Genomic DNA, 56,952 nt, shown 5'->3' on the forward strand with positions numbered 1-56,952 from the left:
GCGGCTGTGCCGATCTCGAGCCAGGGCAGTCGCAGCAATCCAGCGACCCCTGCCGAGGCCAAGCCGAAGCCGAACACCTGCATCGCATGCCAGCGCGCGCTGCGCGGACGGTCGAGCGCGCGCAGGGCCTGGTGCCCCTCGGCCAGGTCGAGCCGGCCGGCCATCACCTCCTCGGCGATGCGGTCGGCCTCGCACAGCTTGTACAGATCGGTATCCCCGGGACCGAGCCGGATGACCCGGGTGGTGTCGCTCTCGCCCAGCGCGCGGCTTGGATCGTTGAAGGCCAGGATCATGCCGGTTGGATTCGACCACGGCTCGCAGTCCAGCCCGAGCTTCTGCGAGACCGCGACCACCGCGCCCTCGAGGCGCTGGGCCGTGGTGCCGTATCCGTGCAGGCGTTCAGCCAGTTCGGTCACGAAGGCGATCCGCGCCGCGTAGCTCGCGGCGGTCGGGGAATAGGGTGCGGCGCGCATGCCGACAGGATCGCATGGGCGCACGGCCCCGCCCAATGCGTTCACACGTCGCAGACGCAGGTGCGTAAGCTTTAGCCGCCGTCAATGGCGGAACCGCGAGTCGCGCTTGAGCCAAGCCTCCACCCAGCCGCCGAGGGCCGAAACCGATCCAGGCGACGGCTCGCGCCTGCGCCTGACCGGGCGCTGGACCCTGCGCCATGCCGGCGACGTCGGCGATGCGCTCCGGGCCGCGCCGCCGGGCATCGCCACGATCGACGCCACCGGCGTCGAGCGCCTGGACACCCTCGGCGTGCTGCAGCTGCTGCGCTATGCGCGCCGCAATGACCTGCCTTTCGATCGCTTCACCTTCGACCCGCAGCATCGCCAACTGGTGGCGGCGATCGAGGACGTGGTGGACGACCGCCCGAAGCGCAAGCGCGACCTGGGCTTCAGGGCTGCGCTCGGCCGCCTGGGCTTCGCGGTCGCCGACAACTGGAGCGAGACCATCGCCCTGGTCAGCTTCCTGGGCGAGAACCTGTCCAAGCTGATGCGGTTGGTGAAGGAACCGCGGCGCTTTCGTCCCACCGCCACCGTCTTCCACATGGAGCAGGTCGGGCTGGACGCGGTGCCGCTGGTGATCCTGCTGTCGTTCCTGGTCGGTGCGGTGATCGCGTTCCTGGGCGCCAACATCCTGGAAGACTTCGGCGCGGTGATCTTCGTCGTCGAGCTGGTCAGCATCGCCTTCCTGCGCGAGTTCGGCGTGCTGCTGACCGCGATCATCCTGGCCGGCCGTACCGCGAGCGCGTTCACCGCGCAGATCGGCGCCATGGTCAGCCGCGAGGAAGTCGATGCGATCCGCACCCTGGGCCTGGACCCGATCGACCTGCTGGTGCTGCCGCGGGTGATCGCACTGATGGTCATGTTGCCGCTGCTGACCTTCATCGCGATGATGGCCGGCCTCGCAGGCGGCCTGACCGTCGGCGCCTTCACCCTGGACATCGCGCCACCGGCCTACCTGGCCAGGATGCAGGACACCTTCAAGATGCGGCACATGCTGGTGGGCCTGTCGAAGGCGCCAGTATTCGCCCTGCTGATCGCGCTGATCGGCTGCCTGGAGGGACTACAGGTCAAGGGCACCGCACAGTCGGTGGGCGAGCGCACCACCTCGAGCGTGGTGCAGAGCATTTCGCTGGTAATCGTGATCGACGCGATCGCGGCGATCTGGTTCATGTACATGGGCTGGTGAGATGAGCGATCCGGACCGCCCATCGAAGAGCAATGATCCCGGCACACAGCCGATCATCCGGGTCCGTGGGCTGCGCAATCAATTCGGCCACCAGGTCGTACACGAAGACCTGGACCTGGACGTGCGCCGGGGCGAAATCCTGGGCGTGGTCGGCGGCTCGGGCAGCGGCAAGTCGGTGCTGATGCGCTCGATCCTGGCGCTGCGCAGGCCCGATGCGGGACAGATCGAGGTCATGGGCGTGGATGCGCGCTCGGACGATCCGGCCGATCGCCACCACATCGAACGCAATACCGGGGTGCTGTTCCAGGACGGTGCGCTGTTCTCGTCGCTGACCGTGGGCGAGAACGTGCAATTGCCGCTGAAGGAATACTACCCGGACATGGTCGATTCGCTGCGTTACGAGCTGGCGCTGCTGAAGGTGAAACTGGCCGGCCTGCCGGCGGACACGGTGGAGAAACTGCCCTCGCAGCTGTCGGGCGGCATGCGCAAGCGCGCCGGCATCGCGCGCGCGCTGGCCCTGGACCCGCCGCTGCTGTTCCTGGACGAGCCCACGGCCGGCCTGGACCCAATCGGCGCGGCTGCGTTCGACCAGCTGATCCTCACCCTGCAGCGGGCGTTGGGCCTGACCGTGTTCCTGATCACCCACGACCTCGACACCCTGTACGCGATCTGCGACCGTATCGCCGTACTCGCCGACCGCAAGGTCGTGATCAACGCGCCGATCGCCGAAGTGGAACGTTTCGAGCATCCGTGGGTGCAGGAATACTTCCACGGTCCGCGCGCACGCGCGGCGCAGCAGGCACGCGATACCAACGCCCGCGCCGCTGGCACACCCGAACCACAGGCGACCTGATCCGCATGGAAACCAAGGCCAACTACGTGCTGATCGGCGCCTTCACCATCCTGGTGGCGGTGTTCGGCCTGCTGTTCGCGCTCTGGGCCGCCAAGTACTCGGCCGACAAGAGCTTCCAGGAGTACTACGTCATCTTCAACGAGCCGGTCACCGGCCTGACCGAAGGCGGCTCGGTCCAGTACAACGGCATCTCGGTAGGCACCATCGAAGAACTTTCGCTCAATCCACGCGATCCGCGCCAGGTGCGCGCACGCCTGAAACTGGAAGCCAGCGCGCCGGTCAAGGTGGACACCAAGGCCAAGCTGTCCCAGGCCGGCATCACCGGCAGTCCCTTCATCCAGCTGACCGGTGGCAGCCCCAACGCGCCGCGCCTGGTATCGAACGATGCCGACACGATCCCGGTGATCACGACCGAGCCGTCCGCCTTGCAGAACATCGCCGATACCGCGAGCAAGCTGGTCGCGCGCCTGGACAAGCTGATGAGCGAAGAGAACATCGAGCACATCGACAACACGCTGACCAACCTGGACAACATTACCGCCGCGCTGGGCGATGCGACCCAGAAGGAAGACCTGCGCGCGCTCGTGCGCAATGCGCGCCTGGCCAGCGAACAGCTCAACGCCACGCTTGAAAGCGCGAATGGCGCGGTCGCCAACATCGACCGGGAACTGCCGGCCCTGCTGCGCAAGCTCGATGCCACCCTCACCCGGCTGGATTCGGCCGCCGGCGGCGCCGACGCGATCCTCAACGAGAACCGCGCCGCGATCCAGAGCTTCGCCAACGATGGCCTGGCACAGCTCGGTCCGACCCTCGGAGAACTGCGGGCCCTGGTCCGCGATCTGCGCCGCGTCACCGACCGGCTCGACGGCAGCCCCGCGCGCTATCTGCTGGGCCGCGACGCACCCAAGGAGTTCGAACCCGAATGAACATGCGTAACGGCAATCGTGGATCGGTGGGCGCCCGGCTCGCGGGCGGCGCGCTGCCGCTGGCGCTGGCCCTTGTCCTGGGTGGTTGCAGCCTGCTCGGAGGTGGGCCCAAGGAGGCCGCGACCATCTACGCGCCCGATCCGCGCATCCAGGCGGACCCATCCTGGCCGCAGGTCGGCTGGCAGCTGTCGATCGGTCATCCCGCGGCCGCACGCATGGTGGACAGCCTGCGCATCGCGGTGCGTCCCACGCCGGGCGAACTGCAGGTCTACAAAGGCGCGAACTGGGCCAAGACCCCGTCCGAACAGCTGCAGGACACCCTGCTGCGCGCGCTGGAGGACTCGGGAAAAATACCCGCGGTCGGCCGCCAGGGCAGTGGCATCGCCGCCAACTACAAACTGATCCTGGACCTGCGTCGCTACGAGGCCGATTACGCCGGTGATGCGGTGCCTGCGGCGACGATCGAGGTCAACGCCAAGCTCCTGCACGCTCCGGGCAACGACATCGTCGGATCGCGCACCTTCCTGCAGGCCGTGCCCGCGGGAGCCACCGATGTCGGCTCGGTCGCCGATGCCTTCTCCCAGGCGCTCGGTCGTGTCGGCGGCGAAATCGCCGGGTGGGCGCTATCGGCCGGCGACGCCCACGAGCAAAGCGGCAGCCACCCGGCGAAATAGCCAAGCCCTGCCCCTTCATTCCGCGGACGAAGCCGCTCGCCGGGATTCAGTTCAACGTTGCGAAGGTTCGATCCTGTGCGGACCGGCCACGTCCAATATCCGCCGGAACGTCAGATTGATGCGTTCGCCCACCGCTTTCGCGGTCCTGGGCAGGGCATGCCGGTAATGCGCCTGGGTATCGCCGCGCATGACCAGCAGGCTCCCGTGCGTCAGGTCCAGGTCCATGCCTGGCCCGTCCGGCGTGCGGCTCTTGAGCTTGAACCGTCGGGTAGCGCCCAGGCTCAACGACGCGATCACCGGCCGCGCACCGAGCTCGGGTTCGTTGTCGCTGTGCCAGCCCATGGCGTCGCGGCCGCTGCGATACCGGTTGGCGAGCACGCTGTTGAACGCGACATCCAGCTGCCGCAACAGGCGCGCGCGCACCGGGAGCAGGCATGCATGCCATGGTCGCGGCGCGAACAGTGTGCCGGAGTAGCGATAGCGCGCCTCCGGATCGCCGATCCAGCAACTCAGCCGGGGCGAATCCACGTCGCGCCCGAACAATCGGATCCGGTGGATTTCCCACGGCACGGCGTCGAACAACGCGTCCATGAGCTCGTCCGCTTCGTGCCGGGAAAGCCAGTGCGGATCGAATTCGAGTTCGGCTCCCGGCAGCTGCAGTTGCGTCATCGCCATGCGCGGACGCTAGCAGACGAGGCCTCGACGGGCCTATCCGCTGGATGCGATTCCCGCCGCGCCATTCAAGGCACCCTCGGTTTGCCGGCTCGACCTCAAAAACGCGACAATCGCGCGCATTGCCAGCCGGGCCGCCAGCATGAGCGAACACGACGCCAACGCCGCCGAACAGGTCGAACGCGACGTCATGGAATACGACGTCGTCACCGTCGGCGCCGGTCCGGCCGGGCTGTCGTTCGCGATCCGGCTCAAGCAGCTCGATCCGGACATCTCGGTGTGCGTGATCGAGAAGGCCTCGACCATCGGCGCCCATATCCTGTCCGGTGCGGTGATCGAGCCCGGACCGCTCGATGCCCTGCTCCCGGGCTGGCGCGACGCCCCGCCGCCGATCTGCGTCCCCGCCACCGACGACGAATTCTGGCTGCTCACCAAGACCGGCGGCCGCAAGCTGCCGGTGCCGCCGGGCATGAACAACCACGGCAATTTCATCGTCAGCCTGGGCGCGATGTGCGCCTGGCTCGCGCCGCAGGCCGAGGCGCTGGGCGTGGAGATCTATCCCGGCTTCGCCGCCGCGGAGACCCTGCACGATGCCGATGGACGCGTCATCGGGGTACGCATCGGCGACATGGGCGTGGCCAAGGACGGCTCGCACAAGCCTGGCTACACCGCGGGCATCGACATCCACGCCAAGGTCACGGTGCTGGCCGAAGGCGCGCGCGGGCATCTGACCAAGCGTCTGGTCAAGCGCTTCGGCCTGGATGCCGACAGCGATCCGCAGGGTTATTCGATCGGCATCAAGGAACTCTGGCAGGTGCCTGCCGGACGCGTATCGCCGGGCAGGATCGTGCACAGCTTCGGCTGGCCCGCCGACAACAAGACCTACGGCGGCAGCTTCCTCTACCACCTCGACGGGGATCGCATCGCGCTCGGCTATGTCAGCGGTCTGGACTACAACGATCCCGAATACCGGCCGTGGGAAGCCTTCCAGCAGTGGAAGAACCATCCGACGATCGCGCCGCTGCTGGAAGGCGGCACCATCCTCAGCGCCGGCGCGCGCGCCATCGTCACCGGTGGATACCAATCCCTGCCCAGGACCGAGATGCCCGGCGCTCTGCTGATCGGCGACACCGCCGGCCTGCTCAACGTGCCCAAGGTGAAAGGCACCCACCAGGCGATCCGCAGCGGCATGCTCGCCGCCGAGCATCTGGTGTCCTCCCGGCTCGCGCCGGAAGGCTACGACGCCAAGCTGCGCGCATCCGACGCGATGGCCGAACTGAAGAAGGTGCGCAACATCAAGCCCGGGTTCAAGCGCGGGCTGTGGTTCGGCATGCTCAATGCCGCCTGGGAAACGGCCACCGGCGGGCTGTCGCCCTGGACCCTGCGCAACAAGGCCGACTGGTCGTCCCTGCACAAGCTCGGCGAACAGGAATCACCCAGGCGCGACTATGTGCAACGCCCGCTGCCGCCGCGCGACCGCCTGGCAGGCGTCTATTTCGCCGCCACCGAGCACGACGAAGACCAGCCCGTCCACCTCAAGGTCGCCGACACCAGCATCTGCGTGACCCGTTGCGCCGAGGAATACGGCAACCCCTGCACCCGCTTCTGCCCCGCCGCCGTCTACGAGATCGTCGACGACGCATCCGCCGAACACGGCAAGCGCCTGCAGATCAACGCCGCCAACTGCGTGCACTGCAAGACCTGCGACATCAAGGACCCGTACGAGATCATTACGTGGGTGACACCGGAAGGCGGAGCAGGGCCGAACTACCAGAACCTCTAGCTCGACCGCGGTGGCCCGACGCCGGATTCCGCCTCGACCCTGGGTTACTTCATGACTACCCAGCTCATGCTGCCCACGCTGCCCGCTGCTTGCGGAGTATCAGGATTGGCGGATTTCCAGATGACGTTGTGACCGGTACTGGTATTGCGCCAGAAGATATCCATCGAGCCATCTCCATCGTAGTCGTCGACCACGGGGATGATCCATGCGACGGCAACCGATTTCACCGTCTGGATCGTGGCCGAGTTGGCCGATCTCCAGATCACGTTTGCGCCGGTGCTCGAATTGCGCCAGAAGATGTCGGACCTGCCATCGCCGTTGAAGTCACCGACGCCGGCCACGCCCCAGCCCGCCCCCGTCATCGACGTGAGCATCTGCGCGGTGTTCGGATTTGCCGATCGCCAGACCACGTTCACACCAGTGCTTGGGTTGCGCCACAGAAGATCGGCGTTTCCATCGCCATTGAAATCCGTGGCCCCAGCCACGGTCCATCCCGCACCGACTGATCTGATTATCTGAGCCGTGGAAGCACTGGCGGACCGCCAGATGACATTGGCGCCGGTGCTCGCGTTGCGCCACAGGAGATCGGCGCTTCCATCGCCATCGAAGTCGCCCACTACGGCGACGGCCCAGGCGGCACTGACCGATCTGATCGTCTGCCACTTCGCATAGTCGCCGGACTTCCAGATGACGTTGGCCCCTGTGCCGCCATTGCGCCAGAGGATATCCGCGTGGTCGTCTCCGTCGAAATCACCGATACCAGCGACGGTCCATGCCATCGACACTGTCGCCAACACTCTGAGAGGAGAGCCGCTGGGCGACCACCACAACAAGTTTCTGCCCGTGTCCGAATTTCGCCACAGGATGTCCGACCGTCCGTCATTGTCGTAATCGCGCCGCAGCATTCCCGTCAGCGGGATGACCATCGCACGGAACGCTGCCACCACCGGGATGGTCTGTTCGAGCGCGCGTACGCTGTCAGCCTCATTCTCGACACCGCATGGGGAACCGGCGCAGATGCTGATCCGCGGATTGGAGAAGTAACGGAACCCCGTCTGGCCCACGTAGCGCGGCGACATGATCGTATAGAAGCTGCCACTGGTATATCCAAAGGCGTAGGGATACCGGCCGTATTCCTCGGGGTCCAGCAGCACACCGTTGCCGTCGGTATCGTCCGACCCTTGGGCAGTGGCGCGGTCGTGCTGCAAGCCCATGTTGTGCCCCAACTCATGGGCGAGGAATTCCTCACGACAGGTCATCCCCCCATCCGGGAACGCGTCTCCGCCGGAGTCGCTCACTACGGAGAAAGCGAAGTCCGCGCTGGTGCTGTCGATGGGCCGCTGCCCGCCCCCGAGCAGCCAGCCGATGCCGCAACTGCCATTCTCTGGAGCGGTGAAATTTCGAACCAGCGCAACCAGGTCGGCGCCGGACTGTTCGCGGGCATCCACCAAGGGCCGCAAGGCCGCTGGCACGGCGGCAGGCGTGCAGTTGACGCCGCGGTCTGGCAGCCTCAGATCACTGGCATTCGACGTCGAGCAGGCGACACCGGTCAGCTCGAACAACGCGGACTGGTTCGATGTGTAATCCGGGTATTCCACCAGGACCGTCCGCACCAGCCGTACCCTGGCGTCCAGCTGGCTGTTGGCATAGGCCAGGTTGGTCAGATCGACGAGGTAGTTCAGACGCGTGACTGCCTGCCACCCGTAGCGGCCCCAGAAATGTCTCGTGTATCCCAGCACCAGATCCACCGTGTTGGCGGCGCTCGCCTGTGCGATGGCTTGCGACGCGGCGGCCTCGCTCGCCGTCGCGCGCAAGGCAGTCTTGCGTGAGGAGGAAGCCCGCAGGCCGGCCCGCATCAAGGGGGCAAGGAAGTCGGCTTCCGACGACGGCTCGATCGCGCCCGCTTTGCCGAGCAGCCGCCGGTCGGTTTCGATCAGCCAGCTGCCTGCGGCGGTGACCATCAGCTGCAGGGGCGCCTCGTCGCCGTAGGGAATGCTGCCAAAAACGGCTTTCTCGCCGAATGTGACGATGGCGTCCGCTGCCTTGCTGCCCTGGGATCTGCCGATCCACGTCCAGTTTCCGTCTGCATGTTCGACGTGCCGCTCATAGCGCAGCCGTATCGGCTGCCCATTGGGAGCAGGAATGACCATCTCCCCCTTGGAGATGGCCATCAACGCGTGTTCTTCACTCAATTGCACCGGATGGAAGGTCTGCGCGCCTCGCCGCACTGAAGCGCGACTCAGATCGCTCACCATGAACTCTCCGCGGTCCGGAAGCGAGGCGACATCCGAGAGCCCGCGTTGCGCCAGCACCTGGCGCATGGGCAAGGGCTGCCGGGCCTTGTCCGGCACGGCCGCGTGTAAGCGACGTGAAGATGTCTGGCCCCGATCTTCCGCGCAGCCGGCCATCAGACCGCAAAGCAAGGCGATAACCACCATACGAGCACGCATCCGACCTCTCCTGCCATCCGCGGGCGTTTTCGGGATCGTAACCGACCAGCCCCCTGGCGGTGGTGAAGCTGGGCGCCTGTAGATCAACGCCGCCAAATGCGTGCACTGCGGACCTTTGACGAGTGACGCCGGGACGTGGGGGGATCCACGATCACAGCTACTATCCGCCCGTACGCAACCGCCTCGCTGGTTTTGCGTGTCCTCGCTACGGTACGCGCATGCTCACAAACTGTGATCTCGTGCGTCGTTCAGCATGACGCATTTTGTCCGTTTCAAAGCCCCGGGCGCGTTTGTTGGTGTTGGCAGCACGCTCGTGGATGACGGCGTGCGATATGCGGCTGCCAACCTTTCATCATGCTGAGGAAATATATCCATGAAATCGATTTCAAGAACCTGCCTCCATACTGCTCTGGTCGTAATTGGCCTGGGAGCGATCGGAACCGCGTTCGCAGGAGACAACTGGGCCTCCTACGATCGGAAGACCTACACCGGCGCGCAGTGCCAGCCTGCCTACGGCATTCATTCGAAGGACTTCACCATCGTGCAGGGCCGGCTGCGCAACGATAACGCAGCACCGCGCTATACCTCCTGCGCTATCACGTTCGACACCGAGGACGCGGTCAACCAGGCGGACTTCAACAATACAACCAGGGCCGGCGCAATCGAAATCCGAGTGTATCTGGATTACTCCGCAGTGCCCGATATCGTGGGGACGACCTACGAAACCTCATGCACGCTCGCGGGCCGGGATCTCGACGGCGGCAGCGCAACGAAAACCGAGACCCTCGCAATTTCCTCAGGACGCACTTCCACCCCGCAAACGCTGGTTTTCGAGGGAGCGACCTGGACCGGGTTGTCGATCGGCAGCAACTACAGCCTGCAGGTAAGCTGTCTGCAGCCGTACAACGTCGCCCTGATCGGTTACAAGATCTACGAATACGGCGAGACGGGGCACTACTACTACACGCCGCCTCTGTGATGCCGTCGGCTTACGCCGCCTGACGCAGGTGTGGGAACGGCGGTCATCCGCCGTTCCCGTATGTGATTCCCGCCATTGCCATCGAGGTTGCTTGAAACGATGAAACCCACGCCCATCGCGATCGGCTCGGCCGCGCTGATCGTTGCCGCAGCGGTGCTTGTCTACGGCCAGTACCGGCAGCAGACGGCTTTGAACCTGCTTTCCGCCCGGCTGGAAAAACTCGAGACCCAACACCGTCGCCCCGAAATGCGTTCTAGGGCAGATGCGGGCTTCGGCGCGGCACCCGCCACCTCTCGCGCGCCTGGTCCAGGAGCGTCGTTCTCCGCGAACATTCCGGGCGAGGAGCGCAGAAACGAGAGCCCCGCCGCGCGGGCGCGGGAGATCGCTACATCGAAGACCACGCTGGACACCAGCTTCGCTTCCGAGCCCATCAACGCAGCCTGGGCGGGCAAGACGATTCACACCGTGGAGGAGGCCATCGTCGAGGTGGCGGCCGAAGGGGCTCCTACGCCGGAAGGTGCGCGAGTGGATTGCAGAAGCAAGACATGCCGCATCCAGCTCAATCTCGCCGACGGTGCCGAATCGGACAAATTCGTAATGCCGCTGCTCACAAAATTCGCCAAGACTCTACCCGTCACACAAATGCTCGAAGTGCCCTCAGCCGATGGCAAGCGCTTCGAAGTGTACATATACGCATCCGCTGCGGACCTGTAATCCAAGAGTTGGAAATAGCGCCTCTTGAAGGCCGAGCCCGCATTCGAATCCATCGGCGCACCGCCTTGAAAGCGATATCGCCTGTGGTTTAAAGACATCGGCAAGCAGCTCAACATAGCGCTCATTGCGCACCGGCCCTCATCGGGACGGCACGCAGAACGCGTTGCCGTGCCACGATCAAGGCACGATTGTCCAGTTCAAATCTGGAACCGAGGGTAGGACCGAAGGGTTGCTCGCGGAATACCAGATCGCATTCGCACCGGACTGCTCATTTCGCCAGACGATGTCCGCTTTCGCGTCGCCGTTGAAATCCCCCACGGCCGCAACCAGCCAGCCAGCGGCTGTCACGCTCTGTACCGACTGGAGAGTGGCGTTGTTACCGGATTTCCAGATTGTGTTCGCCCCTGTCGTCTCATTGCGCCAGAGGATGTCGGCACGGCCATCACCGTTGAAATCGCCTACTCCAGCCACCTGCCAACTCAGATTCGTGACACTGGCCACGCTCTGCAGATTGCTGCTGTTCCCCGACTTCCAGATCGTATTCGCTCCGGTCGTGCCGTTGCGCCACAGAATGTCAGCACGTCCGTCACCATTGAAATCTCCAACGCCAACTATTCGCCAACTGAGATTGGTGACGGTGGTAACGGACTGCGGACTCGTTGACTGCGCGGACCGCCATATGACGCTCGCTCCGGTCGCCGGATTGTTCCACAGGATGTCAGCCCTGCCATCGGCGTTGAAATCGGCGGCCATAGCGACCTGCCATTGGGTATTCGTCACGCTGGTGACGGATTGCTGGGTGGTATTGTTTGCGGCCTTCCATATTGTGTTGGTGCCGGTCGTGGTGTTGCGCCACAGGATGTCGTCGCGTCCGTTGCCATCGAAGTCGGCGGCGGCGGCGACGCGCCATTGCAGATTGGTGACGGCAGCGATCCACTGCAGGGTGGCGCTGTTCGCCGACCTCCAGATACTGTCGGCGCCTGTTGCCTGGTTTCGCCAGAGCAGATCGGCGCTTCCGTCACCATTGAAGTCGCCGCTGAGATAGTTGAACGGGCTCATCGTGATGGGAACCACGGCACCGCGGAAACCGGACACAACTGGCATCGTCTGGGCCAAGCTGCGCGCATTGTCGTCGTTCGCTGTCCCACAAGCACGATTTCCGCACGGCACCGTGATGCGCGGGTTGGAAAACACGCGGTAATCTTGTTGGCCCTCGTCCCCGTACGCCATCACGGTGAAAAAGTTTCCTGTTCCGGACTTGTAGCCGAACGAATAGGGGAATGCGCCGTAATCGTCTGGGTCGTCGAGGACGCCGTCGTCGCCCATCGCAGACGCTCGATCGTGAGCTGAACCCATGTTGTGGGCTAGCTCGTGCGCGAACGATTCCGGTCGGCAGTAATAAGTCTGTCCATCCTGCTCGTTGCGATCCTGCCCATCGCTCACGACCGAATAGCCGAAATAGTCCAGTCCTTCCCCAAGTGCAATGCCTGATTTTCCACCCCCGATCAACCATGCGATTCCGCAACCGTCCTGGTCCGGGTCCCGGAACTGACGCAGCAAGACGACCAGGTCGGCGCCATACTGCTCGCGCGCCGCACGCAAGGAGTTGAATGCGGCATTCGGCGCCGTGTATTGCTGGCTGCTGACGTCGTACCCGGTCAGCTGCTCAAGCGTGCTGTCGTTCGTGCTTGAGTCGGTGTAATTGACCTGCATCGCATGCACCAACCTGACCCGAGCATTGACCTGGCTGTTGGCGTAGGCCTCATTGGTGACTGCCACCAGGCTATTGATTAGGGTCTGCGCCGCTGACGCACCCCCGGTCCTCGATGCAATACCACCCGTATAACCTACCAGCACATCGATGGTAGTTGGGGCAGCCGCGGCCGCGGCCGAAGCGACAGATAGCTGTGCACTAGCGGCTTTGACCCGTGCGCTGGAAAGCAGCTGTCTAGGAATAGACAGGTGATCGGGTTTGCTTGGATTGGCGCCTTCGCTGGCGAGACCAACCAGCTTGTCAGGGTCGGTTTCGACTATCCACGCCGCACCGTCGCGCGAGGTCAGGCGGAGCGACCGCTTCCCCGCTTGACCGATAGTTCCAAATACCGCCTTGGAACCAAACGTGAGGATCGTTTGTGCGGCCTTGTCGCCTGCCAGGTGACCAACCCAACTCCAGTCGCCGGAGGAATGCTCCACGTGGTGGTCGTACTTGATATCCAGCACGTCACCCGAAGGTGTAACCATCCGCAAGCTGCGACTGGAAATCGCGCGCAAGGCATGTTCCTCGCTCACCCCCGCCCGATGCCAGGTATAGGCGCCATCCTGCCGCGCGATTGTGCCGGCTGGGTAGGAAATCAATTGCCCGCGATCCGGCAGGCGCGCTAGTTCTCCGTATTGGCCAGCTCGTGTTCCGCGAGGGTCGAACCCGGCAACATGCAGCTCAGTTCCCGTTGCGGCTGCCACGGCTGTGTTCTTGGTCGCCGGGCCCTCGGGGCTTGCTCCCGAGCAAGCAGCCAGTGCCACCAAGGCCAGAAATAGGAGATGTCTCATCGTCTTCGCTGTCCAATCAGTGTCGCGGCTATCCTGCGCTGCCCGCACGCGCAATTCAATTGCCCGGTTGAACGCAGTCAGATCACAGCCGAAGGACCATCCTGAATGGGACACCCGGTTTGCGCCTCCAGATCGCTGCGATCGACTCCGGGCGCCAGTTCCACCAGCCTGAGTCCGTCCTCCGCGACGTCCAGCACCGCGAGGTCGGTGATGATCCGGTCAACGACCCCCAGACCCGTGAGCGGCAACGTGCATTCGCGCAGGATCTTGTGGCTCCCGTCCTTGGCCACGTGCTCCATCAGCACGACCACGCGCTTTACCCCGGCGACCAGATCCATCGCCCCGCCCATGCCCTTGACCATCTTCCCCGGGACCATCCAGTTGGCCAGATCCCCCTTGTCGGTGACCTGCATGGCACCCAGAATGGCCAGGTCGATGTGTCCCCCGCGGATCATGGCGAAGGAGTCATGGCTGCCGAAGTAGCTCGCGCCTGGACGCGCAGTCACGGTCTGCTTGCCGGCGTTGATCAGGTCGGCGTCGACCTCGCCCTCGGTCGGGAACGGGCCGATGCCCAGCAGGCCGTTCTCGGACTGCAGCCACACATCCACCCCCTCCGGGATGAAATTCGCCACCAGGGTCGGCAGGCCGATACCGAGGTTGACGTAGGCGCCGTCGGTCAGTTCCTGCGCGGCGCGCCGGGCCATCTGGTCGCGGGTCCAGGCCATCACTCGTCTCCCTGTCGTAGGGTGCGCTGCTCGATCCGTTTCTCGGGGGTGGGATTCACGACGATGCGATCCACATAGATGCCCGGCAGGTGGATCTGGTCGGGATCGAGCTCGCCCACCTCCACCAGTTGTTCCACTTCCGCGATGCAGACCTTGCCGGCCATGGCGCAGGCCGGATTGAAGTTGCGTGCGGTTTTGCGGAACACGAGGTTCCCGGCCTTGTCGGCCTTCCAGGCCTTGATCAACGACACGTCGGCTTTGAGCGCAGTCTCCAGGACATAGTGCTTGCCGTCGAATTCGCGGGTCTCCTTGCCCTCCGCCACCACCGTGCCATAGCCGGTGGCGGTGAAAAAGGCCGGGATACCGGCGCCGCCGGCGCGCAGGCGCTCGGCCAGCGTCCCTTGCGGATTGAACTCCAATTCCAGCTCGCCACCCAGGTATTGGCGCTCGAACTCCTTGTTCTCGCCAACGTAGGAGGAAATCATCTTCCTGATCTGACGTGTTTCCAGTAACTGGCCCAGGCCAAATCCGTCGACTCCGGCATTATTGGAGATCACGGTCAGTTCCCTAGCCCCGGAATCGCGAAGGGCCCCAATCAGAGCTTCGGGTATACCGCACAGGCCGAATCCCCCAACCGCCAGCGTCTGTCCATCGGCCACCAACCCCTGCAGCGCCTGTGCGGCGCTATCGACCTGTTTGCTCTTGTGGCCATCACCGTCGGCCATGGATTCGTCTCCCTGGTGGATTGCGGCAGTTTATCGCGGCATGCGTGCGCGACCCTCGTCCATTGGTACCACGGCGCCAAGGCATGCGGTCGCGTCCTGCAGGCCAGGCCGGTAGAATCGGCGGTCTTCCGCGGCGCCTGCCCTCCCCCGCTGCTGCCCAGTCCCATAGGAACTCCCGCACGATGAAGATCCTCGTCGGCTACAAGCGCGTGGTGGACTACAACGTCCGCATCCAGGTCAAGCCGGACGGCTCCGGCGTGGTCACCGACGGCGTCAAGCTGTCAGCCAACCCCTTCGACGAAATCGCCCTCGAGGAGGCCCTGCGCCTGCGTGACAGGGGCATCGCCACCGAGGTCGTGGTCGTCACCATCGCCCCGGCCGACGCCCAGGCCCACCTGCGCAACGGCCTGGCCATGGGTGCCAACCGCGCCATCCACGTGGTGTCCGACCAGCCGATCCAGCCGCTGACCGCGGCCCGTACCCTGCTCAAGCTGATCGAGAAGGAGCAGCCGGACCTGGTCATCCTGGGCAAACAGGCCATCGACGACGACGCCAACCAGACCGGGCAAATGCTGGCCACGTTGTGGGGCCGCCCCCAGGCGACGTTCGCCAGCAAGCTGGAGGTAGCAGACGGCAAGGCGACCGTGACCCGCGAGGTGGACGCCGGGCTGGAGACGCTGGAGGTCGACCTGCCGGCGGTGATCACCACCGACCTGCGGCTGAACGAGCCGCGCTTCATCAAGCTGCCGGACATCATGAAGGCCAAGAGCAAGCCGCTCGAAACCCTTGCCTTCGCCGATCTCGGCGTCGATACCGGCGACACGCTCAAGACCACCCATTACGCCCCGCCGCCCAGGCGCAGCAAGGGCGTCATGGTCAAGGACGCGGCCGAGCTGGTCGCCGCACTGAAGTCGAAGGGGTTGCTGTGATGGCCAAGGTTCTCATCGTCGCCGAACACCTGGCCGGCAAGCTCAATCCTTCCACCGCCAAGTGCGTCTCCGCCGCCCAGGCGTTGCAGCCCGAGTCGATCGACATCCTCGTGCTGGCCGCAGATCCGGACGCGGTCGCCGGCGAAGCCGCTCAGATCGGTGGCGTCGCCAGGGTGCTGACCGTGGCCAATGCCGCCAATGCAAATCCGATCGCCCAGGTGCTGGCGCCCCAGGTGGCGGCACTGGCGAACGGCTACAGCCACGTCTTCGGCCCGTCCACCACCTTTGGCAAAGACCTCATGCCTTGCGTCGCCGCCTTGCTCGGCGTGGCCCAGGTATCGGACGTCATGACCGTGGAGGGCAGCCATGCCTTCAAACGACCGATCTACGCCGGCAATGCCATCGTGACGGTCGAGGCGCCCGCCGATCACACGGTCGTCGCCACCGTGCGCACGGCTTCGTGGCCGGAAGCCTCCAAGGGCGGCAACGCCACTGTCGAAGCCGCGTCGGTCGAACCTGCCTTGCCGACTCACACCCGCTTCGTGGGTCTCGCCGCAGGCAAGTCCGACCGCCCCGACCTGCAAAGCGCCAGACGCGTGGTGTCCGGCGGCCGCGGCGTCGGCTCGGCGGAGAATTTCAAGATCATCTACGACTTCGCCGACAAGCTTGGCGCTGCGGTTGGCGCCTCGCGCGCCGCGGTCGATGCCGGTTACGTGCCAAACGAATTGCAGGTGGGCCAGACCGGCAAGATCATCGCTCCGGAACTCTACGTCGCCATCGGCATCAGCGGCGCAATCCAGCATCTGACCGGCATCAAGGACGCCGGCACCATCGTCGCGATCAATAAGGACGCCGAGGCTCCGATCTTTGAGATCGCCGACATCGGCCTTGTCGGTGACCTGTTCAAGCTCTTGCCCGACCTCGAAGCGGCGCTTTGACCGGATTCAATCCTGGTGCTCCAGCAATGCGCGTCGTCCTGTGGGGGACATGTGACCTGAGCAAACCGCGTGTGCGCATTCTGCGTGACGGATTGCGCGCAAACGGGGTCGAACTCATCGAATGCCACGTCGATCTTTGGAGCGGAGTGCGCGATAAGAGCCAAATCACGGGCGCACGGCCTTGGCTACGACTGCTGGCACGAATTCTGTTCGCCTATCCGCGTCTGCTGTGGCGCTATCTACTGCTCCCGGCGCATGATTGGGTGTTGCTGGGTTATCCGGCCGTAAGCGACGTCTTCGCGATCCGCATGTTCGCGTGGCTTCGCGGAGCGCGGGTGGCCATGGACTGGTTCCTTTCCGCCTACGACACCGTGGTGCTGGATCGGCGCATTGTCGCCCCGGGCCACCCGCTGGCTCGCTCGTTGCGCACGATCGAGTGGCTGGCGGTGCGCACTGCTGACCGGGCTTTCATGGACACCCGGGCAAACGCTGCGAGGATGGAACAGTTGTTCTCGCTACGGCCGGGGACCTGCGGCTGGGTCTGGGTGGGTGTCGAGGATGAGGTGTTCCGCACCGATCCCGACCTTGGCGCGCCGCAGCTCGCAGGAACTGCCCCTATAGTGCTGTTCTACGGTCAGTTCATCCCGCTGCACGGCATTCCCGTCATCATCGAGGCCGCCCGGCTCCTGCGCGACGAGCCGATTGACTGGCTTTTGATTGGCACCGGTCAGGAGGCCCCCCGGGTCCGCGCGCTGATCGATCGTGAACCGCTACCGCATTTGCGCTGGATCGAATGGGCCGACTATCCGGAACTGCTCCGGCATATCGCCAAAGCCGACCTGTGCCTGGGTATTTTCGGCACCTCTGACAAAGCCGCCAGCGTGATCCCCAACAAGGTCTTCCAGACCTTGGCGATGTCGAAACCGCTGGTAACGCGGGATTCTGCAGCGATCCGCGAGCTGATTGCGGCACCTTCAGACCTCATCCAGTTGGTGCCGGCCGGGGACGCAGCTGCGCTGGCCGAAGCGGTGATGCACTTTTGTCGGCATCATCGCGCGCACCCGCAAGAGCGACTGGCCAAAGACGCACTTCCGCGTTTCGACCAAGCCGCGATCGGCCGCCAGTTGCTCGCTATTCTGTACCCTGCTTCCGTCGCTACCTAGCCCGGATCGCAGCATCCGCCCAAGATCCTGGAGCCCGCAGGCATGAAGAACTATGGAAGCATAGGCCCCGCAGCGCCGGACGCCGGCTGGGTGCCCGCACCGCGCTATCTGTTGCGCCGCGCACGCGTGCTCAAGCACGTTCGTCGCCTTCCGCCCACGGATGCCCTGGAGATCGGTTGTGGTGCCGGCGCGCTACTGCATGAACTCGATGCGCTCGGGTTCCGTTGCACCGCACTGGAAATGTCTCCGGAAGCGCGCGAACTGGCCAACGCATTGGCACATGGCGCAGGCCGTGACATCCAGATCCTGGAAACGCCCAGTGCCGATTGGGACGAACATTTTCCCCTGCTGATGGCGTTTGAAGTACTGGAGCATATCGAGCACGACCTGGAAGCGTTGCAGACCTGGCGCAAATGGATGCCAAACGGCGGCATCTTGTTGCTTTCCGTGCCTGCGCACATGGCGAAATGGAATCCATCCGACGTGTGGGCGGGACACTTTCGTAGATACGAGCGAGCACCGTTGATCGAACTTCTGAGCAGCGCCGGATTCGAGACCCTGACCGTTGAGTGCTACGGCTTTCCACTCGCCAACATCGCCGAGAAGGTGCGCGCGGCGCAGTACGCGCCCGAGGTCGATCCAGGCATCGATGAGACCCCTGAGGGAAAGCACGCCAACTCGAGCCGGAGCGGCATCGATCGCCGCCATATGATGAAATGGTTTCCGCTGTTCAAAAGCCCCCTCGGGAAGCTGGCCATTCGTGGCGCAGAGTTCGCGCAGCGGCCTTTCCTGTCGGCCGATATCGGCAATGGCTACCTCGTGGTCGCCAAAGCCGTATGAAAAAGACAGCGCGGCTATTGGGCCTGCTCGTCGCCATCGCCGCCGGTTATTATTACATTCGGCAGGCCGCCACCACATGGAACGGCGTGGATCTGGAGGTCCTGCTCTCCGCCAAATCCATCGCGCTGACCTTTGCGGCGCTGGTGCTATATCTGGCGCAGATTCCGATCACGGCCATGATCTGGCGCTGGATCCTGGCGGACATGGATGTCCGGATGTCCCCGCGGTCGGCGTACGCGGTGATCGCCTCCACGCAGTTCGCGAAGTATCTGCCCGGCAACGTCGCACAGCACATCGGCCGGGTCGCGGTCGCGCGCAGCTTCGGCGGCGGCGTGCCGACACTGACGCTGTCGCTGATCTACGAGAACGTGATCGCGCTGTTGGCCGCAATCCATATCACCATGGTGTTTCTTGCATCGCGGTCCTCGTCCGGTCTGGAGCGATGGCTGCCGATGAGATCGATTTCGCTGGTGGTGATTGCTGCCAGTGCCGCTGCGGTGCTGGCCTTTTTGCTGCTGCCCCGTCTGGCGGAATATTTACAGCGCAAGCGCATGCCCGACGCAGGCGATGGCAATGAATTCAATCTTTCACTCGGGAGGCTGCTGCTAGCGTATGGCGTGTTTATCGCCAGCTTCCTCTCGCTGGGCCTTGCGTTCACACTACTGGTGCACGCTGTCGCACCGGCTAATGGTTTTTCGTTCCTTCCGTTATGCGGCGCATTCGCCGCCGCCTGGGTGGTCGGCTTGCTCGTTCCGGGTGCGCCCGCCGGGCTCGGCGTGCGCGAAGGAATTCTTGTCGTGCTGTTGAGCGGCATCGTCACCGGCGCCGCGGGCGTCACTGTGATCGCACTGCTGCGCGTGGTAACGACACTGGGGGATCTTCTGCATTTCGTGCTGGGAACATGGCTGCTGCGCGGCACCGCAGCCACTCCACCGCAGGCAAGGGAAGCCTGACAAGCATCCCTTTCTCGCTCGCTTAGCGCATGCTCTAATGCCAGCTGCGCCTGCCAAACGATGGATCATCGCAGCATGAAGTTGATCATCCAGATTCCCTGCCTCAATGAGTCGGAAACCCTGGCGATCACGCTAGACACCCTTCCGCGAGAAGTCGACGGTTTCAACGCAGTCGAGTGGCTGGTGATCGACGACGGTTCGACTGACAATACCGCACAACTCGCTAAGGAACTCGGTGTCGACCACGTAATCCGGCATCCCGTCAACCGTGGTTTGGCCACCGCCTTCATGTCCGGCCTCGACGCCTGTCTGAGCCTGGGGGCCGATGTCATTGTCAATACCGACGCAGATAACCAGTACGAGTCAGCCGATATCCCCCGTCTTGTGGCGCCGATCATCGAGGGCAAGGCCGACATGGTGATCGGCGCGCGTCCAATCGACGATACCGAGCATTTCTCATGGCTGAAGAAGAAGCTGCAGCGGCTCGGCAGTTGGGCTGTACGCATTGCCAGCAAGACCGACGTCGCCGACGCTCCCAGTGGTTTTCGCGCGATCTCACGGGATGCTGCTCTGCGCATCAATGTGTTCAACGTTTACACGTACACTTTGGAAACCATCATCCAGGCCGGACAGAGCAATCTGCGCGTGGTGTCGGTCCCTGTCCGCACCAACGCTGACCTGCGTCCTTCCCGGCTTGTCAAAAGCATCCCCAGCTATGTCAAGCGCTCCCTGCTGACGATTGTCCGCGTGTTCATCACCTATCGCCCGTTGGCTCTGTTTTTCTATGCCGGAACCATAATTACCCTCACGGGCATAGTGCTGGGTTTGCGCTTTCTCTATTTCTACCTCCACGGCGACGGCGGGGGGCATGTGCAATCCGTGGTCTTCTCCTCTCTGTTCATCATGATCGGCGGGTTGCTCTACATGATGGGTCTCATCGGCGATCTGATCGCGACGAACCGGAAGCTCCTGGAACGGATCATCGTGCACCTCAGAAAACTCAACCCGCCGGAGCGATAGTGATGCTGTCACCCCGATTCACGGCGGTTGCCGCGCTCGTGGCATTCCTTTTCTTCGCCAAGTTCACCGCATACGCGTGGTTTATAACGCCGCTGTGGGATATTCCGGACGAATCCGGCCATTATTCCTACGCGAATGACGTTTCCAGAGGAGAGCTTCCGATCCTCGGTGAGACGCGCGTTGATGAGGAGGTTGCCCACTCCTGGATCAGCCCCGGGGCCCAACCCGGGCGCAACTGGATTGCGCAGCATCCGCCGCTCTTCTATGTATTGGATGCCCCCGCGATCCTCGCCGCAAAAGCCGCCGGTGTCGATTTCGAGGGGCGAGTACGTGCAGCCCGCATTCCATCCGCGCTCTTCGGTGCGCTGACCATACTAGGGCTGATTCTCTTCCTGGCACGCGCAACCGGTCACGCGACGCTGGGCCTGGCTGGAGGCGTCTTGCTTGCCGCGACCCCGATGTTTACGCATCTGAGCACCGGAGTCAGCCATGACACGTTGGTAGCTTGCACCGCGGCCTGGGCAGCCTACTGGTGTGTACGCTGGTTGGAGTCGAGCCGTTTAAGCCACTTGTTGTACGCAAGCTTTCTGGTGGGAGCTTGCACCGTCACAAAGATTACGGCACTCGCGATGGCGGTGCCGTTGTTCTTCGCCATTGCCTGGCGACTATGGCGCTTTTACGCGCCGCAAGGTGGGTTTCTAGCCTGGTTTTCACGCGCAACATTGACCTGGTTGCTCATGTTCGTTCCGATCTGCCTGTGGATCGCGCGCAGCTTATACCTGTTTGGACAACCTTTTCCGGACGCCTCGATACTGACCGATGACGCTAGGGTTGGCATTGGCTATCTCTCATTCATGCTCAACTTCCCTGTTTGGGAGCACACCATCCTCAACTTCATCGCTTTGGTTGGCTGGAACGGCAGCGGCAGTGGAAAGTTGGCTTGGATCCAAGCGAACGGCTGGATGGCGCGTTACTTTCTCGCTCTATTTGGTTCCTCCGGCCTAGCCGTAATCGCAAGGCCATTCCTCTTGCGCTTACATGATGCGGAGTGGCGCCACGGCCTGACCGCCGCTGGAATGGTCGTAATCGCGCTTGTCTACAGCCTTGTGGCGCTCAAGAATCTGCCTGTGTGGACTTGCCTGATTCTGGTGATCGCGCTGATTTGCACATTCCTGGTCCACGTCCGGGGGTTCGTGCGCGCCGACCGCCACGAATGGCTTATCGCAACGGCTGGCCTATGCGTTCTGGTATTCGCCCTGATCTATTACCAGCATCTGTGGACCGCCTTCACCGGCGGCATGAGAGCCACTCATGGTCGCTACTTCTACCCGGTCGTTCCGTTTCTACTTCTCGTGCTGGCCTACCCATTCCGTGGCAGGATGGCGAGTCATGCGCTTCTTTATGCAGCGATGGGCGGGCTGATTGTCTCCGACATCTTCTTCCTGCACCAAGTGATACCGATGTACGGACTGCTGTCATGAATACACGTCATGCCGCCATTCTGGTCTTTGTCCTGATGGCATGCGTCATCTGGTTACCGTTTGATGCGTATACGGACGTATATGGCACCAAGCGCCACGGCGCCGTTCCTGCTGGAGAGATCGCGGCGGGGTTCCATTTGCTGCAGATAGTCGAACCCGCGGCTATCAGGATCGCGCAACCGCCGGCGCCTGCACCTTACTGCTTTGCCATTCAGTTCGCCACATATGCGCGCTCAAATGCCGGGAAGTTGCAAGTCGGATGGACGCAAGCCGGGCATCAACTGACTTGGACGATCAAAGCTTCCGACCTTGCTGATAACACTTATCGGCATTTTTGCCCGAATGTTGATTTTCGGATATACGAACCGTACGTGATTTCCATTGCTGGCATAGACGGAAAACCGGGGAACTCGCCAACGGTGTGGCTGGTTGGCGATACGCGGCTCGGGACTGCGCAGCTTCCTGATGCTTCATTGAAGACCAAAGGGCTTGCGCTGAGCGTCGCCTCGCTCACGCGTGTCGATACCGCATCGGCACTTCGAGTTGGCCATGGCGCCTTTCTGCTGGGCTGGGTCTGCACACTAGCCGCAGGCATCCTTGCCCTGCTGACGGCAATTCCGCGAGGGCGATGATCCGAATGCGTTCTCAGCAGTGACGAGGTGATTGAGCGAAATCGCAGTAACGGCTCTCCAGCGAGAGATTTGGGTTGTAAGCGGGATCCCTGAGCAGATCATCTCCCCAACGCTGCTGCATCGTTTGGATCTCACGGCTGAACCTGCGCTTCTTTTCATCGGTATCCTCCGCCCCCCTTGACGCAGATTCGTGATGATAAAGCTCCGCAAACGGCGTCCATATGTTCGCGTAACCGCGCCTCCGAATCCTTAGGCAGAAGTCAATATCGTTGAACGCCACCGCCAGAGATTCGTCGAGTCCACCTACCTGCTCAAACACCGCCCGCCTTACCACAAGGCATGCGCCGGTGACTGCGGACAGCCGTTGCGCAACGCGAACCCGTCCTCCATGGCCCGGATAATCGCGCGGACAACCCGCGTACACGTGAGCGGCCACACCGTGTATGCCGAGGATCACCCCGGCATGCTGGATGGTGTCGTTGGGGTAGTACAACATCGCCCCGACAGCGCCCACCTCATCGCGCACGGCATGGGCCACCATCTCCTCCAGCCATCCTGGCGCGATCACCTCGACGTCGTTGTTGAGCAAGCCGATTATCTCGCCGTCGCATTCGCGCACTGCCCAGTTGTTGATCTCCGAGTAGTTGAACGGTTTGTCATACCGCAGAACTCGTACCTTTTCATGGTGCGACAATGTCTGCAGGTAAGCTATGGCCTCGGGGTCGTCGGACTGGTTGTCCACGATGACAAGTTCGAACTTCGGATATCGTGTCGTTTCCAATACGCTTTCAACGCAGTTTCGCAGCAACTCCACGCGATTGCGGGTGGGGATGATCAAACTGACCTTCGGTATCGGATCGGGAAGTGGCCAGATGACGCGATAGTGGCCGTGAGACAGCGCCTCGACACGGGCCCCAGTGCCCAGTCGATCAAGTTGCGCGGCAACCGCTCTTAGGCCAGCCTCGGCCGCATAATCCTTGGCGTCCCGGCTATGCGCGGTCGAACCGGGAATAGCCCGCCAGTGGTAAAGGACTCGGGGAATGTGCCGGATTTGCAGTGGTCGCAGCCGCTCGCTGCATCGTAGGACGAGGTCATGGTCCTGACTGCCCTCATATCCGCGCCGGAACCCGCCGACCACGCGCACCAGGTCGGTGCGCAGCACAGTGAGGTGACACAGATAGTTCTGGCTACGGAGTAGATCCGGATCCCAGTCCGGCTTGAAATAAGGATCAAAGCGCCGTCCTTCGGCGTCAATTTTGTCTTCGTCCGAATAGACCAACGCAACGTCGGGGTCGGCCGTGAGCACTTGGGCCACTTCCAGCAACGCGTGCGGCCGGAGCTCATCGTCATGGTCGAGTAGCGCGACATAGCTGCCGCGCGCCATCGCCAAAGCGGTGTTGGACGCTTCTGAAATATGTCCGTTGACCGACCGTCGCTCGACCTGGATACGCGGGTCCGCGTCCGAGTATTCGCGCGCGACTGCCATGACCCTAGGGTCGGGAGAGGCGTCGTCGGCGATGCATAGCTGCCAATGCGGATAGGCTTGGCTGAGGACGCTCTCGATACAGCGTCGCAACCATGGTTCCGGCGTCTGGTAGACCGGCAACAGGATCGAAATGAGGGGTGCCGACGCACCCAGCTCCGCAGCCTGTTCCCTCAGGTGTTCCAGACGTTCGGTGGTGAGCGTGTCGTGGCGCGCGACCCACGACTCGTATTCGCTCGAGACTCCTGGCAACACTCGTTGCTTGTAGTCCCCGAACGAGCGGTCAGTTGCCCGCGACAGACCATGGCCAATCACGTCCCGGACAAAGTGGATGCCACGCGCCAATGCCACGGCTAGATTCTCCCCCGGCTGCGCTGCAAGCATCGACATCAGCGCACGCAGCCGAGACACCCGGCGTAGCGTGAAGTCCTGCATGCGGAACCGGGCCGGTCCAGGGCCAGGTCCGAACTGCAAGCTGGTAGTTTCGTACTTGAGCAGCACCAGCGAACGCAACCGACCTTCGTCGTCTGGGTCAGGCAGCGTGATCCCGCCCTCGGGTGCCGCTTCGTAAGCCGGATACAGGCAGGGTCGCGCCATGGCCCCGTCGAGGACCTGCAGTCGGCCATCCAGCCAGTACCACCCTCCCGGAAGCCTGCCGACAGGAAGCCGGAAACAAGGGCGTTCGCCGGAGGAATGCCATCCCGGCGCACCGTCGGCCGCAGCCGGCCGTAGACTGGCATCGGGGATGGGCCGTAACCAGCGCGGTCCAGCCGCGCCACCGGTTATGTACCAATCAGGCATGGCAGTGTCGATCGTGCTTGGCTTCTCGGACAACGCCTCCTCCTGTGCGAATTGAAAATGTCGGGGCGCGGGGAATGGAAACCCAGCGGCATGGCAGGCAACCAGGACCGGGACGAACCGGGTACGAACCGCGGCCCCGCCATGCGGATCCGGGGGCACAAAGATGAAGCCGCCGAGCCATGCAAAGAATACCGGATGGCACTGAACGAAGCGGCGGCGGCGCTCGTAGGAAAAGCCAAATTGGGCGGCACTTCCGGCTAGAATCAGCGGTCCCGACCTGATCGCTATCCTGAATGTCCGGTTCGCTACCGCTCTCCCACCTGGACCGCCTCGAAGCCGAAAGCATCCATATCCTGCGAGAAGTCGCAGCCGAGTTCCGCAACCCGGTCATGCTGTATTCGATCGGCAAGGACAGCTCGGTTCTGCTGCATCTGCTGGTCAAGGCCTTTTTCCCAGCCCGCCCGCCGATCCCCCTCCTGCACGTGGACACCGGGTGGAAATTCCGGGAAATGATCAGCTTCCGCGACCGTCGCGCCGTGGAAACGGGGATCGAACTGCGCACCCACACCAATCCGGAAGGTGTGGCGCAGGGGATTGGCCCGATCAGTCACGGCGCAACGGTGCACACCGACGTCATGAAGACCCAGGCGCTCAAGCAGGCTCTCGAACTGCAGGCCTACGACGCAGCGATCGGCGGTGCACGCCGCGACGAGGAAAAATCGCGCGCCAAGGAACGCATTTTTTCGTTCCGGAGCACCCAGCACCGTTGGGACCCAAAGAACCAGCGCCCTGAGCTGTGGAACCTGTACAACACCCGCATCCACAAGGGCGAGTCAGTACGCGTGTTCCCGATTTCCAACTGGACCGAACTGGATGTCTGGCTTTACATCTACCGTGAAAAGATTCCGGTGCCGTCGCTTTACTTCGCCGCTGAGCGCCCGGTGGTGGAGCGCGACGGCTCACTGATCATGGTCGATGACGAACGCCTGCCGCTCCGCCCGGGCGAGACGCCGGCGGTGAAGAAAGTGCGCTTTCGCACTCTGGGTTGCTATCCGCTCACGGGAGCGATCGAGTCGGATGCCGATACGTTGGAAAAAATCATTGCTGAGATGCTGGTAGCCACTACATCAGAACGGCAGGGACGCGTAATCGACCACGATCCCTCCGCGTCGATGGAGAAGAAAAAGCAGGAGGGGTACTTCTGATGGATGTCCCGCAGAACCCCCAGGCACAGGTCGCGGGTTACCTGCAGCAGCACGAGACCAAGAGCCTCCTGCGCTTCATTACCTGCGGCAGCGTCGACGACGGCAAGAGCACCTTGATAGGACGTCTGCTGCACGATACGAAGTTGCTTCTGGACGACCAGGTTGCGGCGCTTGAGTCCGATAGCCGCCGGCACGGTACCCAGAACGGCGAGATTGACTTCGCGCTGCTGGTGGACGGCCTCGCCGCCGAACGCGAGCAAGGGATTACCATCGACGTCGCCTACCGTTTTTTCGGTACCGACAGGCGAAAGTTCATTGTCGCTGATTGTCCCGGCCACGAGCAGTACACGCGCAACATGGCGACCGGCGCCTCCACTGCCGACGTCGCCATTGTCCTGGTCGATGCACGCAAAGGGCTGCTCACCCAGACCCGCCGCCACAGCTACATCGTCTCGCTGTTCGGCATTCGCCATGTACTGCTGGCGGTAAATAAAATGGATCTGGTCGACTACGACCAAGGCGTATTCGACGCGATTGTCGCCGGCTACGGGAGATTGGCCGACCAGCTCGGTATCCCGAACGTTGCCTGCATCCCAATATCGGCGCTCAACGGCGACAACATGCTGGCCCCTTCGCCAGCCATGCCCTGGTATAGAGGCGACGCCCTGCTCGAGTACCTCGAGACCGTTCAGGTGGAACCTGCCGGCAATGACTTGGGCTTCCGGATGCCGGTACAGTGGGTTTGCCGCCCCGATCAGAATTTCCGCGGTTTTGCGGGCCAAGTTGTTTCCGGCGAAATTTCGCCGGGCACGGAAATTATGGTCCTGCCTTCCGGGCGGCGTTCAACTGTGGCGCGGATCGTCACCTCAAGCGGCGACCTCGAGCGCGCCGGCGCGGGCCACGCGGTCACCCTCACCTTGGCCGATGAAGTCGACGCCAGCCGTGGCGACGTGATTGCACTCGCCTCCAGCCCTCCGGAGGTAGCCGATCAGTTCGCGGTACATCTGCTATGGCTGGACGAACAGCCTCTGCTCCCAGGGCGCCCTTACTGGCTGAAGCTTGGCGCCCGGACCGTCGGCGCCCAAGTCACGGAGATCAAGCACAAGATCGACGTCAATACCCAGGATCAACTGGCTGCCAAGCACCTGGATCTGAACGAGGTGGCGTACTGCAACCTCTACCTCGACCAGCCGATTGCGTTTGAAGCGTATGCCGACAACCACGAACTCGGCGCGTTCGTCCTGATTGATCGCCAGACTAACGCCACCGTCGCGGCAGGCACCCTGGACTTTGCGCTGCGTCGTGCTGGCAACATCCACTGGCAGCATCTCGAAGTCGACAAGTCAGCTCGCGCCCGGGTCAAACACCAGACGCCCCGTTGCCTTTGGTTCACTGGGCTTTCGGGTTCCGGAAAATCGACCATAGCCAACCTAGTCGAGAAGCGACTGCTGGCGATGGGGCAGCATACCTACATCCTCGACGGTGATAACGTCCGCCACGGACTGAACAAGGATCTTGGCTTCACCAATGAGGACAGGGTGGAGAATATTCGTCGTGTCGCCGAAGTCGCGAAACTGATGGTCGACGCCGGCCTCATTGTGTTGGTCAGCTTCATTTCGCCATTCCGGGCAGAACGAAGGATGGCGCGGGAAATGTTCGAAGAGGGTGAGTTTCTCGAGGTGTTCGTCGATACCCCCCTGGAAGTGGCCGAGCAGCGCGACATCAAGGGCCTGTATGCGAAAGCCCGCGCTGGCCACATCAAGAACTTCACCGGGATCGACTCCCCTTACGAACGTCCCGAGCATGCCGAATTCGTACTTGCGACAACAACGAGCTCACCCGACGAATTAGCCCAGAGCATCGTCGACCGTCTCACCTGACACGCATCCATGCAGTCCGCAGAAGATCCAACCTCACCTCGAAGGGACCCATGAAGAAATACGCCACCGTTGCACTGTCGTCTTTGCTCGCACTGGCTGCATGTCAGCCTGCGAGTAACCCGAGTGCGCCCGACGCATCTCCGTCTTCCCCCGCAACCGCTTCCGGAACTGCTTTACCTGAAGCGTTGCCTCAGGGGTTCCAGCTCGCCTTTCCCTACCACTACACCAAGAAGGAGGTGGTGCGTGGGCGCAAGCAGCGACAGAGGATCACGGTCGAATTTCTGGAAGGCGACGCCGCGTCGATCGCGGGCAGCTTGACGCAAAGCGCCATCGCCGTGGGCTTCTCCAAAGGCCTGTGGGGCGTGCAGAAGGACGGGAGCATCCATTTCGTTGCGGACAAGCCAGGGTTCGGACAGCTACGCGCGCAAATCCGATCTGGCGGTGACGAGAAAATGCAGAACCCCTCTGCAAAGGGATCCGTAACGATGGGATGGCCGCTGCGCGCTCTTCCGACTTCGGGCGCTCGAACTGTACCCACCACTCCGGGTCAGTGACCTTGAGCATCCTCCCTTGGGGCGCTCTTTCAATCGCGCTCCATCAATACGTAGAACTCGTTGCCGCCCCGCTCTACCCCCTGCAGGAGTTCGACCCTCCATGGAACGTATCGCGAGCGATGGAGCTCACCGAATATTTGCATGAACGAGTCGGCTGTGTAGTAGGTGCAGTGCACATCGGTGTAACCCGATTCAACTTCTGCACGCGCGTTTTCCAGAATTTGCCGGTAAGTGGGCCGCTCATCGCCTGGCCGCGCCGGGACGGCTCCGTCCCAAAGCGCTAGAGGATCAACTCGTGTATGCAGATAACGCATACGCGCAACGTCATAAGAATCTGGTTGAACCTTACCTTCTTCGTGCGCCCTGACGAGGCACCCGACATCGGTAGGCTGCTTGAAGTAATCAAACGTAAAGCGCTGGTCTGGAACTGCCATAAAGATCGAAGCGTCGTCAGAACAGAACGATGCCATGTCGACGAGCCAGCCGATAGGGTCGCCTACATGCTCGATTACGTGGTTTGCGACCACCAAACCGATGCGTTCCAGAATGAAACGTGACAAGCGCGGGCCGTTGACGACGTAATCCACCTCTACAATGCGGGAGAGATCGCGCCGTGGATTGTCGGCGTACTTTTGGCGAAGTTCGTCGGAAGAGAAGTAATCAGCGTAACGCACCTGAAAACCGTCGGTGACGCGCAAAGTTGGATTGTCAAAGGCGCCGATTTCCAGCGCGATATCGGGTTTGACGATGCTTGCGCCGGTGAGCACTTGGCGACGGCGCCAAGACAAGCGGGAATCACCTTGGTCCCTAACCAAGGCGAGTCTGTCGACTTCCATTGCTGCACTCATACGTGGGCATCCTGAGCTTGTGTGCGCACAACGGCCTCCTCTTGACTCTACAGCCAACACTCCGCGGCGACGCGTTTCAATCCTGGCTCACTTCGCTGCATGGGCGTGCGACGGAGTCCTAGAAGCTTTGGAGGATTCTGGCATCTTCTCGTATATCTCGATCACAGGGCCATGGCCTTCATGGAAACGCTGTACCAACCTGGCCTTGAACATGCGCTCGAATGCGCCAGGCTTGCGTGTCTCGGCGGGTGACAAGCCTGCGCCGCCCAACCAGGGCTGGTAGGCCTGCGGCGTTGTAACGATGAACAGACGCCTGTTGTCAGCCGGCATCGCGCGTATAGCGGTCAGGGATTTGACCTCCGCGGGGGCGAAAAGACTTGCCGCCAGGTCCAAGAACGGCACCTGTCCCCTCTGTCGGGTGGGTACGGACACGGATAGTGATCCTGGCCTGCAGTTGTACCAACACACCCCAAAAGCCTTGACTGATGAAGGCAATTCAAGCGACATGCGTGACAGATCAATCCGAAATTCCGGGCGGCCCATGTTCCACATGTACTTGCGGCAAGGCCGAGCGTCGTTGGGAAGCGCTTCGCAGGCGACAACCTTGGCCGGATAGCAGCGTTCACCCGCACACAGGCGTGGGGCGGGTCCGCTGCCATCGGAATCGACCCGCAGCCACATAGGGGGCACCTGCCCCATGCCGGCGAAATCGGCATACTCGACCGTGTACAACTGCCTGCGGAATGCTTTGTGAAGCGATTCGAAGCCCTCGCGATAGAAGATGAATACCCGTGAGAAATCGGCGGCGGCCTTGTAGTCGTGAAAGGAATACGCCCGCGGCAATAGAAAGTTCTTCTCGTAGGCGTAGACCAAGCGTTCCCGGTTCGCAACGTTTACGTAGAGCCAACGCCTGGCATCTTCGGCATTGGTCGCTCTAGTGGGGGCCATCCGATTCTTTTGCAAATCCGGCAGCCGGGTCACGACCACTGAGAGCAGCCCCACGGCAACCAGCGCCTTCAGGACGGACGAGGCCACTGCAGATCGGGACCCCAGCGCCGCGATTGCGCAAGCCAGGCCAAACCAACCCGCGCCACGAAGGACGTCTGCGAACGGAATGAGCCAGTAGTCGCGCGGAAAGTTGGAGAAAAAGAACGGCGCGACGCCAATCGCAACGCCCATAAGCAGGGGCGCGAAACGCCGCGGCCGCAACAAGCCCAGCCACATCGTCGCCGCAAAGACCAGCGCTAGCGGCTCAAGGGTTTTGGCGATAGCCCAAAGTCGAGATAGGCGTTCGGCCGGCCCAACCGCTTCTTGCGTGAACTTGGACCCGGAAAGGTGGACGTTGACAGCCGAAAAAATGCTGGAATAGTCGTAATGTGGCTGGAATACAATCATCGCCACGATCGACGTGACGCCAGCGACAAGCGCGGCGCCCATTCGCTGACGAAAATTAGCCGCCCCATCTCCTTCCGGCAACAGCAACAGTGCGACCAGCCCGAGGTAGGCCGCCGCCGAATACTTGCACGCGATGGCGGCGCCCAATGCAATGCCAAGCAGATAAGGAGTGTACTTCGTGCGCGGCGCGACCAGCAGGTAAAAGGCGATTGCCGTGAACAGAGAGACCAATGTGTCGGTACGCACATAGTTGGCGTATTGCCATGTGTCTGGCGCCAACAGGTAGTACAGGACCGACATCGCTGCGACCAGCCGCATCCCGGTAACTCTCGTTATGATCCGGGCGAACACCAACGCAGTCGCCACGTCGGCTAACGCATAGACGAACCGTGTGATCCGGTACGCTCCCCCACTCTCGAAGAGGAGGTACACCGCGTCCGCGTGGCTCGCGGCCGCCCCCATCGCTTGCAGAAAAATGGAGGATAGAGCCAGCGCAATGCCTGGTATGTACATCGCCAGGTGTCCGTAGCCAGGCGACCACTCAGGGGCCCAGCCGCCAGCCGCGATCGCAAGGGCATTCAGGACGACCTCGGACTCATCGACCTTACTTCCATTGAAAAAGAACACACTGCTGCAGACAAAGATCGTGGACGCGAGCAGGCCGAACACCCACGCGGCGGCGGAAAACCTGGCTGGGGGAATTTTCGCGGTACTGATCAAGGCCATGGCTCGTCAGGGGCGTTGGTGCACGAATGCGGGGGCACAGGGTTTGCGGCTAGCGCAGCGTCGCGAGCACATCGCCGGCCGCATCCAACACTTCGTCGAGGGATTCGGCGAGCCCCGTCCACAGAGGCAAGCGCACCAGACGGTCGGCCGCGTCGTCGGTCACAGGCAGCTGCCCGGCGGCACGACCGAATCGCTGGCCCGCCGGCGACGAATGTAGCGGAATGTAGTGAAATACCGCGCCTACTCCCTTCGCCTTCATCGCCTCGATGAACGCTGTGCGCTGCTCCAGGCCACGCAACAGCAGGTAATACATGTGGGCATTGTGTCCACAGTGCTCAGGAACCACTGGCCGGCGCACTAATTCTTGGTCTTCGAAGGCCTGCGCCCATGCGTGGTAGCGATCCCACACCGACAGGCGCATACGGGTGATCTCTTCACCTTGCTCCAGCTGCGCAGCGAGGAATGCCGCAATGATCTCGCCCGGCAGATACGAAGATCCGACATCCACCCACGTGTACTTATCGACCTGACCACGGAAGAACTTGCTACGGTTCGTGCCCTTCTCGCGGATGATCTCCGCACGTTCAACGTATGCCTGATCGTTGATCAGAAGCGCCCCGCCCTCCCCCGAGATCACGTTCTTGGTCTCGTGGAAGCTGAGCGCCCCGAATGCGCCCAGGCTGCCTAGCGGGCGCCCCTTGTACGTAGAGAATATGCCCTGAGCGGCATCCTCCACTACCTTCAGCCCATGCCGTTCGGCAACGGCGGTGATCGCGTCCATTTCACAAGCGACTCCGGCGTAGTGCACGACGCAGATCGCCTTGGTCCGGGACGTGATCGCCGCCTCGACCAGCGATTCATCGAGATTCAACGTATCCGGTCGAACATCGACAAACACCGGAATCGCGCCCCTTAGAACAAAAGCGTTCGCCGTGGACACGAACGTGAATGAAGGCATGATGACTTCGTCGCCCGGCTGGAGATCGAGCAGCAGAGCCGACATTTCCAGAGCTGCAGTGCATGAGTGGGTGAGCAATGCCTTGCGGCAACCGATCGCACGCTCAAGCCACGTATGGCATTGTCTTGTGAATCGGCCGTCTCCGGAGAGATGACCGTTGGCGTGCGCCTGACTGATAAGCCATAGCTCGCGCCCGGTCATATAGGGTTTGTTGAATGGAATAGACATCAGAGACCGATCCCGTAGACCAATATTCCGACAAGGACGAACCCCATCCCGACGATCCTGCGATGGGTTGGCTTTTCGCCAAACATGCGCCAGCCTGCGAGTGCGACTAGGACGTAGGTAATGGCAGTACTCATGTAGACCGTACCGACACCGAACCCCTTGACAGCAAGATAGGTCAATGGAGGCGCGATGCCGAACAACACGATCGTGAGGCATAGGGTACGACGGCCATGCTCCATGCTGTATTTCTTGTAGGAGATCTGGGCTGCCGCGGTAGCGCCCAAGGCGCCGAGCAGCGAGAACAACGACAGCATCATCGTACTTGCCTCGCCGACTCGCCACGGTCGCGGATGACGCGCGCCGGTGCGCCGGCGACGACGGCGTAGTCGGGAACGCTGCGGGTGACGATGCTTCCGGCCGCGACGACCGCCCCTTCTCCCACATGGACACCAGGCAGGATCACTGCGCCCGCCCCGATCCAGCTGCGTGGACCGATGACGATGTCGGCACCGGTTTCCGTGAAATCAGGCGATTCGATGTCGTGGCCGGCGGCATGAAACCTTGCATGAGGTCCAATTCGCACGTCGTCGTGGATTACGACCTTGTTACCAGTTCTATAGCTCGGGTAAATCTCCACTCCCCGGTTGATACTCACCTTGCTGCCGATCTCGACCAGCCATGGAAATTTGATATAAACCCGCGCGTCGAAATATACGCCGCTTCCCAAGCGACCAAGCACAAACCGGTACCCTAGCCCCCGCAGAGGCTCGGGAAGGCAGCCAAGCAAAAGATAATAGGCGTTAAGCGCATAAAGGTACGCATGATTCGCCAGCAGCTTGCCATGCCATCGCATGTCGCTCGTCACGATGCCATGCTCCGTTCCGACAGCAGAACTACGACCCCAACCATAACCAGACCAGCGCCTGCAACCTGGGACGGCCCTACCGTCTCGCCGAACCACCATGCCATCGCCAGAATCCCCGGGAAAAACACGGCCGACGCCGGATAGGCGACACTCAGGGGGTAGCGCCGGTGCACCGCACCCCAAATCACGAACCGCACGACATTGAGCACAAGGACTCCGCCCAGCAGAATGCCGATCCAAGCATACCTGCCTGAGCCCAGGTCGGGAGCCAACTTAAGCATCAACGCGCTTCCCAGTTGCAAGCCGACGTTGAATAGCGTGAGCATCACCAGTAGCGCCACTGATCCAGGCTCCGGTCTCCCGCTACCAATCACGTCATCGGTCATGGCGACGCCGGTCCATCACCGGCTCCCGCGTCCCATCGCGCCAACTCGATCTCGCGGTTCGCTGGGCCAAGTGCATAGTGTTCAAGATACCCGGGGCGCACCCCAACGACGTTTTCGGTGAATTCCGAAATCGCGATGCGACGCGGCGGCACCTCAGGCGCGTAACCAAGCGCCTCCATTTCCGTCTTCGCGCATGCCTCGATGAAGCGCGCCTCGGCAGTGGAAAGCTTGGTCATCCACGCGCCGTCGCTGGCGGCGTCGACGTTGATCTTGTCGCCGAACGAGGAATTCCCCTTCCACGGCGCACCTCGATGGTCCCGCAACGGCGAATGCAGGAGCTGATCGGGGAACGAAGCTATCGACAAGGCAGAGGCGACCGCTTCGAGTTCGGCGTCCGGTCTCGCAACCAGATCTTCATAACGAACCACGGTCGCGTTGTCAGTGCCCGCCATGGCCAACCAGGCCCGTGCGCTCTTCCGCCACAGGCGGACCAGCATCAGCAACGGATAACGGTCTCCAACCTGAGCCCGATAGCGGCCGTGGTTGGCGGACGCAATAACGGCACGCGGGTCGCGAACGATCAGCAGACAGTGGATGCCCTCACTGGTCATGGCCGGCAGGTACTCTTCGCATAGCACCTCCTTGGAACCAACCTGGCCCGCGTCGTCCCTGGAAAACCGGGTAGCCAGGCTGGCATGCAGGTGGGTACTGAGCCCGAAGAACCCGAGAGGCGCGGGCAAAGGCGGTGCCGAGAAATCGGCCGCGCCGCCACCTTTGCCGGTAGCTGCTCGGCTGATAAGCAACCTGAGTTCGTCGGCATCGAAGGTGCGTGACCTCAGCCAGGCCGCGAATCGGTCTGGCTCGTCGCTGGACGAATCCATGCCGTCGCCGAGCGGCAGCAGGCGATTCCAGCCCTGCTCCTCGAGAAACATCCTTTTCACGTCCACATAGAGTTGATGGAACGGTTGATATGCGACGAACAACTGCGGATGGTTTGTCAGCAAGGTCTGCAGTAGCGTGGTGCCAGACCGCAACATGCCCGTGACGAACAACTGGCCGGTCACAGGAATTCCTCGAACACGGGAGATTGCCCCATACGTGCTCTTTCGCTGACGATCCGGCCGATGTACTCGCCGAGGATACCCATACACATCAGGATGTTGCCCGACATGAACGAGACGAGTACCGCCAGCGTCGGCCAACCGGTAACTTTCGAACCTGTCAACAGTACGTCCAGCACCACGTAGCTCGCATAGATCAGGCTGGCGATGCTCAAGAAAGTACCCCAGGCAGTCACGAAGCGCAGGGGAATGGAGGAATGGTTGACGACCAGATACGAGGACAGCTTCAACAGCTTGCGCAAGGTGTACTGGCTGCGTCCGTCGAGGCGCGAATGGTGGGCGACATCGAGATTGCATATCCGGTCCAGCGGCACCGCGCCGAATATCAGTGCTGGCAGATATGCTTGCGCTCCTGAATAGGACGAAATCCCCCTCGCCGCGCGCGCACTCATGCATCTGTAGCTCGACAGCGACAACGAAGGGGGCTTGCCGAGAATCCGGCCGATCAGCTTCTGCACGGCGCCACTGGCGAGGTTGCGAAGAAAAGAATGCCGCTTTGCGCCTTCGATCCGGCCGATTACCAGGTCGTAACCATCGTCCAATTTGGCGATGAACCGCGGGATCTCCTCGGGCGGATTCTGCAGGTCGTCATCCAGTGTCAGGACATAGTCTCCGCAACAGCGACGCAATCCATGCAGGGTCGCGTAATGCTGGCCCATATTGCGCGCGAAACGGATGAGCTTGACTCGTTGGTCGATGCGCCTTATCTCAAGCATATGGTCAAACGTACCGTCGTTACTCGCGTCGTCCACAAGCACGATCTCCCAGCGCTCGGTCAACGCAGACAGAACGGCGCTCAGGCGCTGATATAGAACTGACAACATGGGCCCGCTGCGAAATACCGGCACGACGACGCTGATCGAACGGTTCATGTCGCCTTCCTTCGGGCATGCAGCATGTACTCGGACGCCTTCGAGCCGACGGAAGCAATGAGGTCGAGCACACTGACGTAATGGTCGAACGGCGGATGAAGCTGCGGGTACTCCGCATAGCCGTCGTAACTCATCCATTCGACCACCACGCCCGCCTCCGCGAACCGACTCTCGTCCAAGTAAGTCTTCGCCGCCGTACCCGAGAGATAATACGAAGCTCCGGCTTGGCGGCATATGTTCACCAACCGTTCGTTGCGGTCGCCGAACAGCTCGAATTCACCGGAATGCCGGATGCGGGTGCTGATTCCGATCAGCTCGCAGATTGCCCTGATCATGCGGACATTAGCTTGTGATAGAAGGCGATATGCGCCGAGTTCCTGAAACAATGGTTGCAGGGCCTCTGCGCAAAAGCCAATGTGAGGGGCTTTCGCATAGTTCTGCCGAAACGTCGACCAATGCTTTGAGAAGCAGGCTGAGTCAGCGATCTCGGTCCGCTCGATGGTCTGTTCCAAGCTCCGCTGGCGAACCGGGATGGTGAGCCACGCCTTGCCCCGTGGCGTCTTGATCTGATTGCGGTTTCGCCAGTCGTTCTTGGTGTATTGAACGCAATCATAGACGACGAATTCATCGACCGCCGCGATGATGTCGAAATACCCTTTCCAAGGTATGTAGTTGGACTGAAGGATGGCAATTCGCTTCATCGGGTCTCGCACGATGTAGCGGACGCGATCGCCTGCATCAGGGGCTCGGCCTGAACCGTGCGTTCGTTCCACAGATAGTCCCACGCATGACTCGCAATTGCGTCCACATCCAGTTCGCCAACCAAGATCCCCTGCAGCACCTCGAACCAGGCGTCCGCAGTGTTCCCGCATGCAAACGCCAGACCCCGTCCTGCTAGGCCACCGTAAGCTGGGCTGTCCGAGAGTACTGTAGCTATCCCCAGCGCGCTGTAGTCAAGGAACTTGATGTCCGACTTGCAAGTGTTGAATGGAGTGTCGGCCAGTGGAGCCAATCCGACATCGAAAGGACCTTGGAGCGCCAGCCAACGCACAAACCTTGCATAGTTGCCCTGGTTTCCGCGCGGTGTCGTAACCTGCAACCATTCCCGATCCGGCGGCCGACGCAACGCACCGATGACAGTCAGGCGGAACCGGCCGGGATGCGCTTCGTGCAAGCGATCGAGTGCCGGAAGGAGTAGCGCAAAATCGGCATCATGGGTCGCCGTTCCCATGTACAGCAGCTCCATCATGTCGCTGCTTCCCACGGATCGCCGCCGCTTGCGGTAGTTTCGCCAGAGACGCGGGTCCAGATTGTTGCGGAATACTCGTCCGCGCGCGCCCACCTCAGGGTAGACGCTTTGCAGATGCTCGGTCGAAAACCAAACCTGCCTTGCCTCGCCCATGAGATAACGCAGCGACGTATCCTTGACCCGATAATCGTCGGCTTCTGGGTGCGACGGATCGAGCAATGCAAGCGCATCGTCAATGTCAACGAAGAGGGCCGCACCCCGCTGCTGTAGTCGGTCCACGAGTGCTTCGGCCGCATGCGGATCACCGATGGCGGTGCGCTGGACGACCCAAGCTTCGCACTCCTCCCCGGCGGGGTCGTCCACCCCGTCGAGCACCACGATTTCGACTTTCCCCAACGCCTCATCCGTGGTCAGCGGAGCGAGCAGCCGAATGTAGCCCGAACTGGTGGGTCCATACCTGCCTTTCTGCATGAGTACGCCTACGCGAGTGGGCTCGGGCGAAAACCTGAGCTCGGCGGTACCGTCGTTGCCGGCATGCACTTTTGGCAGACCAAGAAAGACAAGAATATCGTTGCAGATCTGCATGACCCGCGAATCGAACGAATGCTGCCGGGCTACATCGGCCGCAAGCCCGCGATCGGGCCGACCTTCCGTACCGTCCATTTCCAAGAGCGCGCGAGAAAGCGACTCCGCCGAATCCACCTCGTACACGCCATTGGTGAATATTTTCGAGATTGCAGGCACCGGATCCGAGATCAAGCGTCCGCCCGCGGCCAGAACATCGAACACGCGGTTGGACACGAACCCGAAATCGCGCATCGAGTCCCAATGGTCGTTGAGTACAGCCTTGGCGGAAGCATAATGCTCGCCGAGCAGACGGTTATCGATGTTCTCGCCGGCAATGCGGTCCTCGTCGATGAACTGCTGCCAGCGACTGCCGTAGACCTTGACTCTGGCACCAGATTCTACCGCCCAACGAACGATGCGCCGATATTCGTTGCGTGAGTTTCCCACGAATATAGCGTCTTCATTCGCGGCAGCGACGCTAGTAAGACAGAAGCGATCAGTGTCGGTGCATTGCAGGAGCGGCCGCACTGGACTTGACACTATCTGGTTGAGAAGCCTCGGGTACGACAAGGAAGCAACGTACGCGATGTCGTACGCATCGTATTCGTCATAGGCAACCTGGTCGGGGTGGCTGATGTTCCACAGGATGTTGATTTGCCCCGGCCTGGGTTCGTAGGCGGTGAGGCCACGAAGTACGAGTACCACCTGGTCGTGGCTAACCGGTCGGTCGTACCAGTTCCCGAGGAAGTCGATGACTACCGTATGGCCCAGACGTTCAAGGCTGGTTTTGAGCGACTCCGCAAAATGAAAGTCGCCCCACTCCTGGCGCTTCTCGAACGGGGCGGGGATCTTAATGGCAAAGCGCAGCCTCAAGTCGGTCGCGATCGCCTCCGGCGTTGGGTCTTCGAGCCTGTTCTTGGCTTGGACAACGCTGCGGTATGCCAGCGGCTGCGATACCGAGATGCGCGAGGTGTCGGCGTTGCTGTTGCGGTAATAGCATCCAACGAAGGGCGCGTAAGCAGGCGATTCGGCCTTGGTGTAACGAAGGATGAGGTCCCAGTCCACCATCCTCCGAAGGCTTTCGTCGAATGGGCCATTGAGCTGGTACAGGGTCCGGTCGTGGCAGAACGCATTCAGGTCGACGTAGTTCCCCTTGATGCATTCGTTCCAGTCGAACGGCTCGCCCCGGTAGCCTGCGACGGCACCGTCGTCGTCTTGAACGGCGATGGCGCTGTACCCGCACCGGCGCCCGACATGCTTGAGGTAGACCACCATCGAACGCAAGAAATCTGGTGCCCAACGATTGTCGGAATCCAGATAGAAAATCCAATCACCCTCTGCATTCGCCAGCCCAGTGTTGCGCGCCGCGCTGACACCTCTGTGATGCTGGCGGAAAATACGAATCCGTGAGTCTGCGGCAAATGAGCCGACCACATCGAAAGTGTTGTCGCTACTGCCGTCGTCGACGATCAACAGCTCCCAGGACGGATGCGTCTGCGCCAGTACCGACTCGATTGCCGTTCCGATCATGCCACCCCGGTTATAGGTTGGCATGATCACGCTGACCTTACATGCCTCGGAGTCTCCGACAAGCTTGGCGATGCATCCGAGGAATTCCTCCTGAGCATCGAAGTCGAAGCCTGCGAACATCCGTTTTGGCGCGCCGTCGAGCGTGGCATTGGCTAGCGATTCCAGGTGCTCGGCGGGATCCCCGACCGGTACTCGCTCCAGGGGATGGCGAATCCGTCCCTCGCGGATCCCATGTTGGAGGTAGTGGAGGAGCGGATTCTTTCCTGAGGCCGCAATGTCCGGATACTCGCGAAGGTACCGGGGGCCATCAAACAAGGGGCCTGGAGAACGGCCGATAAGAGCTCCAATTCGCAGATAGTGCTCAACCGGATCCATTCCCACCATCGCTACGTCGCGGTAACGTGCCCTATACCAGCTGTCGTCCACAAAACCGGAGGCGACGATCTGCTTACGAAGCAGCGCTGTACATGGAACCGAAAGCACGGTCATGTGCGACTCTGCCCCTCCGACGACCTGTTGACGATGAAATGGACCAATGGATTCATGCCCGACTGTGCGACATGGGGATTCTTTGCCAGATAGCTTTCCACATCGAAGCCCGGCGCGGGATTGCGGCGCTCAACGGCACCGAACCGCAGAAAGTGCTCGATGGGGTCCATCCCGCTGGCTGCGACATCGGGATAGGTCTCCAGGTACCACTGGCGGTCAAACAATCCGGAACGGGAGACGATGTCGATTTCTTTAGCCGGTGCACCATGCGGACGATTTGGTCGTCCGCCAAAAAGGGCGCGAATGGGCGCCGTGATCCGCCAGGACCGACTGTTTCGCATGCGCGCCAGTGACTCGTGCGCTGTATCGCGCTCCGTCCTGCATTCGGACAAATCAGCGTTCGCTGCCTCTAGATCCTTCCGTGCAGATTCAAGTGCCGTTTCACGCTCGAGCAGCACTTGTGTGAGCATGGCCAATTCTTGGAATCTCGTCTCGGAGTTCTGCTCCGCCTCTGAGCGGGCGGCCTCGCTTTTCTCCAACAGGCGCGAGTGATCGGCTTGTTCTGCTTTTGCTTTGGCAATGGCTTGCTCTAAACGCGACTCCGCGGACGCGTTGGCTGCCGATAGCGTCGCGACTCTGGACTGCAGGGACTGGAGTTCCCGCTCTTGCCCGGCTGCTTTAACGAGGCTGCGCTCTAGCTCTGCCTGGAGCTTGCCGATCTCCATTCTGGCAGCGGCGGACTGCTGCTCGACGAACATTGCCTGGGCTTGCAACTGGCCGATGCTCATCAGCTCTGCAGTGAGTCGCTCCTCCTTACGTAGCAGGCTCGCCTCGAGCTTCGCAACGGACTCGCGCAGCGATTTCGCCTCCTGTTCGCGTGCCGCTACTTTTTCTCGCAGGGCGACGTCGACCGATTGCGGCATGGCTTGGCTCTTCGGAGTGGGGTCCATAGGCGGCAATGTCGACTCGTAGTGCACCAGTTGCTTGACGCTACCCGCCGGAAGCTTGAGCTCCAAATGCGGGAGGCCGTCCTTAAATCGCCCGAAGAGCCGGACCTGTTCCGCGCCGTCGTTTTCGTTCACGTCGATGCTCGATTCGCGTTCCCGATAGAGATCCGTGCTTACGAACGCATCTATTTCTTGCTTGCCTGGCAACCTCAAACCGGCAACGCCGAGGTCAGCAAGCTCCTTGTGAAGGCGTGCAATTTCCTGTGCAGGCTCCAGTACCAGCTGTCTGTGCGTGACAAGGACGCCCGGCAAATGCCTTGACATCGCAACTGCGGATCTGACGTGTTTCTCCCACAACGCCAGTCCCGCGGCAATTGGAATACCGTTGCGCGTACGCAGGCTAGCAGCGACCTCCACCGGGTGTCGGATGATGTGGATGGCTATGGGCACTTCAAGCACGCGCAGCCACAGCGGAAGCAGGATGCACAAGCGCGGCTCCTTGAGGAACCAAGGACGATGGGCATCGAGCTCCAGCACCAATCGCGCCGCCCGCTGGGAGAACTCGCTGACGATGGATTCCGGCAGGTTATCCACGTCGAATCGGGCCAGCCGATTCCAGTCTGCGCCAACGGAATGCAGGACCCAGTCGTTCAGGGCGCGCACATCGCGTCGCTCCCAGAAGCCCTTTGGATTTTCCTGGTTCGAGCCCGTGCTGACCCCTTCCGGGCCAAAATATCCACCCATCAGGTTCAGTACCCGTGCGAGCACGGACGTGCCCGATCGATGCATGCCAAGCACGATCATTTGCATGTCGTCATTTCCCCGCGTATCCGCGCGCCGAACCGAAGCCCGCCGCCGAGTGCCATTGTGCCCGAGGGTTCCATGAAGCCATCAGCCAAGCCCTGCCTATCCTCGAGAGCGGAGTGCGAGGTGACCGGCCAGCGTCAGCGCTGGCCCCAGGCTGTTCGCGCCGTTGCCTGCGCGCACTTCCAGTGTCCGAACAAGCTTGGCGAGGTTGACCGCCTTGCCCGCCAACGGCACCCGGACGCGGTAACCGCAGACTGCATGCGGCAAGCCCAGATACTTCTGCACATCCGGTCGAAGCTGACGCTCAAACTCTTCCAGCAGATGGCTGCCCGCCACCGACCGGATCTGGAGGCATCGGGGCATTTTGCCATCCTGCCCTACTACCCAACCCCGTATCACGAGGAAGCCTTCCTCGACGCTTACTTCGTCGATGAAGCCTTGCATAGGCAGCCGGGAATCAGGCCCCTCGCTTGAGGGCGCCTCGGTCAGTTCCTCGCTCAGGTGGAGGAAATAGTTTTCGGCACTCGCGTCCCGGTCGGCGGCCGCTGGCAGAGCAGCGCCAACCCGCTCCCAGTGCATTGCTACGGGCATATATCCCGCCTCTATCAAGGCGCGCTTCACATAATCCTGCCATTCCGCAGGAACGTACCCGTCGAGAGCGAAGGTTTCCCCTTCAGCAGCGGAAACCCATGCGTCCACAAGCTCGCCACCCCCGCCATGGTCGAAAGCTTCCCGCACTAGTTCGTCGATCCGGAATGGGGAGTACCGGTCAGCGAGCAGGTTCCGTAGCGCATCGCTTGCCGAGCGCTTGCCTGCGGCCAGATCTGCGATCACGGAATCCCCGGAAACCACGGGAATCCGGGCTTCGGCGAACAAGCCCGTTGCAATGCTCGTCTTCCCGTACGCCGGCGGCTCCATCAGCAGGTACGCAATTGGACGACGCCGGTACACGTGGATTACATGTCTTGCAACGGGATCGCCGGCCTGGGCGACGCTCGGTCCCATCCACTTCCAGGCGTAGTCGTTCAGCAATCTACGCAGCAACGGCATGGTTGGGAACAGACGCTCGTCGATTCCGCGCTCGACGTTGACCCATTCCTCCTTCGGCGACGACGCGATGCCGAGTTCAAGCACCAGCACACCATCGTGCGCCAACCGAGCAACAAGCGACCTGATGAGCCCGGGTTGATCCTCTGCATAATGCAATGCCGAGGCGAGGAGGATGACGTCAAATGGCCCGTCCGGGAGCTCTTCCCATCCCTGGTGCAGGAACTCACCGGCAGGAAACCGGCGGCGCGCTCGCGATATGAATAGTGCAGAACTGTCGATGCCGACTGCACGAAGCGCGCCATCGAACAGCGCGTAACCACAAAAAAAACCTTCATTACATCCCACGTCCAGGAACCGCTTACCCGCGAGCGAAGGCAGCCGTAGCGCTTTCAGCTTCTCGAGCGTACGGGAGTCGCCGGTGGCGTCGGGAAAGGACTGATACTGAGCCATTCTCGTTGCGATCTACTGGACTGTCGTTGAACGGGTTGAGGGGCGAAGCATCGCCGACACCGCGCCCGCGATGCGCAGCGGGGCGTGTGCATCCTCGATCGAGTGCCCGCCCAGCACCCTGAGGTCAAAGTCGATATCGTTCGCGGATTCGAGACCCGGGACCGCGAAAGTCGCACGAAAACCACACTGGTCGTTGCTCAACCCAAAGTGACGCATCACATCGGGACGTGGGCAGGACTCGAATACAGTGGCCGCATGGCGCGTGCCGCCGATCGCCAAAGCCAACGTCCGCGGAACCTTTCCGGTATTGCTGACACACCAGCCTTGCAGATGGATCGCGCCATGCGCCACGATCAGGTTCTCTACGCAGCCGTAGATCACCTCGGCGGAAGTCGACTGCAACTCGGGGACGACGTCCTGTTCGCGCAGCGACGCAAGCAAGTCGTGGTAGGCCCGCAGCGACGACAGAATGTCCCCGAAGTGCACGGCCCGTCCCTGTTCCAGTACGAGCCCTTTGTTGCAAATATCGCGTAGCAAGCCGACGCTGTGACTGGCCAACATCACTACCTTGCTACCACCGACGCGCCCCTTCATCCGTTCGGTCGCCCGGGCCATGAATTCTGAATCGCCCGCCCCAACCCATTCGTCCATCAGGATCACATCGTGCTGGAACGTGGTCGAGATCGCGAAGCCCAGCCGCATCCTCTGCCCGGCCGACAATGTGCGCAAGCGGTGATTCGACTTGTCGTGAAGTCCGGAAAAATCCAGAATCGGCTCAATTTGCTCGCGCAGGCTGGCCGCCTTCAGCCCCATCGCGGTACCGCGCAGGAAAATGTTCTCGCGCACGGTCGCCTCGCCATTGAATCCCAGCGACATATTGAGCAGCGCCTGGCAGCTGCCATCCACTCGCACATGACCCGAAGTAGGAGCATACACGCCATTCAGCACGCGTAGCAGGGTCGACTTGCCAGCGCCGTTGCGGCCCAGAATGGCTATGCGATCCCCTTCGTGCGCCTCGAAGCTGATGTCGTCGAGCAGCCGGATGAGCTCGCGTCGTGGCGGATCAAACGCAGCGCCCAGGAACATCCTCGCCCAGCCGCTGGCACGGCGCTCGCGCTGCAAGTAGATCGGCACCGACAGAGTGAGCCGTTCAACCGTGATGGAGGCGCTCATCGCCGTCAGATCCAGATTGGCACGAAGCGCGCGTAACGCCGATAGGCGAAGATCGCCGCGGCCCAACCCAGCAAGGTCATTGCGCCAAGGTAATACAAAGTAAGACCCTCCAGCTGCTCACCAAGGATCGGCGCTCGAACCACTTCGACCATATGGAACAGGGGATTAAAACGCATCAGCAATCCACGCAAGCTATCGGCAGGCATCGAGTCCGCCTGCCAGATAATTGGCGTGAGGAGAAACGCGAACATGAAGACGTTGCCAATGAACTGGCTGAGGTCCGGAAAGCGGGCACCGACCAAGGCAAACAAGATCCCAACCCACAGCGCGTTGAGGATTACCAGCGGAAATGAAGCTAGTGCATAGGCGAATCCGCTCCAGTGGATGTCGGGATAGATCGCCAGAGCCACCGCGACCACCGGCAGCGACATCACGAAGTAAAACAGTGCCTTGGCCAATACCCTGAGCACGAAGTCGGTCAACCGCATGTGGCCATCCTGGATGAACGCACCTGCGGATGAGAAAGCCGTGGTCGATTCGACGATAGCGCTGCTGACCAATCGATAGACCACGTAACCGATTGCCACATGGGCCGCGAATCTGGTCACGCTGACGCCCATCATGGCGGCAAAAAACGCTCCCAAACCCCAGATATAGACGATCGCCGGAGCAACGAGCCAGAAAATCCCGAGGCGGGATTGACGGTATCGCACCACGATATCGAGCCAACTCGAAAGCGCCCAGAACTCTGGAGCTCTCATGCTCTCCGCAAGGTCGTGGCTCAGCGACCTCATGCTGCGCCCCGGCCAAAAAGCGATCCCGACTTCACAACAATGCCCGATCCAGGTCGGCGAGCAGGTCTGTAAGGGCCTCCACACCGACACTCAACCGCACCAAATCATCCGCAATGCCGAGCACCTTGCGCCTTTCCACCGGCACCGACGCATGCGTCATCACCGCCGGATGGTTTACCAGACTCTCCACGCCACCCAGCGATTCGGCCAGGGTGAACAGTTCGGTTCGTTCGCAGAAGCGCCTGGCCGCCTCGAAACCGCCCTTCAGGCGGATCGAGACGATGCCGCCGGGCCCGTCCATCTGGCGGGCGGCGAGTGCGTGCTGCGGATGCGACTCCAGGCCCGGGTAGATCACATGCTCGATCGCACGATGGCCTTGCAGCCATTCCGCGACCTGCTGCGCGCTTTCGCAATGCGCCTTCATCCGCAGGTGCAGCGTCTTCAACCCGCGTAATGCCAGGAAACTGTCGAACGGCCCCTGTACTGCGCCGATCGAGTTCTGCAGGAAGGCCAGCTGCTCGGCGAGTTCGGCGTTGTCGCCGACCACCACCATGCCGCCGACCATGTCCGAATGCCCGTTGAGGTACTTGGTGGCCGAATGCATGACGATGTCTGCGCCGTGTTCCAGCGGGCGCTGCAGAATCGGAGAAGCGAACGTGTTGTCGACCACCGAGACCAGCCCGCGCTTGCGCGCGATCGCGCAGATCGCCAGCAGGTCGACGATCTTGAGCATCGGGTTGGTCGGGGTTTCGATCCAGACCATGCGCGTGTCGGCCCGGATCGCGGCTTCGAACGCGGCCGGATCGGTGAGGTCGACAAAGCTGAAGTCCAGCCCGGCCGAGCGGCGGCGCACGCGCTCGAACAGGCGGTAGCTGCCGCCGTAGAGGTCGTCCATAGCGACGACATGGCTACCGCTGTCGAGCAGCTCCAGCAGGGTCGAGGTCGCTGCCATGCCCGAGGCAAAGGCGAACCCGCGGCTGCCGCCTTCCAGCGCTGCCACGCAGCGCTCGTAGGCGAAGCGCGTGGGGTTGTGAGTGCGCGAGTACTCGAACCCCTGGTGTACGCCCGGGCTGGACTGGGCGTAGGTGGAGGTCGCGTAGATCGGCGGCATCACCGCGCCGGTGCTCGGGTCCGGCGCCTGGCCGCCGTGGATCGCCAGGGTACCCAAGCCCCAGCGGGACGCGCCGGGGGCTGCGTCGCCGTCGGTTTCGTTCATGTTTTTGCCCTGAAACAATCGGCGAATTCTAGCATTCGCCTCGCCCTCGCCCGCCCTACTGCACCCGCCTGCGCAGGTAGTTGAGCAGGTCGATCCGGGTGATCAGGCCCAGGAACTTCTCGCCGTCCTTGACGATGGCCACGTGGCCGCGGTCGAACAGGGGCAGCAGAGACTCGATCGGGGATTTGACGTCCAGCGAGTCGATCTTGCTGACCATGGCGGTCGAGACCGGATCCTTGAACCTGGCCTCGTCGCCGTAGACATGCAGCAGCACGTCGGATTCGTCGACGATCCCGACCAGGTGCTCGCCGTCCATCACCGGCAGCTGCGAGATCTCGTACAGTTTCATCCGCTGGTAGGCAGTGACCAACAGGTCGCCGGGACCCACCACCACAGTGTCGCGCTGCGAGTACGGACGCAGGATGAGGTCGCGCAGGTCACCGCTCGGCTCGCGCTCGAGAAAGCCGTTGTCCAGCATCCAGTAGTCGTTGTACATCTTCGACAGGTACTTGTTGCCGGTGTCGCAGACGAACACCAGCACCCGTTTGGGTTCGGTCTGCGCGCGGCAGTACTTCAGCGCGGCGGCCAGCAGGGTACCTGTGGACGAGCCGCCGAGGATGCCCTCCTTCTCCAGCAGCTCGCGCGCGGTGAGGAAGCTCTCCTTGTCGGTAATGGCATAGGCCCGCTTGACCCGGCTGAAGTCGGAGATGGTGGGCAGGAAATCCTCGCCGATGCCCTCGACCATCCAGCTGGCGGATTTTTCGCTGAGCGTGCCCTCGTTGATGTACTCGGCCAGGATCGAGCCCACCGGATCGGCCAGGATCAGTTCGGTTTCGGGCGAATGCTGCGCGAAGCAGCGCGACAGGCCGGTCATCGTGCCCGAGCTGCCGCAGCCGAAGACGATCGCGTCCAGGTCCCCGTCCATCTGCCGCAGGATCTCCGGCCCGGTCACGAATTCGTGCGCGGCCGGGTTGTCGGGGTTGCCGAACTGGTTGATGAAGTACGCGCCCGGAGTCTCGCGCGCGATCCGTTCGGCCAGGTCCTGGTAATAGTCCGGATGACCCTTGGCCACGTCCGACCGGGTCAGCACGACCTGGGCGCCCATCGCCTTGAGGTTGAAGATCTTCTCGCGGCTCATCTTGTCGGGAACCACTAGCACCAGCTTGTAGCCCTTCTGCTGCGCGACCAGGGCCAGGCCGATGCCGGTGTTGCCGGCGGTGCCCTCGACCAGCGTGTCACCCGGCCGGATGTCGCCGCGCTGCTCGGCCGCTTCGATCATCGACAGCCCGATCCGGTCCTTGATCGAACCGCCGGGGTTCTGGCTTTCCAGCTTGAGGTACAGCGTGCACGGGCCGGTGTCGAGACGCTGGGCCTGCACGATGGGCGTGTTGCCGACGAGTTCGAGGACGGACTGATGGATAGGCATGGAATGCTGGCCGCCCGGCTGCGGATGGAGCCGCAGATTATCGGCCATGTGGCAGCAACCGCGCCGGGCGCCTGCGCATACCGGGCGCCAGGCGCCGCGCGCGAGATACTTTCTGGAGGAAAGCCCCTTAGCAAGGGGGCGCCCCGAAGGGGCGGGGTTTGGAAGCAAGGGCATGGGGCCCGAGGTTTGCTCCGCAAACCTTGGGTTGCTTGCGTGCCCCGCACTCAAACAATGCGCACGGGCGGCGACGGCCGACGAGGATGGCCGCCTCCGCCCGCGCCGTGGAACGAAGGATCAGTGCTGGATGGATTCGTACATTCGCGTCAGGCGGTCCTTGGCGGCCAGCTTCTCGCGCTTCATCTGGGACAGGGTGCTGTCGTCGATCGGCAGCACTCCGAGCTCGGCGTCGAGCACCTGCTTGTCCAGTTCCTTGTGGCGGTAATACAGCTGCCGGAACTCGCTGTTGGCCTTCATGATCTCGTCGAGTTCCGCCTGCGGTTGCCCTTCAAACATGGGTGCCTCCTTCTAGGTCAAATGCAAACGCCCCGGCCTGCGAGGGCACGGGGCGTTGCGGGTGAGCACTGGAGCGGGGGAGATGCTGCGAGCGGTGCGGATGCGACCCCGGAGGCCGCCTCCGCAAGACGTGCTTGCGGCGGCGAGTTCCTGTGGATCTGGGGATCGGGTCATCTGGGGCCTGGCTCGCTGGCCAAGCGGCGGATGGAAACCGCAGCCGCTTGGGTATTCGACCCTACTCCTGCTCCGTGGACGTCGCAAGGCACGCCGTGCAAGTCCATGATTTGCGTCGCATTCGGGCCACGACGCGGCGCACGGACTGCGCAGACTGTTTCGCAAGTTATTGATTTAGCGGTGAAAACTCGTCACGCGACCGGAGCCGCATTCAGTTTACCGGCGAGGGTCGTCGGCAGCCTCGTCGTCCTGCCCTTCGGACAGCAATTCGGCCTCCTGGCGAGCCAGCTCGGCTTCCCTTGCGCGCGCCGCCTTGAGCCGCTCGGCCTCCGCACCGCCCACGTCGATGACCAGGTCCTCGGCCTCCTGGCGGGCGAGCGCGGCAGCCGCGGCCTCGGCACGCAGGCGCTGGGCCTCCTCGGCCTGGATCTGGGCCTCCACCCGCAGGCGCTCGGCCTCCTGGCGGGCGCGCTCGGCCTCCTGGCGACTGGCTTCGACCAGCAGATCGCTGCGGTCGCGCTCCAGGCGGTCGAGCTCACGCCGCATCGCCTCGGTGCGCGCGGCCAATTCCGCGATCGCCACCCGGCGACTGGCCAGGTACTGCGCGTCCGGGCGCTCGCGCCGGCTCGCCTCCAGCAGCGCAGCCATCGCCTGTCGCGCCTGCAGGCGCTCGTAGGCGGCGTAACCATTGAGGCTGGCGTCGGCGTCGAGTTGCTGCAGGCGCAGTGCCTCGCCGCCGACCGCGGTATTACCCGGGCCGATGTCGGGCAGCGCCGGTGGCAGTTGCCCATCGTCGACCTGGAGCCGCTGGCGCAGCCCGGCGACTTCCTGGCGGCGCTGGCGGTATTCCTGCTCGGTCGCCAGCGCGCGACTTTCGGCATAGGCAAGGTCGCCGTCGGCCGCCGCGGCGAGCGCCAGCGTGCGCGCGTCTTCTTCGTTGCCGGCCGACATGGCGGCCTGCGCGCGGGCCAGGGCCGAGCTCGCCTGGTTCAGGGTATCGGGCGCGTGCTGGCTCGCATCCGCCCCCTCGGCGCGGTTGAGCGCCTGCTGCGCGGCCGACAGTTCACCCGTCGGCGGCGGCAGGCTGGCACACCCGGCCAGCCCCAGAACCAAGACGCCCGTGCTCAGCAGCCAGCGGATTTGTGCGAAGCTTCGATTCATAAGGGGCGGCGGCGTATCCAGGGGACGCGGCCATTTTCATCAGCCGGCACGTTATACGCAACGATAACGGCAGACATACGGGAATCGATGCATGGAAATCGGCTACTTCCTCAAGCTGATGAACGAGAAGAACGCGTCGGACATGTTCCTGACCACCGGCGCGCCGGTCTACATCAAGGTCGAGGGCAAGCTCTACCCGATGGGTGAGACCCCCCTGCCGGCAGGGATGACGAAGAAGATCGCCTATTCGCTGATGAACGAAACCCAGGCTGCGCAGTTCGAACGCGACCTGGAGATGAATCTTGCCCACTCTACCCAGGAATCCGGCCGCTTCCGCGTCAACGTGTTCAAGCAGCGCGGTGAAATCGGCGTCGTGATCCGCGCGATCCGCAGCGTGATCCCGAGCATCGAGGAGCTGCAGCTGCCGCAGGTGCTCAAGGAAATCATCATGTCCCCGCGCGGGCTGGTGCTGATCGTGGGCTCGACCGGTTCGGGCAAGTCCACCACGCTGGCCTCGATGATCGACTTCCGCAACAACCTCACGTCGGGCCATATCCTCACCATCGAGGATCCGATCGAGTACCTGCACAAGCACAAGAAATCGATCGTGAACCAGCGCGAAGTCGGCCTGGACACGCACGCCTTCCACAACGCACTCAAGAACGCGATGCGCGAAGCGCCGGATGTGATCCTGATCGGCGAAATCCTGGACGCGACCACCATGGAAGCGGCGATCGCCTTCGCCGAGACCGGTCACATCTGCCTGGCGACGCTGCACTCCAACAACGCCGACCAGACCATCGAGCGCATCCTCAACTTCTTCCCCGAGAGCGCGCACAAGAACGTGCTCATGAATCTGGCGCTGAACCTGAAGGCGGTCGTCTCGCAGCGCCTGGTGGTCGGGGTCGACGGCCGCCGCATGCCGGCGACCGAGGTGCTGATCAACACGCCGGTGATTCGCGACCTGCTGCGCCGCGGCCAGGTGCACGAGATGAAACAGGCGATGGAACAGTCGCTCGAGGAAGGCATGGAGAGCTTCGACCAGTGCCTGTTCCGCTTATACAAGGAGGGCCGGATCGGGCGCGAGGAAGCCCTGCAGGCAGCCGACTCGCGCGACGGCCTGGCGCTGAAGTTCCGCTTTTCCGAGGGCGCCAGCGGCGAACACGACCCCTACGCCGAGGTGTTCGACACCAGTTCCAAGGGTTGAGGCCGCGGTGCGTGCACCGCCCGCACGCCGGTATTTCGCCGCTCAGCCCTGATGTTCGGGGGCATCCGGCTGCCGCTCCGGCCGGGCGTCGTCGAAGGCGGGCAGCGCGAGACAGGCGGCTTCGATCCGAAGCAATGTCGGAAACGCCGCCAGGTCCGTGCCGTAGCGGCGCGCGTTGTACAGCTGCGGGATCAGGCAGCAATCGGCGACGGTAGGCGCGTGTCCCTCGCAGAACGCGCTGGTCGCCGGGTTGTCGGCGAGCAGCTGCTCGAACGCGTGGAAGCCTTGCTCCATCCAATGCCGCACCCAGGCGTCGCGCTCGGTCTGGGGGACATTCCATTCGCGTTCGAAGTACTGCAACACCCGCAGGTTGTTGAGCGGATGGATGTCGCAGGCCACCAGTTGCGCCAGCGCCCGCACCCGCTGGCGGCCTCGTGCGGTTGCGGGGAGCAACACCGGCTCGGGCCAAACCTCGTCCAGGTAGTCCAGGATCGCGAGCGACTGCCGCAGCATGCGATGCCCGTGCTGCAGCACCGGCACCAGCTGCTGCGGGTTGGCCTCACGGTAGGCCTCTGAATGCTGCTCGCCGCCATCGCGCAGCAGGTGCACCGGCACCGTCTCGTAGCGCAGGCGCTTGAGGTTTAGCCCGATGCGCACGCGGTAGGCGGCGCTCGAACGCCAGTACGAATACAGGACCAGCTTGTCGACCACGGCACCGTTCCCCTGCGGTTCCGAGTTGTCCCACACGTTAGCCTGCCTTCCCGGGCCCGTGGGCGCCGCCGGTCGCACCGCGACGCGCGCCGGTCATGGCGCAGGCTGGCGCTCGATGCGCTGTTCGATCGCGCCGAACAGGCTGGCGCCCGCCCGGTCGAGCATCTCGATACGCACGGTGTCGCCGAAACGCATGAAGGGGGTCACCGGCTTGCCGGTTTCCAGGGTTTCGACCGTGCGCTTCTCTGCGAAGCAGGAAGCGCCCCGGGTGGTGTCCTGATTGGCGATCGTGCCCGACCCGACGATGGTGCCGGCGATGAGCGGCCGCGTCTTCGCCGCATGCGCGACCAGCTGGGCGAAATCGAACTGCATGTCCTCGCCCGCCTCGGGCGCACCGAACCATTCGCCGTTGATGTGAGTGAGCAGCGGCAGGTGCACTTTGTTGCCGCGCCAGGCTTCGCCGAGTTCGTCGGGCGTGACAAACACCGGGCTCAGCGCCGAGCGCGGCTTGGACTGCAGAAAGCCGAACCCCTTCGCCAGTTCGCCGGGGATCAGGTTGCGCAACGAGACATCGTTGACCAGGCCGATGAGCTGGATGTGCGCGGCCGCCTGTTGCGGCGTCACCGCCATCGGCACGTCGTCGGTGACCACCACCAGCTCGGCTTCCAGGTCGATCCCGTACTCTTCGCTGACGACCCTGACCGGATCGCGCGGCCCGTAGAAGCCGGCGCTGGTCGCCTGGTACATCAGCGGATCGGTGTAGAAGCTTTCCGGCACCTCGGCGCCACGGGCCCGGCGCACGCGCTCGACGTGCGGCAGGTAGGCGCTGCCATCGACGAATTCGTATGCACGCGGCAGCGGCGCGGCCAGCTGGGCGAAATCGACATCGAATACGCCGTCGGCGCTGTCCTGGTTCAGTGCGTCGGACAGCGCGTTGAGGCGCGGCGCCGCGTTCGACCAGTCCTCAAGCGCCCGCTGCAGGGTCTGCGCAATGCCGGTTGCCCGCACCGCACGCTGCAGGTCGCGGGAGACCACGATCAGCGTGCCGTCGCGGCCGCCTTCCTTCAGTGAGCCAAGTTTCATGCGGCCACTCGCGAAAAATGGATCCGGATTGTAGCTGGCGCCGGTAAAGGGGCGTGTCAGTCGTCGCCCTGGAAGCCTGCGGCGCGATAGGTCAGCACCAGCGTGTCGCGATGGCCATAGCCGGACAGCGGCTGGATCGGGGTGGTCTCATGGATCATGCGCACATCGTCGAGCAGCAACATCGACCACGGTTCGAAAAGGGTGAAGCGCTGGCCGGCGGGGCCCTGTGCCTCGAACACGCGGGTTTCGCCACCCTTGATCCCCTGACGGTCCACCAGCACGACCGCGACGAAGTCGACCCCGTCGCGATGCGCGCCTTCCGGCGTCGGCCGGCCGATGCCATCACTGGTGTCGATGCGGAACTGGTGGGCCTCGATGTACCAGCGCGCGACCGGCATGCGGCGCGAACAGATCGTACCGATGGACGCCAGCAGGTGCGTCCATGCAGACTGCGCGACGACCGCCGGGTCGACCGGCTCGAACCAGCGACGCATGCCACCGTGCAGCGCGTTGTAGTCCAGCGACTGCCAGTGCGCGCGGTGCGGCGCCTGGGCCAGCGCCCCGTCCTGGAGGACGAAGCAGGAATGCCGCCGCTTGCGGTAGCGGCCGCCATCCTTGAGATAGGTGTCCGGCCGCAGATCGTCCCAGCTCGGCTTCAATGCATCGAGCGCAGACTGCGCATCGCCGGATAGGGCCATGACGTCCGCCGGCGCCACGACGGCATAGCCGCGGCTTTCCAGGTCGGCGTCGAGCGCACCAGACGCGGTATAGGGGGCTTGGAAACTGGCGACCATGGCGGCGGCGGCAGGGGAATGCGGCATTTTCGCATCGCGGCCGGACGTTTCGGCAATGGAAAACGAAAAGCCCGCCGATGGCGGGCTTTCGTGGTGCGTGGACTTGCGAGGAATCTGGCAGCCCCGGATGGATTCGAACCACCGAATGCCTGAGTCAGAGTCAGGTGCCTTACCGCTTGGCGACGGGGCTATGAAGGCGATTGTAACGCCGCCGCAGGCGCGGCGGCGTCGATCCCACTTAACGCTTCGAGAACTGGGTGGCGCGGCGTGCCTTGTGCAGGCCGACCTTCTTGCGCTCCACTTCGCGCGCGTCGCGGGTCATGAAGCCTGCCTTGCGCAGTTCCGACTTCAGCGTTTCGTCGTACTCGACCAGCGCGCGGGCGATGCCCAGGCGGATCGCGCCGGCCTGGCCGGTGGTGCCGCCGCCCGATGCGGTGACGACCACGTCGAACTTGTCGGTGTTCTTGGTCAGTTCGAGCGGCTGGCGCACGATCATGCGTGCGGTCTCGCGGCCGAAGAACTCCTCGATCGGACGATCGTTGATGGTGATCTTGCCCTCGCCCTTGCGCAGGAACACGCGGGCGGTGGAGGACTTGCGACGGCCGGTGCCGTAATTCTGGTTGATTGCCATGACTTAGAGTTCCAGGATTTGCGGCTGCTGGGCGGCGTGCGGGTGCTCGGCACCCTTGTAGACCTTGAGCTTGCGGTACATGGCGCGGCCGAGCGGATTCTTCGGCAGCATGCCCTTGACCGCGATCTCGATGACGCGCTCGGGATGGCGCTCCAGCGCCTGGGCCAGGGTCTCGGTCTTGAGGTTGCCGACGTAGCCGGTGAAGCGGTGGTACTGCTTGTCGGCCAGCTTGTTGCCGGTGACGACGATCTTCTCGGCATTGACCACCACCAGGTAGTCGCCGGTATCGACGTGCGGGGTGTAGACGGGCTTGTGCTTGCCGCGCAGGCGGCGGGCGAGTTCGACGGCGAGGCGGCCGAGGGTCTTGCCGGAAGCATCGACGAGATACCAGTCGCGCTGGACGGTCTCGTTCCTTGCAGAAAAGGTCTTCATCACTGGACTCTGATGGCGGGTTACGTGGTCGGGTTGGTTCCGCCGGATTGCCCGTGGGAACTTCGCCTCGCGTTGTCTGGCGTCCGGCCTGGGACCGGGCGACAAAGAAGCGGAATCATAGCTCCATGGGCGTTTCGCCGCAAGCCAGCGGGCGCCGCGGGCGCGCCGGGCGGCGCTTGTCGCACAATGACCGCCATGACCGCACGCCACCTGACCCTGGCCGACCGTGTCCTGATCGAGGCCCAACGGGGCCTGGACAGCGTACTCGGACGCCCCGCCGCCCAACGCCCCAACCCGGCCGGGGACGATGCCGAGATCATCCTGGACGCGGACGAACGTCGCCACGCCGCCGGCCTGATGCGCATCAACCATGTCGGCGAGATCTGCGCCCAGGCCCTGTACAGCGGCCAGGCGGCCGTGGCCCGCGACGAGGCCACCCAGGCCGATCTGCTCGCCGCCGCCGCCGAGGAAACCGACCACCTGGCCTGGTGCGCAGAGCGTCTGGACGAGCTCGGCAGCCGGCCCAGCCTGCTCAATCCGGTCTGGTATGCAGGCAGCTACGCCATCGGCGTGCTCGCCGGCCTGCGCGGCGACGGCTGGAACCTGGGTTTCGTGGTCGAGACCGAGCGCCAGGTCGAGGCACACCTGGCCGAGCACCTGCAGACCCTGCCCGAAGCCGACCTGCGCAGCCGCGCGATCCTGCAACAGATGAAGGCCGACGAGGCCCGCCACGCCGACAACGCCGAGCAAGCCGGCGCCCGGGTCCTGCCGCAACCGGTGCCCTCGCTGATGGCGGCGGCCTCGAAGCTGATGAAGACGGTCGCGTACCGGATCTGATGTGGTACCCGCGCATCCCATCCGTCGTCCCGACACCAGTCCCCTGAGTCAGGGGGCGATTCGCGCCGCTGGCGCGAATGGGGGTGTGGCAGCGCGCGGCGGGGCCCGGAGTTTGCGCAGCAAACTTTGGGGTTTTCCGGGCGCGAGCCCGGGAAATGCCTATTCGAGCAGGCCTATTCGACCAGGTTGCGCCCCTGGTACAGCTCTTCGATCTCGCGCCGCAGCCGCGCCTCGATCTTCATCCGCTCCTTGAAGGACAGGTTCTTGGCCTTCTCTTCGAACAGGTAGTTGTCCAGGTCGAAGTCCTTCAGGTGCATCTTGGTGTGGAACAGGTTTTCCTGGTAGACGTTGACGTCGAGCATTTCGTAGCGCGACTTGATGTTCTTGGCCAGGTAGTCCTGGATCGAATTGATCTTGTGGTCGATGTAGTGCTTGCGGCCCTTGATGTCCCGGGTGAAGCCGCGCACGCGGTAGTCCATCACCACGATGTCCGATTCGAGGCTCTCGATCAGGTAGTTCAGGGCCTTCAGCGGCGAGATCACGCCGCAGGTGGACACGTCGATATCGGCGCGGAAGGTGGCGATGCCGTTGTCCGGATGGGTTTCCGGGTAGGTGTGCACGGTGATGTGCGACTTGTCCAGGTGCGCCACCACGGCGTCGGAAATCACCCCCTTGGCATCGGCCTTGTCGATGACCGGTTGTTCGGAGATCAGGATCGTCACCGAGGCGCCCTGCGGGTCGTAGTCCTGGCGGGCGATGTTGAGGATGTTGGCGCCGATGATCTCCGCAACGTCGGTGAGGATCTGGGTCAGGCGGTCGGCGTTGTATTCCTCGTCGATGTACTCGATGTAGCGCCGGCGCTCGTCCTCGGAGGCCGCGTAGCACACGTCGTAGATGTTGAACGACAGCGACTTGGTGAGGTTGTTGAAGCCCTGCAGCTTCAGGCGCGGCAGCGGTTTGACCACAGCGGCAAATCCCGGGGTACGGCGAGGGGCGGGATTATAGGGCGAACGCGCAGACAGGACCGGACCGGCGTGTATCGATTGCCGTGACCGGCGCAACCGCCTACTCTTGCGACTTGCTCCGTTCCGCGCCGATATGAATCCATCCCCCCTGAACCTCCTGATCGGCAGCAGGCGCCCCACGAGCCCGCTGGCACCCGATGCAGCCACGATCGAGCGTTTCCTCGCACAGTGCCATCGCCGGCGCTATCCGGGCCGTACCGATGTGTTCCGTCCGGGCGATCCGGCCGGCACGCTCTATTACGTGATCAGCGGCTCAGTCGCGATCCTCACCGAAGAGGACAACGATCGCGAACTGATCCTGGGCTATTTCGGCGGCGGCCAGTTCGTGGGTGAGATGGGCCTGTTCATCGAATCCGAGGCGCGCGAGGTGATCCTGCGCACCCGCGTGCCCTGCGAGCTGGCCGAGATCAGCTACGAGCGCGTGTACCAGCTCTTCGACGGCCCGCTGGCCGCGGACGCGCCCAAGCTGCTCTATGCGATCGGCACCCAGCTCTCGCGCCGCCTGCTCGACACCAGCCGCAAGGCCGGGCGCCTGGCCTTCCTCGACGTCACCGACCGCATCGTGCGCACCCTGCACGACCTGGCGCGCGAGCCGGAGGCGATGAGCCATCCCCAGGGCACGCAGCTGCGGGTCTCGCGGCAGGAGCTGGCGCGGCTGGTCG

General features: G+C 62.8%; 53 protein-coding genes and 1 tRNA gene (2 of these 54 running past the window's edge). 22 read left to right on the forward strand and 32 right to left on the reverse strand.

The features are described 5' to 3' along the window. Positions 1-473, reverse strand: partial view of a threonine/serine exporter family protein gene (locus MC380_RS15675; RefSeq protein WP_242102722.1) — the 5' end (the start) only. The gene continues 781 nt to the left of window position 1, outside the view; only the first 473 of its 1,254 coding nucleotides appear in the window; it begins with the start codon at positions 471-473; its stop codon lies off the left edge, out of view. Positions 474-579: 106 nt separating this feature from the next. On the opposite strand from MC380_RS15675, the gene MC380_RS15680 reads away from it, so the two are divergent. Genes MC380_RS15680 through MC380_RS15695 form a run of 4 tightly spaced genes read left to right on the forward strand, consistent with a single transcriptional unit; the run spans position 580 to position 4,151 of the window. Next, a complete protein-coding gene (locus tag MC380_RS15680; RefSeq protein ID WP_242102721.1) occupies positions 580-1,698 on the forward strand; it encodes an MlaE family lipid ABC transporter permease subunit in 1,119 nt (372 codons plus the stop codon). Between the two features lies 1 nt (position 1,699). Then, complete coding sequence (locus MC380_RS15685; protein WP_242102720.1) at positions 1,700-2,551, forward strand: ATP-binding cassette domain-containing protein; 852 nt, start codon at positions 1,700-1,702, stop codon at positions 2,549-2,551. 5 nt (positions 2,552-2,556) lie between these two features. Further along, positions 2,557-3,477: an MlaD family protein gene (locus MC380_RS15690; RefSeq protein ID WP_242102719.1), complete on the forward strand. Its 921-nt coding sequence runs from the start codon at positions 2,557-2,559 to the stop codon at positions 3,475-3,477. A 2-nt stretch (positions 3,478-3,479) separates the two neighbouring features. Continuing rightward, positions 3,480-4,151 (forward strand): ABC-type transport auxiliary lipoprotein family protein, encoded by a 672-nt coding sequence (locus MC380_RS15695; protein WP_242165952.1) that lies wholly within the window; start codon positions 3,480-3,482, stop codon positions 4,149-4,151. 51 nt (positions 4,152-4,202) lie between these two features. On the opposite strand, the gene MC380_RS15700 is transcribed toward MC380_RS15695, so the two are convergent. Continuing rightward, positions 4,203-4,826 (reverse strand): alpha-ketoglutarate-dependent dioxygenase AlkB, encoded by a 624-nt coding sequence (locus tag MC380_RS15700; protein ID WP_242102718.1) that lies wholly within the window; start codon positions 4,824-4,826, stop codon positions 4,203-4,205. A gap of 139 nt (positions 4,827-4,965) precedes the next feature. Between MC380_RS15700 and MC380_RS15705 the strand changes: the two genes are divergently transcribed. Further along, the gene (locus tag MC380_RS15705) at positions 4,966-6,606 is read left to right on the forward strand and encodes an electron transfer flavoprotein-ubiquinone oxidoreductase (protein WP_242165820.1); all 1,641 of its coding nucleotides are present in this window, start codon (positions 4,966-4,968) and stop codon (positions 6,604-6,606) included. 44 nt (positions 6,607-6,650) lie between these two features. On the opposite strand, the gene MC380_RS15710 is transcribed toward MC380_RS15705, so the two are convergent. Beyond that, positions 6,651-9,056 (reverse strand): FG-GAP-like repeat-containing protein, encoded by a 2,406-nt coding sequence (locus MC380_RS15710; RefSeq protein WP_242165822.1) that lies wholly within the window; start codon positions 9,054-9,056, stop codon positions 6,651-6,653. A gap of 373 nt (positions 9,057-9,429) precedes the next feature. Between MC380_RS15710 and MC380_RS15715 the strand changes: the two genes are divergently transcribed. Beyond that, on the forward strand, positions 9,430-10,035 hold the full coding sequence (locus tag MC380_RS15715; RefSeq protein ID WP_242102715.1) for a hypothetical protein: 606 nt from the start codon (positions 9,430-9,432) through the stop codon (positions 10,033-10,035). A gap of 99 nt (positions 10,036-10,134) precedes the next feature. After that, the gene (locus MC380_RS15720; RefSeq protein ID WP_242165824.1) at positions 10,135-10,749 is read left to right on the forward strand and encodes a hypothetical protein; all 615 of its coding nucleotides are present in this window, start codon (positions 10,135-10,137) and stop codon (positions 10,747-10,749) included. Positions 10,750-10,926: 177 nt separating this feature from the next. On the opposite strand, the gene MC380_RS15725 is transcribed toward MC380_RS15720, so the two are convergent. From MC380_RS15725 to MC380_RS15735, 3 genes are all read right to left on the reverse strand, one after another. Further along, on the reverse strand, positions 10,927-13,209 hold the full coding sequence (locus MC380_RS15725; protein ID WP_242165826.1) for an FG-GAP-like repeat-containing protein: 2,283 nt from the start codon (positions 13,207-13,209) through the stop codon (positions 10,927-10,929). A 164-nt stretch (positions 13,210-13,373) separates the two neighbouring features. Next, on the reverse strand, positions 13,374-14,021 hold the full coding sequence (locus MC380_RS15730; protein ID WP_242102712.1) for a CoA transferase subunit B: 648 nt from the start codon (positions 14,019-14,021) through the stop codon (positions 13,374-13,376). Beyond that, the gene (locus MC380_RS15735) at positions 14,021-14,746 is read right to left on the reverse strand and encodes a CoA transferase subunit A (RefSeq protein WP_242165828.1); all 726 of its coding nucleotides are present in this window, start codon (positions 14,744-14,746) and stop codon (positions 14,021-14,023) included. The genes MC380_RS15730 and MC380_RS15735 overlap by 1 nt, the downstream gene beginning before the upstream one ends. A gap of 182 nt (positions 14,747-14,928) precedes the next feature. Here MC380_RS15735 and MC380_RS15740 point away from each other — a divergent pair, with 182 nt between their 5' ends. The 8 genes from MC380_RS15740 (at position 14,929) to MC380_RS15775 (ending at position 22,702) form a co-directional block, all read left to right on the forward strand. Further along, positions 14,929-15,675, forward strand: a complete 747-nt coding sequence (locus MC380_RS15740; RefSeq protein ID WP_242165830.1) for an electron transfer flavoprotein subunit beta/FixA family protein — start codon at positions 14,929-14,931, stop codon at positions 15,673-15,675. After that, a complete protein-coding gene (locus MC380_RS15745) occupies positions 15,675-16,613 on the forward strand; it encodes an electron transfer flavoprotein subunit alpha/FixB family protein (protein WP_242102709.1) in 939 nt (312 codons plus the stop codon). Before MC380_RS15740 ends, MC380_RS15745 begins: the two co-directional genes overlap by 1 nt. Before the next feature lie 26 nt (positions 16,614-16,639). After that, a complete protein-coding gene (locus MC380_RS15750) occupies positions 16,640-17,776 on the forward strand; it encodes a glycosyltransferase (RefSeq protein WP_242165832.1) in 1,137 nt (378 codons plus the stop codon). Between the two features lie 42 nt (positions 17,777-17,818). Further along, positions 17,819-18,616: a class I SAM-dependent methyltransferase gene (locus MC380_RS15755; RefSeq protein ID WP_242165835.1), complete on the forward strand. Its 798-nt coding sequence runs from the start codon at positions 17,819-17,821 to the stop codon at positions 18,614-18,616. Continuing rightward, positions 18,613-19,569 carry a lysylphosphatidylglycerol synthase domain-containing protein gene (locus MC380_RS15760; protein WP_242165836.1) on the forward strand — a complete coding sequence of 319 codons (957 nt, stop codon included), beginning with the start codon at positions 18,613-18,615 and terminating at the stop codon, positions 19,567-19,569. Before MC380_RS15755 ends, MC380_RS15760 begins: the two co-directional genes overlap by 4 nt. A gap of 75 nt (positions 19,570-19,644) precedes the next feature. Continuing rightward, on the forward strand, positions 19,645-20,589 hold the full coding sequence (locus MC380_RS15765; protein WP_242102705.1) for a glycosyltransferase family 2 protein: 945 nt from the start codon (positions 19,645-19,647) through the stop codon (positions 20,587-20,589). A gap of 2 nt (positions 20,590-20,591) precedes the next feature. After that, positions 20,592-22,070: a glycosyltransferase family 39 protein gene (locus MC380_RS15770; protein ID WP_242165954.1), complete on the forward strand. Its 1,479-nt coding sequence runs from the start codon at positions 20,592-20,594 to the stop codon at positions 22,068-22,070. Further along, complete coding sequence (locus MC380_RS15775) at positions 22,067-22,702, forward strand: hypothetical protein (RefSeq protein ID WP_242102704.1); 636 nt, start codon at positions 22,067-22,069, stop codon at positions 22,700-22,702. Before MC380_RS15770 ends, MC380_RS15775 begins: the two co-directional genes overlap by 4 nt. A gap of 13 nt (positions 22,703-22,715) precedes the next feature. Here MC380_RS15775 and MC380_RS15780 read toward each other — a convergent pair whose 3' ends face one another. Then, on the reverse strand, positions 22,716-25,019 hold the full coding sequence (locus MC380_RS15780) for a glycosyltransferase family 2 protein (RefSeq protein WP_242165838.1): 2,304 nt from the start codon (positions 25,017-25,019) through the stop codon (positions 22,716-22,718). Between the two features lie 57 nt (positions 25,020-25,076). Here MC380_RS15780 and MC380_RS15785 point away from each other — a divergent pair, with 57 nt between their 5' ends. The 4 genes from MC380_RS15785 to MC380_RS15800 are packed head-to-tail and all read left to right on the forward strand — an operon-like array spanning position 25,077 to position 28,625. Next, positions 25,077-25,247, forward strand: coding sequence for a hypothetical protein (locus tag MC380_RS15785; protein WP_242102702.1), 171 nt, complete (start codon positions 25,077-25,079; stop codon positions 25,245-25,247). Positions 25,248-25,279: 32 nt separating this feature from the next. Then, positions 25,280-26,191 (forward strand): sulfate adenylyltransferase subunit CysD, encoded by a 912-nt coding sequence (gene cysD, locus MC380_RS15790; protein ID WP_242102701.1) that lies wholly within the window; start codon positions 25,280-25,282, stop codon positions 26,189-26,191. Further along, positions 26,191-28,071: a sulfate adenylyltransferase subunit CysN gene (gene cysN, locus MC380_RS15795; RefSeq protein ID WP_242165841.1), complete on the forward strand. Its 1,881-nt coding sequence runs from the start codon at positions 26,191-26,193 to the stop codon at positions 28,069-28,071. Before cysD ends, cysN begins: the two co-directional genes overlap by 1 nt. Positions 28,072-28,121: 50 nt before the next feature. After that, entirely contained in the window at positions 28,122-28,625 is a 504-nt protein-coding gene (locus tag MC380_RS15800; RefSeq protein WP_242165844.1) for a hypothetical protein, read from the forward strand. 29 nt (positions 28,626-28,654) lie between these two features. Here the strand turns inward: MC380_RS15800 and MC380_RS15805 are convergent, their stop codons facing one another. From MC380_RS15805 to MC380_RS17975, 18 genes are all read right to left on the reverse strand, one after another. Further along, positions 28,655-29,473, reverse strand: a complete 819-nt coding sequence (locus MC380_RS15805; protein ID WP_242102698.1) for a class I SAM-dependent methyltransferase — start codon at positions 29,471-29,473, stop codon at positions 28,655-28,657. Positions 29,474-29,560: 87 nt separating this feature from the next. Next, positions 29,561-31,594: a hypothetical protein gene (locus tag MC380_RS15810; RefSeq protein WP_242165845.1), complete on the reverse strand. Its 2,034-nt coding sequence runs from the start codon at positions 31,592-31,594 to the stop codon at positions 29,561-29,563. 49 nt (positions 31,595-31,643) lie between these two features. After that, entirely contained in the window at positions 31,644-32,780 is a 1,137-nt protein-coding gene (rffA, locus tag MC380_RS15815; protein WP_242102696.1) for a dTDP-4-amino-4,6-dideoxygalactose transaminase, read from the reverse strand. Continuing rightward, complete coding sequence (locus tag MC380_RS15820) at positions 32,780-33,097, reverse strand: EamA family transporter (RefSeq protein WP_242165848.1); 318 nt, start codon at positions 33,095-33,097, stop codon at positions 32,780-32,782. Before MC380_RS15820 ends, rffA begins: the two co-directional genes overlap by 1 nt. Continuing rightward, positions 33,094-33,645: an acyltransferase gene (locus MC380_RS17970; protein WP_343223593.1), complete on the reverse strand. Its 552-nt coding sequence runs from the start codon at positions 33,643-33,645 to the stop codon at positions 33,094-33,096. The genes MC380_RS15820 and MC380_RS17970 overlap by 4 nt, the downstream gene beginning before the upstream one ends. Beyond that, positions 33,642-34,031: a hypothetical protein gene (locus MC380_RS15830; RefSeq protein WP_242102694.1), complete on the reverse strand. Its 390-nt coding sequence runs from the start codon at positions 34,029-34,031 to the stop codon at positions 33,642-33,644. Before MC380_RS15830 ends, MC380_RS17970 begins: the two co-directional genes overlap by 4 nt. Next, a complete protein-coding gene (locus MC380_RS15835; protein WP_242165850.1) occupies positions 34,028-35,095 on the reverse strand; it encodes a sulfotransferase in 1,068 nt (355 codons plus the stop codon). Before MC380_RS15835 ends, MC380_RS15830 begins: the two co-directional genes overlap by 4 nt. Further along, positions 35,092-36,024: a glycosyltransferase family 2 protein gene (locus tag MC380_RS15840; RefSeq protein WP_242102692.1), complete on the reverse strand. Its 933-nt coding sequence runs from the start codon at positions 36,022-36,024 to the stop codon at positions 35,092-35,094. Before MC380_RS15840 ends, MC380_RS15835 begins: the two co-directional genes overlap by 4 nt. Further along, positions 36,021-36,725, reverse strand: coding sequence for a WbqC family protein (locus MC380_RS15845; protein ID WP_242102691.1), 705 nt, complete (start codon positions 36,723-36,725; stop codon positions 36,021-36,023). Before MC380_RS15845 ends, MC380_RS15840 begins: the two co-directional genes overlap by 4 nt. After that, positions 36,722-39,859, reverse strand: a complete 3,138-nt coding sequence (locus MC380_RS15850; protein WP_242102690.1) for a glycosyltransferase — start codon at positions 39,857-39,859, stop codon at positions 36,722-36,724. Before MC380_RS15850 ends, MC380_RS15845 begins: the two co-directional genes overlap by 4 nt. Continuing rightward, positions 39,856-41,616: a sulfotransferase gene (locus MC380_RS15855; RefSeq protein ID WP_242102689.1), complete on the reverse strand. Its 1,761-nt coding sequence runs from the start codon at positions 41,614-41,616 to the stop codon at positions 39,856-39,858. Before MC380_RS15855 ends, MC380_RS15850 begins: the two co-directional genes overlap by 4 nt. A gap of 96 nt (positions 41,617-41,712) precedes the next feature. Then, complete coding sequence (locus tag MC380_RS15860) at positions 41,713-43,113, reverse strand: class I SAM-dependent methyltransferase (RefSeq protein ID WP_242165853.1); 1,401 nt, start codon at positions 43,111-43,113, stop codon at positions 41,713-41,715. A gap of 12 nt (positions 43,114-43,125) precedes the next feature. Beyond that, complete coding sequence (locus MC380_RS15865; RefSeq protein WP_242102687.1) at positions 43,126-44,286, reverse strand: ABC transporter ATP-binding protein; 1,161 nt, start codon at positions 44,284-44,286, stop codon at positions 43,126-43,128. A gap of 5 nt (positions 44,287-44,291) precedes the next feature. Then, positions 44,292-45,080 carry an ABC transporter permease gene (locus MC380_RS15870; protein WP_242102686.1) on the reverse strand — a complete coding sequence of 263 codons (789 nt, stop codon included), beginning with the start codon at positions 45,078-45,080 and terminating at the stop codon, positions 44,292-44,294. A gap of 31 nt (positions 45,081-45,111) precedes the next feature. Then, a complete protein-coding gene (locus MC380_RS15875; protein WP_242165854.1) occupies positions 45,112-46,296 on the reverse strand; it encodes a cystathionine gamma-synthase in 1,185 nt (394 codons plus the stop codon). Positions 46,297-46,351: 55 nt separating this feature from the next. After that, complete coding sequence (locus tag MC380_RS15880) at positions 46,352-47,722, reverse strand: pyridoxal-phosphate dependent enzyme (RefSeq protein WP_242102980.1); 1,371 nt, start codon at positions 47,720-47,722, stop codon at positions 46,352-46,354. A 294-nt stretch (positions 47,723-48,016) separates the two neighbouring features. Further along, entirely contained in the window at positions 48,017-48,235 is a 219-nt protein-coding gene (locus MC380_RS15885) for a YdcH family protein (RefSeq protein WP_242102684.1), read from the reverse strand. Between the two features lie 390 nt (positions 48,236-48,625). Further along, positions 48,626-49,570, reverse strand: a complete 945-nt coding sequence (locus MC380_RS17975; RefSeq protein WP_277929295.1) for a DUF4398 domain-containing protein — start codon at positions 49,568-49,570, stop codon at positions 48,626-48,628. A 91-nt stretch (positions 49,571-49,661) separates the two neighbouring features. Here MC380_RS17975 and MC380_RS15895 point away from each other — a divergent pair, with 91 nt between their 5' ends. Then, complete coding sequence (locus tag MC380_RS15895) at positions 49,662-50,777, forward strand: PilT/PilU family type 4a pilus ATPase (protein WP_242102683.1); 1,116 nt, start codon at positions 49,662-49,664, stop codon at positions 50,775-50,777. 42 nt (positions 50,778-50,819) lie between these two features. On the opposite strand, the gene maiA is transcribed toward MC380_RS15895, so the two are convergent. The 6 genes from maiA to rplM all read right to left on the reverse strand — a co-directional run bounded on the left by maiA (position 50,820) and on the right by rplM (position 54,428). Continuing rightward, entirely contained in the window at positions 50,820-51,488 is a 669-nt protein-coding gene (gene maiA / locus MC380_RS15900) for a maleylacetoacetate isomerase (RefSeq protein ID WP_242165857.1), read from the reverse strand. 93 nt (positions 51,489-51,581) lie between these two features. Next, positions 51,582-52,571, reverse strand: a complete 990-nt coding sequence (locus tag MC380_RS15905; protein WP_242165858.1) for a fumarylacetoacetate hydrolase family protein — start codon at positions 52,569-52,571, stop codon at positions 51,582-51,584. Between the two features lie 56 nt (positions 52,572-52,627). Next, a complete protein-coding gene (locus MC380_RS15910) occupies positions 52,628-53,392 on the reverse strand; it encodes a 2OG-Fe dioxygenase family protein (protein WP_242102680.1) in 765 nt (254 codons plus the stop codon). A gap of 88 nt (positions 53,393-53,480) precedes the next feature. Continuing rightward, positions 53,481-53,555 (reverse strand) — tRNA-Gln (locus MC380_RS15915). 48 nt (positions 53,556-53,603) lie between these two features. Continuing rightward, positions 53,604-53,996, reverse strand: a complete 393-nt coding sequence (gene rpsI / locus MC380_RS15920) for a 30S ribosomal protein S9 (RefSeq protein ID WP_242102679.1) — start codon at positions 53,994-53,996, stop codon at positions 53,604-53,606. 3 nt (positions 53,997-53,999) lie between these two features. Continuing rightward, positions 54,000-54,428, reverse strand: coding sequence for a 50S ribosomal protein L13 (gene rplM / locus MC380_RS15925; protein WP_242102678.1), 429 nt, complete (start codon positions 54,426-54,428; stop codon positions 54,000-54,002). Positions 54,429-54,623: 195 nt separating this feature from the next. Between rplM and coq7 the strand changes: the two genes are divergently transcribed. Then, positions 54,624-55,265, forward strand: a complete 642-nt coding sequence (gene coq7, locus MC380_RS15930) for a 2-polyprenyl-3-methyl-6-methoxy-1,4-benzoquinone monooxygenase (RefSeq protein WP_242102677.1) — start codon at positions 54,624-54,626, stop codon at positions 55,263-55,265. 173 nt (positions 55,266-55,438) lie between these two features. Here the strand turns inward: coq7 and speD are convergent, their stop codons facing one another. Next, a complete protein-coding gene (speD, locus tag MC380_RS15935; RefSeq protein ID WP_242102676.1) occupies positions 55,439-56,230 on the reverse strand; it encodes an adenosylmethionine decarboxylase in 792 nt (263 codons plus the stop codon). Positions 56,231-56,363: 133 nt separating this feature from the next. On the opposite strand from speD, the gene crp reads away from it, so the two are divergent. Then, a protein-coding gene (gene crp / locus MC380_RS15940; protein ID WP_242102675.1) for a cAMP-activated global transcriptional regulator CRP crosses the window boundary here: on the forward strand, positions 56,364-56,952 show its 5' portion. The gene runs 101 nt beyond the window's last position; the window shows 589 of its 690 coding nt (coding positions 1-589); the start codon lies at positions 56,364-56,366; its stop codon lies off the right edge, out of view.

Origin of the sequence: Lysobacter sp. M15 (assembly GCF_022662515.1) — a bacterium.
In the GTDB taxonomy this organism is placed as follows: Bacteria; Pseudomonadota; Gammaproteobacteria; order Xanthomonadales; family Xanthomonadaceae; genus JAKPBU01.

Excerpts from the sequence above, each read along its gene's own strand:
- MC380_RS15750 (WP_242165832.1), top strand. The coding sequence starts at position 16,640 with ATGCGCGTCGTCCTGTGGGGGACATGTGACCTGAGCAAACCGCGTGTG.
- MC380_RS15735 (WP_242165828.1), bottom strand. The coding sequence starts at position 14,746 with ATGGCCGACGGTGATGGCCACAAGAGCAAACAGGTCGATAGCGCCGCA.
- MC380_RS17975 (WP_277929295.1), bottom strand. The coding sequence starts at position 49,570 with ATGAATCGAAGCTTCGCACAAATCCGCTGGCTGCTGAGCACGGGCGTC.
- cysD (WP_242102701.1), top strand. The coding sequence starts at position 25,280 with ATGTCCGGTTCGCTACCGCTCTCCCACCTGGACCGCCTCGAAGCCGAA.
- MC380_RS15720 (WP_242165824.1), top strand. The coding sequence starts at position 10,135 with ATGAAACCCACGCCCATCGCGATCGGCTCGGCCGCGCTGATCGTTGCC.
- MC380_RS15690 (WP_242102719.1), top strand. The coding sequence starts at position 2,557 with ATGGAAACCAAGGCCAACTACGTGCTGATCGGCGCCTTCACCATCCTG.
- MC380_RS15845 (WP_242102691.1), bottom strand. The coding sequence starts at position 36,725 with ATGAAGCGAATTGCCATCCTTCAGTCCAACTACATACCTTGGAAAGGG.
- MC380_RS15715 (WP_242102715.1), top strand. The coding sequence starts at position 9,430 with ATGAAATCGATTTCAAGAACCTGCCTCCATACTGCTCTGGTCGTAATT.
- MC380_RS15760 (WP_242165836.1), top strand. The coding sequence starts at position 18,613 with ATGAAAAAGACAGCGCGGCTATTGGGCCTGCTCGTCGCCATCGCCGCC.
- MC380_RS15770 (WP_242165954.1), top strand. The coding sequence starts at position 20,592 with ATGCTGTCACCCCGATTCACGGCGGTTGCCGCGCTCGTGGCATTCCTT.
- MC380_RS15855 (WP_242102689.1), bottom strand. The coding sequence starts at position 41,616 with ATGCAAATGATCGTGCTTGGCATGCATCGATCGGGCACGTCCGTGCTC.
- MC380_RS15775 (WP_242102704.1), top strand. The coding sequence starts at position 22,067 with ATGAATACACGTCATGCCGCCATTCTGGTCTTTGTCCTGATGGCATGC.
- MC380_RS15755 (WP_242165835.1), top strand. The coding sequence starts at position 17,819 with ATGAAGAACTATGGAAGCATAGGCCCCGCAGCGCCGGACGCCGGCTGG.
- MC380_RS15880 (WP_242102980.1), bottom strand. The coding sequence starts at position 47,722 with ATGCCTATCCATCAGTCCGTCCTCGAACTCGTCGGCAACACGCCCATC.
- rplM (WP_242102678.1), bottom strand. The coding sequence starts at position 54,428 with ATGAAGACCTTTTCTGCAAGGAACGAGACCGTCCAGCGCGACTGGTAT.
- MC380_RS15700 (WP_242102718.1), bottom strand. The coding sequence starts at position 4,826 with ATGGCGATGACGCAACTGCAGCTGCCGGGAGCCGAACTCGAATTCGAT.
- MC380_RS15860 (WP_242165853.1), bottom strand. The coding sequence starts at position 43,113 with ATGGCTCAGTATCAGTCCTTTCCCGACGCCACCGGCGACTCCCGTACG.
- MC380_RS15820 (WP_242165848.1), bottom strand. The coding sequence starts at position 33,097 with ATGATGCTGTCGTTGTTCTCGCTGCTCGGCGCCTTGGGCGCTACCGCG.
- rffA (WP_242102696.1), bottom strand. The coding sequence starts at position 32,780 with ATGTCTATTCCATTCAACAAACCCTATATGACCGGGCGCGAGCTATGG.
- MC380_RS15885 (WP_242102684.1), bottom strand. The coding sequence starts at position 48,235 with ATGTTTGAAGGGCAACCGCAGGCGGAACTCGACGAGATCATGAAGGCC.
- MC380_RS15910 (WP_242102680.1), bottom strand. The coding sequence starts at position 53,392 with ATGCCGCATTCCCCTGCCGCCGCCGCCATGGTCGCCAGTTTCCAAGCC.
- MC380_RS15710 (WP_242165822.1), bottom strand. The coding sequence starts at position 9,056 with ATGCGTGCTCGTATGGTGGTTATCGCCTTGCTTTGCGGTCTGATGGCC.
- MC380_RS15905 (WP_242165858.1), bottom strand. The coding sequence starts at position 52,571 with ATGAAACTTGGCTCACTGAAGGAAGGCGGCCGCGACGGCACGCTGATC.
- rpsI (WP_242102679.1), bottom strand. The coding sequence starts at position 53,996 with ATGGCAATCAACCAGAATTACGGCACCGGCCGTCGCAAGTCCTCCACC.
- MC380_RS15840 (WP_242102692.1), bottom strand. The coding sequence starts at position 36,024 with ATGAACCGTTCGATCAGCGTCGTCGTGCCGGTATTTCGCAGCGGGCCC.
- MC380_RS15830 (WP_242102694.1), bottom strand. The coding sequence starts at position 34,031 with ATGACCGATGACGTGATTGGTAGCGGGAGACCGGAGCCTGGATCAGTG.
- MC380_RS15785 (WP_242102702.1), top strand. The coding sequence starts at position 25,077 with ATGGCAGGCAACCAGGACCGGGACGAACCGGGTACGAACCGCGGCCCC.
- MC380_RS15865 (WP_242102687.1), bottom strand. The coding sequence starts at position 44,286 with ATGAGCGCCTCCATCACGGTTGAACGGCTCACTCTGTCGGTGCCGATC.
- MC380_RS15875 (WP_242165854.1), bottom strand. The coding sequence starts at position 46,296 with ATGAACGAAACCGACGGCGACGCAGCCCCCGGCGCGTCCCGCTGGGGC.
- MC380_RS15870 (WP_242102686.1), bottom strand. The coding sequence starts at position 45,080 with ATGAGGTCGCTGAGCCACGACCTTGCGGAGAGCATGAGAGCTCCAGAG.
- MC380_RS15850 (WP_242102690.1), bottom strand. The coding sequence starts at position 39,859 with ATGACCGTGCTTTCGGTTCCATGTACAGCGCTGCTTCGTAAGCAGATC.
- cysN (WP_242165841.1), top strand. The coding sequence starts at position 26,191 with ATGGATGTCCCGCAGAACCCCCAGGCACAGGTCGCGGGTTACCTGCAG.
- MC380_RS15695 (WP_242165952.1), top strand. The coding sequence starts at position 3,480 with ATGCGTAACGGCAATCGTGGATCGGTGGGCGCCCGGCTCGCGGGCGGC.
- MC380_RS15685 (WP_242102720.1), top strand. The coding sequence starts at position 1,700 with ATGAGCGATCCGGACCGCCCATCGAAGAGCAATGATCCCGGCACACAG.
- MC380_RS15765 (WP_242102705.1), top strand. The coding sequence starts at position 19,645 with ATGAAGTTGATCATCCAGATTCCCTGCCTCAATGAGTCGGAAACCCTG.
- MC380_RS15805 (WP_242102698.1), bottom strand. The coding sequence starts at position 29,473 with ATGAGTGCAGCAATGGAAGTCGACAGACTCGCCTTGGTTAGGGACCAA.
- MC380_RS15800 (WP_242165844.1), top strand. The coding sequence starts at position 28,122 with ATGAAGAAATACGCCACCGTTGCACTGTCGTCTTTGCTCGCACTGGCT.
- MC380_RS15730 (WP_242102712.1), bottom strand. The coding sequence starts at position 14,021 with ATGGCCTGGACCCGCGACCAGATGGCCCGGCGCGCCGCGCAGGAACTG.
- MC380_RS15740 (WP_242165830.1), top strand. The coding sequence starts at position 14,929 with ATGAAGATCCTCGTCGGCTACAAGCGCGTGGTGGACTACAACGTCCGC.
- MC380_RS15705 (WP_242165820.1), top strand. The coding sequence starts at position 4,966 with ATGAGCGAACACGACGCCAACGCCGCCGAACAGGTCGAACGCGACGTC.
- coq7 (WP_242102677.1), top strand. The coding sequence starts at position 54,624 with ATGACCGCACGCCACCTGACCCTGGCCGACCGTGTCCTGATCGAGGCC.
- MC380_RS15810 (WP_242165845.1), bottom strand. The coding sequence starts at position 31,594 with ATGGCCTTGATCAGTACCGCGAAAATTCCCCCAGCCAGGTTTTCCGCC.
- MC380_RS15895 (WP_242102683.1), top strand. The coding sequence starts at position 49,662 with ATGGAAATCGGCTACTTCCTCAAGCTGATGAACGAGAAGAACGCGTCG.
- MC380_RS15745 (WP_242102709.1), top strand. The coding sequence starts at position 15,675 with ATGGCCAAGGTTCTCATCGTCGCCGAACACCTGGCCGGCAAGCTCAAT.